The following is a 57,671-nucleotide window of genomic DNA, read 5'->3' as shown; positions in this document are numbered from 1 at the left end:
GGTTCGTTTTATGCACGAAAAGTTCGTGGTATTGGTCGCCCTCGGGTTGCACTATTGAACAACGGAACAGAAGAAACCAAAGGAAGCGAACTTACGAAAAAGGCTTTTGAATTACTACACAATGAAACGAGTTTGAATTTCATTGGTAATGTAGAAGCAAGAGAATTGCTAAATGGTGTTGCTGACGTGGTCGTCACTGATGGATTTACTGGGAACGCTGTGTTGAAATCAATCGAAGGTACTGCAATGAATATGATGGATCTTTTGAAATCAGCCATTTTAAATGAAGGTTTTAAAGGAAAAATGGGGGCTGTACTACTAAAAAACGGCCTGCGTTCATTAAAATCTGAAATGGATTACTCTAAACATGGCGGAGCTGTGCTCTTTGGACTGAAAGCGCCAGTGATCAAAACTCATGGTGCAACGGGTCCAGATGCGGTAAGATATACGATCCGCCAAATCCATACGATGCTTGAAACAAATGTAGTCGGCCAATTGGTTGAACAATTTGAAAAAAGCGCAGAGTGACTTTTTTTATCCGAATGAGAAAAAGTCGGTGGAAAAAAAGGTGGACATTCTTAAAAAATGCCAGTAGAATTAGCGTTGGCGAAAGAAAGTCGACAATTTCGATAATTGTTGGAGGTGAAAACATTGGCACGTGAAGAAATATTTAACAAAGTAGCGAAAATTATTTCAAATCATTTTGAAATTGATACAGATAAAGTAACTGATGAATTAAATATCAAAGATGACCTAAAAGCTGACTCAATCAGCATCATGGAATTTGTTTTGGAGCTTGAAGACGAGTTTGGAACAGAGATCTCTGATGAAGACGCAGAACAAATTGAAACAGTTGGCGGCGCGGTAGATTATATCAGCAGTCATCTTAACTAATTTTCGATAGAGAGAAGTGAGTAAAGACTATTTTTGGTCTTTACTCACTTTTTTTTAATCTTTTCTGAAAATGAAAAGGGTTTTAAATAGATTTTTCTGACAATTCTGGCAACACTTCGAAATAATCTTGCATTATAAAACGATTTTCTATATAATTATTAATAATCTATTACACGAAGCTTAAAATAATGATTGTTATAAAACGTTTTACTCTGTGTAATATTATTTTTTATTAATAAAACTTCCGTCGTGGGAGCAGAGAGGGGTATTCGATTGTCAGATAATCAACTATTAGATGTTCAAAACCTACATACAGGCTTCCGTCTTAAAGATGAATATTACGATGCAGTAGATGACGTTTCTTTTACGTTAGATAAAAACGAGATCTTAGCAATCGTGGGCGAATCTGGGTGCGGGAAAAGTACATTAGCTACTACTATCATGGGGTTACTTGATCCAAACAATACAAAGATCACAGGTGAAATTTTATATAATGATTTAAACTTGATCGAATTAAACGAAACTTTATATAACAAGATTCGTGGAAATGATATTGGCATGATTTTCCAGGATCCATTATCTGCATTAAACCCTTTGATGAAAATTGAAGACCAAATAAAAGAAGGTTTGTCTTACCATACAAAAATGAACGCAGAACAAAGACAAGCACGTGCTTTAGAATTATTAGAACAAGTTGGTATCCCTAACCCTGAACGAGTAGGACGACAATATCCTCATGAATTATCAGGTGGGATGAGACAACGTGTGATCATCGCCATTGCTATTGCCTGCAAGCCACCGATCATCATCGCTGATGAACCAACTACTGCTTTAGATGTAACGATCCAAGCACAAATCCTTGATTTATTAAAAGATTTACAAGAAGAAACAAAAGCAGGAATCATCCTCATCACGCACGATTTAGGTGTCGTTGCTGAAATGGCGGATCGTGTAGCTGTGATGTATGGCGGTCAGTTTGTTGAAGTAGCAAATGTGAAGGAACTATTTGAAAATCCACAACATCCATATACACGTTCTTTATTGAACTCTATTCCTCAAGAAGGAAATCATGATGCGGAACTACATGTGATTGAAGGGGTTGTTCCATCTTTAAAAAACATGCCGCGTGAAGGGTGCCGTTTTGCTCCTCGGATTCCTTGGATCCCCGCGAGTGATCACGAAGAAAATCCAGTTCTTCATGAAATTGCTCCGAATCATTTGGTTCGTTGCTCATGCTACAAACATTTCCACTTTAGAGACGAAAAAGGAGAGGTGTAGATGTCAGAATTAATCACAATCAACGATTTGAAAGTTCACTATCCGATTCGTAGTGGTTTCTTTAATCGAGTAACGGATCATGTTTACGCAGTAGATGGCGTAGATTTTATCATTGAAAAAGGAAAAACTTATGGGTTGGTCGGTGAATCTGGTTCAGGAAAATCGACAACCGGAAAAGCGGTTGTTGGGTTGGAAAAAGTTACATCTGGTCAGATCATTTACGAAGGCAAAGATGTGACTCAGCGAAGTAACCGAAAAAAAATCGGCTATAACAAAGATGTCCAAATGATCTTCCAAGATTCGATGTCCAGTTTAAATCCTAAAAAACGGGTATTAGATATCATTGCTGAACCTATTCGTAATTTCGAACGCCTGAGCGATCAGGAAGAAAAGAAAAAAGTAAAAGGATTGCTAGATATCGTAGGAATGCCTGAAGATGCATTGTACAAATACCCTCATGAATTTTCGGGTGGTCAACGTCAACGTCTCGGTGTTGCTCGAGCAGTAGCAACGAATCCAAAATTAATTGTAGCAGATGAACCAGTATCTGCCTTAGATTTATCTGTACAAGCGCAAGTACTAAACTTCATGAAGCGAATCCAACAAGAATTTGGCCTCAGCTATTTATTTATTTCTCATGACCTAGGAGTCGTAAAGCATATGTGTGACAACATTGCTATTATGTATAAAGGACGCTTTGTTGAGATTGGTACTCGTGAAGATATCTATAATGACCCACGTCACATCTACACCAAACGTTTGCTTTCGGCTATTCCTCAGATTGATGTGGAAAATCGAGAACTTCATAAAGAGAATCGTCGGAAAGTGGAAAAAGAGTATATTCAAAACCAAAATGAGTATTACGATCAGACGGGACGAGTATACGATTTACGTACGATTACAGCAACGCATGAAGTAGCGTTGAAAGACGGAGGTGCTAGTTAATGTGGAAAACGATTCTAAGACGTGTGCTACTGATGATCCCGCAAGTGATCATACTTAGTGTATTGATCTTCATGTTGGCAAAAGCGATGCCGGGAGATCCATTTACCGGATTGATCAATCCAAACCAAGATCCAGCTGTTATTGAACGAATGAGACAAGCCGCAGGGTTGAATGATCCGTGGTATGAGCAATATTTCCGTTGGATAGGCAACGCACTGCATGGAGATTTGGGACAAAGTTTCTTATATAAACGTACAGTTGCTGATTTGATCGGTGAACGAATCATCAATACACTCTATCTATCAGTTTTGACAGTTATTATTACGTATTTGATTGCTGTACCGTTAGGAATGTTAGCAGGTAGATATCAAAATTCGATTTTAGATAAAGTTGTCGTGATTTATAACTTCTTCAGTTTTGCTGTACCATTGTTCATTTTTGGTCTGATCATGCTGTTTATTTTTGGTTATCGCTTAGGCTGGTTTCCAACGAGCGGTTCACAGACCTTGGGCTTACAGGGTGGATTTATTACGCAGCTGTTTGACCGAATGAAATATATCATTTTACCATCGATTACCCAAGCCTTCTTAGCAACAGCTGTCACGATCCAGTATTTAAGAAGTGAAGTCATTGATTCTAAGTCTCTGGATTTTGTACGGACAGCCCGTTCAAAAGGTGTACCAACGAAAAAAGTATTTAGTCGTCACATTTTCCGTAACGCGGCATTGCCGATGGCTTCGCAGATGGGATATGAAATCACTTCCCTGATTGCAGGGTCAGTAGTTATTGAAAAAATCTTTGGTTACCCTGGAGTCGGGAAATTGTTTATCGATGCGATTGGTCAACGAGACTATACGGTTATTACATCCTTAGTATTGATTTTAGGAATTGCAACGTTGATCGGAACCTTGCTATCAGATATCATCATGAGCATTGTCGATCCACGTATTCGTATCCAATAAAATCAATCTGAAAGGAGCAAAAGCAAATGAGCGATAAAAAGAAAGAAGTTACGCAAGAAAGCATCCCACCAATGGGTTTGCGAATGATTGCGCGTGAATTTAAAAAAGATAAAATAGCCATTTTTTCATTAGGCTTACTAGTGGTTTTATTGTTAGTCATTTTTATTGGTGCGCTATTCACTGACCAAGACAAAGTGATGTACGTAAGTATCTTTGACAAGTATGCAGCTCCGGGTGCTATTTCCGCTGAAGGTACAAAATTTATTTTAGGTGCAGATGAAGGTGGCCGTGATGTCCTTGGACAATTAATTATTGGTGCCAGAAACTCTGTGACGATTGGCTTTGCGATCACAGTGATTACGTCCATCATTGGTGTAGGCTTAGGGATCATCTCTGGTTACTACGGTGGGATCGTTGATAATATTTTGATGCGTATCGTTGATTTTATCATGATTCTACCGATCATGTTGATCATCATCGTGTTTGTATCGATTATTGCGAATTACAACGTATGGTCATTTATTTTCATCATGAGTGCTTTTTATTGGGTGGCAAAAGCCCGGTTATTCAGAAGTAAAACATTATCTGAAGCAAGACGTGATTACGTGAGTGCTTCGAAGACGATGGGAACAGGCGATTTTAAAATCATGTTCCGTGAAATCATGCCGAACTTAAGTTCATTGATCATCACCAACTTAACGATGAACTTTGCGGCAAATATTGGGATCGAAACCACTTTGACTTTCTTAGGGTTTGGTTTGCCAGCGAATGTTCCAAGTTTAGGGACATTGATTGGCTATGCCAGCAGTGGAGAAGTTTTAGTGAATCGACAATGGATCTGGTTACCTGCGTCAATTCTAATTTTAGTTTTGATGTTAAGTATCAACTATGTCGGTCAAGCATTCAAGCGTTCTGCTGATGCCCGACAACGACTAGGATAGAAAGAAAAGGGGGATATAGGATATGAAAAAAACGGTTTTAGGATTTGCAACACTGCTTACAGTAGTAGCACTAGCTGCTTGCGGTAGTGGCGGGAGTACTGATTCTTCAGGAAGCAATTCCGCAGATAAAGGGGACAGTAAAAAAGAGTTAACGTTTCCTTTAGCAACAAAAAATGATAAAGATTCAGTGAAAGACGGCGAACTAGAGGCTGCGGTAGCAACAGACAGCCAGTTCAAAGGACTTTTCCAATGGGAATTCTATCAAGATGCTTATGATGCTGCATTCATGGCACCTTCTCATGAAGCATTGTTTGCTAATGACGCTAGTTTCAAAATCAATGATAAAGGGGCTGCAACGTTAGATTTAGACCAAGATGCGAAAAAAGCAACAATCAAAATCAAAGATAACGTAAAATGGTCTGATGGCAAAGCTGTAACGGCAGATGATGTTATTTTCCCTTATGAAATCATCGGTAACAAAGATTACACGGGTATTCGCTATGACGATACTTTCCAAAATATCGTAGGTATGGAAGAGTATCATGATGGAAAATCAGATACAATTTCTGGTATCAAAAAAGTAGACGATTCAACTGTTGAAATCCAATATAAAAAAGTAGAACCAAGTATGCTACAAGCTGGCGGCGGAATTTGGGCCTATGCTGCACCAAAACATACGCTTGAAGGTGTTGCAATCAAAGATATGGAATCAAGCGATCAAGTACGTAAACATCCAGTTACTTTTGGTCCTTACTACATGAGTAATATCGTCTCTGGTGAATCTGTAGAATATTTACCAAATGAATACTACTGGGGCGGCAAACCTAAATTGAAAAAAATCACTATGAAATCAGTGCCAATTGCAAGTGCAACAGAAGCAGTGACTTCAAAATTGTATGACATGGTTTTCCAAATGCCTACAGATACGTATGACACATACAAAGATGTAGAAGGCTACACAAACTTAGGTCGTCAACAAACATCTTATACTTACCTAGGCTTCAAGCTAGGCACATGGGATGCTGCTAAGAATACTGTAAACTATGACAAAAATTCAAAAATGGCAGACAAATCATTGCGACAAGCAATGGGTTATGCATTAGATAATAATGCAGTAGGTGAACGTTTCTACGCTGGTTTGAGAAGCAATGCAACATCATTGATTCCTCCAGTATTTGAAGGTTACCATGACAAGGACCAAAAAGGCTATACTCAAGATATGGACAAAGCGAAGAAATTGTTAGATGATGCTGGTTACAAAGATGTAGATGACGATGGTCTAAGAGAAGATAAAGATGGTAAGAAATTGACAATCAACTTTGCATCAATGGCAGGTGGCGAAACAGCTCAACCATTAGCTGACTACTACGTTCAACAATGGAAAAAAATCGGGTTGAATGTAAAATATACAACAGGTCGTCTGATCGAATTCAACTCATTCTATGACAAATTAGAAAATGATGATCCTGAAATCGATGTATACCAAGCAGCTTGGAATACTGGTACTGATCCAAATCCAAACGGCTTGTGGGGCAAAAATGCAGCATTCAACTACACACGCTTTGCTTCAGATGAAAATACGAAATTGATTGATGATATCGGCTCTGATAAATCATTTGATGCGGATTACCAAAAAGAAGCTTATAAGAAATGGCAAAAATATGCTTTCGATGAAGCTTTTGCAATCCCAACATTATTCCGTAATGAAGTATTGCCAGTCAACGATCGCGTAAAAGATTGGAACTGGGCATACGATGAACCAAATCCATGGGCTAAAGTTTCTGTAACAGCAGATTCACGTTCATAAAAAATCAGAATAAACCACAAAACAGTTGATCTGTTTTGTGGTTTTTTTGTATTTATAGCCTTCATTGCTTACTTTTTTCTAGAATGGATAGCAAAAATCAAAATTTTTGGGGTGTTTATTAAGGCTTTGCTTACCTTTTATTTCAACCATTTCAAATTTATGAAAAAACCAGTATAATAAGGAAGTATTGAAAAAATATCCATAAAGGAATGTGGAAAATGGACAATCAGCTGACAAAAGAACTAAAAGAAAAGTATACTATCGTTTTTCACGATCTAAATCTACTTGAACAAGCTTTTACCCATTCATCCTATGTGAATGAGCATCGCAACCTTCAATTATCTGATAACGAACGATTGGAATTTCTAGGAGATGCCGTCTTAGAATTGATGGTCTCTGAATATCTATATCGTTTATATCCAGATATTCCAGAAGGAAAATTGACGAAGACCCGTGCCGCAATCGTACGTGAAGATAGCTTATCAAAATTTGCAAAAGAATGTGGTTTTGATAAATACATCATGTTAGGCAAAGGGGAAGAAAATTCTGGAGGACGTACTAGACCAGCACTTCTTTGTGATCTGTTTGAAGCCTTCTTAGGCGCTTTGTATCTAGATCAAGGTTTTGAAGCAGCCCATGACTTTCTCAAAGCAGTCGTCTTTCCAAAAGTTAAAGCAGGTGCTTTTTCACATGAGATGGATCATAAAACGAAACTACAAGAAGTATTGCAAAAATCAGGGGACGTCTTCATTGAATATCGTTTGATCAAGGAAGAAGGCCCCGCCCATGAACGTATTTTTTGGATCGAAGTATACGTTGACAACAAATTGATCGGGACAGGTCAAGGGAAATCGAAAAAATTAGCAGAACAAGCTGCTGCTGAAAATGCACTAGCAGCATTGTAAAAAGTGAGTGAGGGAATGCTTAGTGTATTTAAAACGAATTGAAATAGCTGGGTTTAAATCCTTTGCGGATAAAACAGTGATTGATTTCGAAAACAGTGTAACAGCAGTCGTTGGGCCAAACGGAAGCGGAAAAAGCAATATTACGGAAGCCATCCGTTGGGTCTTAGGCGAGCAATCAGCTAAAAGTCTTCGTGGCGGAAAAATGCCTGATATTATTTTTGCTGGTTCAGATACGAGAAAACAACTAAATGTAGCGGAAGTCACAGTCACTTTGGATAATACGGACCATTATCTTCCGTTAGATTACAACGAGATCAGCGTGACTAGACGGTATCGCAGAACAGGCGAAAGCGAGTTTTATATCAATAAACAAGCTTGTCGATTGAAAGATATCCAAGAATTATTTATGGACTCTGGGCTAGGTAAAGAATCATTTTCGATTATTTCGCAAGGAAAAGTCGAAGCAATCTTTAGCAGTAAACCAGAAGACCGCCGCGGAATCTTTGAGGAAGCAGCAGGGGTCTTGAAATACAAGCAACGTAAGAAAAAAGCAGAACAAAAATTGTTCGAAACAGAAGATAACCTTAGCCGTGTGCAAGATATTATCCACGAATTGGCAGAACAATTGGCGCCTTTATCTGTTCAAAGTGAAACAGCTAAAAAATTCTTACGCCTAAAAGAAGACTTGACGCAAACAGATATTGCTTTGATGATTGCAGAGATCAAAGCAGCGAAAAAAGATTGGGAAGAGAAACAAGCAAGACTTGTTCAATTCAATCAAGAATTGTCTTCTTTGACCACACAGATCCAAGCGCAAGAAGAAGTCTTGGCAGAAAAACGCAAACAAAATCTGCAGGCAGATCGCCAGATCGAAAAGGGGCAACAAACATTACTTGCTTTGTCCGAGAGTTTAAAACAAGCAGAAGGCCAAAAAGATGTGTTACTTGAGCGGACAAAACATACACAAAAAAGTTCTGCAGAGTATCAAACCTCTTTAGCGGAAGCGCAGAAGAAAGTCAGACACTTCGAAAAGATGCAAGAAAACTTGACTAAAGAAGTGAATGAAAAAGAAATAGAGATCCAACAAGCGCAAACACAGTTGATGAAGACCCAACAAGAATTAGAGAAATACCAAAAATCAACCAAAGAATTGTTGGCTGAATTACGCGATCAATATGTTGATTTGATGCAAGAACAGGCAAATGTGGGGAATGAACTGAAATATCTAGAACGCCAATATTTGCAAGAAACATCAAAAAGCAAACAGGCATTGGCAAAACAATCAGAAGTGGAAGCTTCTGTGCTAGAGTTGACAGCCAAACGTCAGGAATTGTCAAAGAAACAAGAGCATCTCCAAACAGGATTAGCAGCAAATAAAAATGAACTGGAAAAAATCCAACTAAATGGAAAAAAATACCAGGATCAATTAGCACAAGAACAACCAAAAATGTATCAGTTGATGAATCAGGTGCAACAATTGCGCGCACGCCAAAAAAGTTTACAGGAAATCCAAGAAAATTATTTTGGTTTTTATCAAGGGGTACGTTTGGTTTTACAACACAAACAACAACTGTCAGGGATCATCGGAGCTGTAGCTGAATTGATCGATGTGCCATCCTCTTTCACTTTGGCGATCGAAACAGCTTTAGGTGGGGCGGCTCAACATGTCATCGTGGAAAATGAACGCGATGCGCGTCAGGCAATCACTTATTTGAAACAGCAAAGAGGGGGCCGTGCAACTTTCTTACCTCTGACAACGATCAAACCTCGACAATTGCCAGCACATATTCTTTCACAAGCTGAAGCTGTAGACGGCTTTTTAGGCATTGCGAGTGAACAAGTGACTTTTCCTGATAAGATCCAAACAGTTGTCCATAACTTGTTAGGAACGATTCTATTAGCTAAGGATCTTGAGAGTGCTAATGCCATCGCCCAAACCATTCGCTATCAGTACCGAGTTGTTTCATTGGAAGGTGATGTGATGAACGCCGGCGGTTCGATGACCGGTGGGGCGAACAAACGTGGAAATCAAGGAAGTTTATTCTCACAAAATCAAGAATTGAAACAATTGACTGTAGCGTTTGAAGAAGCGGATCAACAACTGCAACTTCAAGAAAAGAAAGTACAAGAATTACAGCAAGAAGTAACGATTTTGGCTGAAAAACAAGAAGTTTTGCGTACGCAAGGAGAACAGTTGCGACTTGAAGAGCAAGAAGTAACGAACCACTTGCAAAACATCATGAATGATTTAGCTCGTTTTGAAAAAGAAAAGCAAGTATCGAATTTTGAAACACGTGAATTACAGCAATTTATTGAAACGTATCAGAAGCAGCAATCAGAGCTTACAGCAAGACAGAGCGAAATCGAGTTGCAACGCCAACAGATTGATGAAGAAATCAAATCACTTAGTCAAGAAAGTGATCAAATGGAAGCGAAAAGAGCCCAAGTCCAAGCTGAAAAAGCGCAAGAACAAGCAGATCTGGCTGTTTTAAAAGAACAATTCAATCATTTACAGATCCAATTGCGAGGAGCACGTGTCCAAAAAAATGAAGCATTGGAACGTCAAGAAAGTTTGGAAAAGCAGCTAGCAAATTTAACAGCTGATTTTACAGACCATGAGATGACAGAAGAAAGTTTAGAGAAAAAAATTGGCGAGCTATCAGCGAAACGTGAAGCATTACAAATAGAATTAACAACAACTAAGGCACAGCGTGAGAATATCCAGAAAGAAATCGACCAGCTTGAAATCGTGTTGGCAGAACAAAATCGCCAACAAAAAATCCAACTGACAGAACAATCGAAACTGGAAGTGCAAAAAGATCGGGCAGAAGTACTTCTTGATACTCATTTAGGTTACTTACAAACGGAATATCAAATCAGTTTTGAAAAAGCAATCGTTGACTATGAAGAAACAGAAGATGTAGCAGCGAGCCGTGTTGAAGTTGCATCATTGAAAGAGCAGATCGAGGACTTAGGCCCCGTCAACTTGAGTGCTATCGAACAATTTGAACAAGTCAATGAGCGACATACATTTTTAGCGACTCAACGGGATGATTTGTTGTCTGCGAAAAATCAGCTTTTTGAAACGATGGAAGAGATGGATGACGAAGTACGTACACGATTCAAAGAAGTCTTTGAGGCAATTCGTCAAGAATTCAAAGTGGTATTTCCGAATATGTTTGGTGGCGGACGTGCGGAGTTAGTGCTGACAGATCCAACAGATCTTTTGAAAACAGGGATTGAGATTGAAGTTCAACCACCAGGAAAAAAATTACAAAGTTTGAGTTTGCTTTCAGGTGGAGAAAGAGCGTTGACAGCTATTGCTTTGCTGTTTTCGATCATTCGAGTCTGTCCAGTTCCATTCTGTATTTTAGATGAGGTTGAAGCTGCATTAGATGAAGCAAACGTGAAACGCTTTGGACGCTATTTAAGTGACTTCCAAGATGGCACACAGTTCATCGTGGTCACACACCGTAAAGGAACGATGGTTGCTGCCGATGTTTTATACGGCGTGACGATGCAGGAATCGGGAGTTTCAAAAATCGTTTCGGTTCGTATGGAGGATATCAACGAAGAAGGAAAAATGGAAACGAAAGTGTAGGAAAATAAATGATCAAATTAATTGCGATTGATTTAGATGGTACATTATTAGATGAAGAGAAAAAAATCTCAAATGAGAATAAGCGTGTGTTGGCCGAAGCTAAAGCAAAAGGGGTCAAGATCGTGTTATGTACAGGGCGCCCATTAGCAGCGATGGCTCACTATCTGCAAGAACTAGGTTTAGTAGATGAAGGCGATTTTAGCATTACTTTCAATGGAGGTCTGGTCCAAAAAAATGACACAGGCGAAATCATGGAAAAGAAAGTGATGACAGTCGCAGATATCCATCGATTGTATGATTTAGCCCAACAGTTGGATTTGCCGCTAGATGTTTTATCAGATAATCGGGTGTTGCAGTTGCCAAGTGCGCCCAAGAAGCAATCACTATATAATGTGTTGAATAAATTGCTGCAATTTCAACCAGCAACATTGGCAGATATTACAGATGAATTTGTATTGAATAAAGCAGTCATTGCTTACCCACAAGAAGAATTAGATCCAAAAATCAAAGAGATACCAGCTACATTCCATGAAAGATATGAAATCATCAAAACACGAAGCATGCTTCTAGAATTCATGCCTAAGGGTGTCACAAAAGCTTATGGAATCTCTCTATTAGCGAAAGATCTAGGATTAGAACCGGCAGAAATCATGGCAATCGGGGATGAAGAAAATGATTTACCGATGATCGAATATGCTGGATTAGGTGTAGCGATGGAAAATGCGGTGCCAGCTGTGAAAGAATCAGCAGATTACATTACTTCAAGCAATGTTGAAAATGGTGTGGCAAAAGTCATTCAAAAATTTGTTTTAGATTAGGAGGGAACTTATGGGATTCTTTGATAAGATCAAACGTGCGTTTACTGGAGAAGAACAACCAGAAGAAGTCGAAGTACAAGAAAAGTACGACAAAGGACTAGAAAAAACCCGAAAAACATTTGGGGAACGCATGAATGAGTTATTTGCAAATTTCCGAACAGTAGATGAAGATTTCTTTGAAGAACTAGAAGAAACGCTGATTGGCGCAGATGTGGGCTTTGAAACAGCGATCCAGATCACGGAAGCGCTCCGGCAAGAAGTAAAGCTCCGGAATGCGAAAAAACCAGCAGAGATCCAAAATGCAATCATTGAAAAATTAGTTGATCTGTATGAAGAAGAGGGAATCAACGAAGTCAATGAATTGAACATTCAAGAAGATGGCTTGACAGTCATCTTGTTTGTCGGCGTGAACGGAGTTGGAAAAACCACAAGCATCGGGAAACTTGCGCATCAGTATAAAAACGAAGGCAAGAAAGTCTTGCTGGCTGCCGCTGATACTTTCCGTGCAGGTGCGATCGACCAACTAGTTGTGTGGGGCGAACGTGCTGGGGTAGAAGTAGTTCGTGGAAATGCCGGAGGCGACCCTGCGGCTGTTGTCTATGATGCAGTGGAACGAGCGAAAAATGAACAAGTGGATGTTTTATTGGTGGACACAGCAGGCCGTTTGCAAAATAAAGTCAATTTAATGAACGAATTGGAAAAAATCAAACGTGTCATCCAACGGGAATTACCAGAAGCACCCCATGAAACATTACTTGTCCTTGATGCAACAACTGGCCAAAACGCAATGGTCCAAGCGAAACAATTCAAAGAAACGACAGATGTTACTGGGTTAGTATTGACGAAACTAGATGGTACGGCAAAAGGCGGGATCGTATTAGCCATCCGTAATGAATTGCATCTACCAGTCAAATTAGTCGGTCTTGGCGAAGGTATCGATGATTTGGAACCATTCGAGCCAAACGATTTTGTTGTGGGCTTGTTCAAAGGATTGTTAAAAGAAGAATAAAATCTGTTATGACTGTTCTTTGAAAGAAAGTACCTGATTTAGGGGAAAAACTACTATGATCAACTGAATAATTGATCACACAAACGTAGCTAAAGAAAAAGCTGGAGTACCATGAGAATATGAAAATATTTTCTGGTTCTTCAGCTTCTTTTTTAGAATGAGAAGAGGACATAAGAAAGTAAGATGGGGCTCTACATAAAAGTTGATTAAAGTTGATTTTTTCTTTTTTCTCATTTTAAAACAATTTCGTTCTTTTTCTAGAGGTTTTTTACTATAATTAGAGGCATATGAACTGGAGGACAATGAATAATGAATTATAAATATTTACTCTTGCATCCTAACTCACGTCCGTTTATCGATCAAGCACGTTTTGGCGTTGAACGTGAAGGACAACGAGTGGATCTGACAGGAGCTTTAGCACGAACCGATCACCCTGAAGTATTTGGTGATCGAGCATTCCATCCCTATATCCAAACAGATTTTAGCGAAACACAAATTGAATTGATCACACCCGTCACTGATTCAGTGGAGGAACTATTCCAATATTTAGCGGCTATTTATGATGTCGCTTCTCGGTCGATCTCTGATGAGGAAATGATCTGGCCGTTAAGTATGCCTCCTGCACTACCGACGAAAGACGAAGAAATCATGATCGCAAAATTAGCGAATTTCGAAGATGTACTTTATCGCCGCTATCTAGCCAAAGAGTATGGAAAAAGAAAACAGATGGTGAGCGGTATCCATTTCAATTTTGAATTTGGCGATGATTTATTACGATCATTGTTTGCGCAACAAACGGAATTTCCTGATTTTACATCATTTAAAACAGAACTGTATCTAAAAACGGCGCGAAATTTCTTGCATTACCGTTGGTTGATCACTTATCTATATGGGGCTTCTCCTTTGAGTGAAGCAAATTATTTCGTCGATAAACCTGCACCAAGTGAGCCGATTCGAAGCATTCGCAACAGTTCATTTGGCTATACGAATCATCCAAATGTCAAAGTATCTTATTCATCAATGGAACGCTATTTATCCGATATCGAACAGATGGTGGAAGAAGGAAAATTGTCAGAAGAAAAAGAATTTTACACACCTATACGCTTCCGTGGCGGGAAACGAGTAGCGGATCTGACGACAACTGGAGTACGATACATCGAGTTACGAAACATTGACCTGAATCCCTATGCACGTCTCGGGATCAATCCAGAACAAGTGAAATTTTTGCAACTATTTTTGACGTACATGTTGTGGGTAGAAGAAGAACAAGAACCAGATGCTTGGGTAAAAGAAGGTACGGATAAAAATGAAGTAGTTTCTCTTGAACACCCATTGAAGCAAACCGCTTTTCTTGAAGAAGGGCTTAAGGTATTGAATGGGATGAAAGAAATGCTGATCGAGTTAGAACAGCCAACAGCGATCCCTTTGATTGAGAAAATGATCGAGAAAATGCTACAACCAGCAGAGACTTTAGCAGGAAAAATCTATCAAGAAGCAAAGGAAAAAAGTCAGCACGAGTTTGCCCTGAACCTAGGTAAAAAATATGATGAAGAAGCACATGCACGTCCTTATCAATTAGCAGGTTTTAGAGATATGGAACTTTCTACACAACTCTTTTTATTTGATGCGATCCAAAAAGGAGTAGAAGTGAAAGTAATTGATGAAGCTGATCAATTTTTACGATTGCAACATCAGGAACATATCGAATATGTGAAAAATGCAAATATGACAAGTAAAGATAGCTATATCGTTCCTTTGATCATGGAGAATAAGACAGTCACGAAGAAAATTTTAAAAGAAGCAGGATTCCGTGTACCAAATGGTGCAGAATTTACGTCAATGGAAGAAGCGATAAAAGCATATCCGCGATTTGCCAAGCAAGCATTTGTGATCAAACCGAAGTCTACGAATTATGGGCTAGGAATCACTATCTTCAAAGATGGAGCAAGCTTAGAAGATTATCAAGCGGGATTAGCTATCGCATTTAGTGAGGATGCTTCTGTTTTAGTCGAGGAATTCATGCCGGGAACGGAGTACCGTTTCTTTGTGATCAACGGTGAGGTCCAAGCTATCTTGCTTCGAGTCCCTGCAAATGTCGTAGGGGACGGTGTGCGAACAGTAGAGGAGTTAGTTGCTGAAAAGAATCTTGATCCGTTACGAGGAACGAACCATCGCGCGCCATTGGAACTGATCCAACTGGGAGAGTTAGAACAATTGATGTTGAAGGAACAGGGATTAACGGTATCTTCTGTACCCGCCAAAGACAAAATCGTTTATTTGAGAGAAAATTCAAATATCAGTACAGGAGGCGACTCCATTGATGTGACGGATGAATTTTCTGAAGACTATAAACAAATTGCAGTTTCAGCGGTGGAAGCATTAGGTGCGAAAATCAGTGGAATCGATTTGATCATTCCCGATAAAGAAGTAGACCCTGAGAAAAATCCAACTGCCTATGGAATCATTGAAGCGAACTTTAATCCAGCGATGCATATGCATGTCTATCCATTTGCAGGAAAAGGCAGAAGACTGACAATGAATGTTTTACAATTGTTATATCCAGAAATTTTTGAAAAGTAACAGAGCGAAAAAAACACATTTATCTCTTCTGCTAGACCGAAATAATTGGGGCAGAGGTGAATGTGGGACAAATCTAAAAATCAGTTTTGCTACAGACTCTGATTCCGAATAAAACGACCGCCAAAAGTTAGGATTCCTGACTTTTGGCGGTCGTTTCAGTTGGGAAAATACTTATTTGAATTAAAACAAGCGATCCCATAAACTTTTCTTTTTAGTTTCGGGTTCTTCTTTTTCCTTTTTTTCTTCTTTGGGATATTTTTCTTCTACGTCAATGACTGGCTCATTCACCGCTTGTTTCGCAGCTAAGAGTAACCCAATGCTGTCTGGAGCGTCGGAGACAAAGTCATTGACGACTGTAAAACGGATATTGTTCTTCGTTGCAAGCTGGATGTATTGATTTTGGATCGCAATTGGGGTTTCACCATTCAAGAGAATCGTTGCATCAGGCTGCTTTTCAATTTCTTCAATGAATTTCTCCTTGTTTGTCGGATCTTTCATCTCAGCGATCGTCATACTCAAATAACAACGTTCACGAAAAGTACCTAAATATTTGTGTTGTTCCTCGGGATTTACTAATGGGGTACCATACATTCCTTTGTCTAAATGGCTTTGTACATCGTCTTTTGACATCGGATTTTCCTCCTTCTCAGTTCTTCTAATAGGATTATAACATAGAAGATGAAAATGCCTTAAAAAAGAAAAAAGCGGTTGCTTTTGTTCAAACCTTCACTTAGAATAAGAATGAGAATCATTATCAATTAGAAGCGAGGAGGATTTTATGCGGTACTTTTGGTTAATTACTGCCTTGATTGGACTAGGCTGCTGTTCCTTATTTATCGGTGTATCAAATGTACAGTTTTCTGACCTGATTCATTTAAGGGGACAAAGTACCCAACTTTTTTTAGCGACTCGCTTCCCTCGAACGATTTGTTTGATCTTAGTTGGAGCGACAAGTAGTATTTGTGGACTGATCATGCAGCACTTGACTCAAAATAAATTTGTTTCACCAACGACTGCGGGGACGATGGATAGTGCAAGATTGGGAATTTTAGTCGTTATGTTATTTTTACCTCAAGCACCTTTACTTTTACGTTCTCTGACAGCTTTTTTCTTTGCTTTCGTAGGAACACTTTTATTTTTATCTTTTGCACGGTTATTTCCGCAAAAAAATCAGCTTATGCTCCCGTTAGTCGGAGTAATGTTGGGGAATATCATTGGTTCTGTAGCGTCTTTTTTTGCTTACCAATTTCAATTGGTACAAAACATGTCTTCATGGCTACAAGGAAATTTTGCGACGATCATACGTGGTGAGTATGAATTATTGTATGTAACGGTTCCTTTATTGGTGGTTATTTACATCTTTGCGTACCGCTTTACCATTGTTGGATTAGGTGAATCTTTTGCAGTCAACCTAGGGATTAATTATAAAAAAATGCAATTATTAGGAATAGGACTTGTTTCTTTTGCGAGTGCAATCGTATTGATCATGGTTGGAACGATTCCATTTCTTGGTGTGATCATTCCCAATATCACTGCTAAGCTATATGGGGATCAGGTACATAAAACGTTGGGATTCACTGCACTATTGGGGAGTGTCTTCTTACTTGCTTGTGACATCATCGCTCGAGTTGTTATTTATCCCTATGAAGTACCGGTCAGCGTGGTGGTGGGGATCATTGGCGGTATTATTTTCCTTTATTTGCTGGTTAGGAGGAAAAAGAATGCATAGAAAAAGGATACGATTTACCCTTTTGGTTATCCTTACCCTAGGAGTGATCGCCAGCTATTTGATGATCAATACCTATGGGAATTGGCAATTCGCCTGGGCACTTCGCAGTAAAAAAATTTTTGCATTTCTTTTGGTTTCTCTCGCTACAAGCAGTGCAACGATCAGTTTCCAAACGATCACACAAAATCAATTTTTGACCCCATCTGTTTTAGGATTGGATTCATTGTATGTATTGGTACAGACAATTCTCTTCTTTTTCTTTGGTGGAGTGACGATGCTGCAACAGGTAGGAACAGGGATGTTTTTACTGAATATTGGATTGATGGTGGGGTTGAGTCAGCTCTTATTCTTCTTTTTATTGAAGAAAGGTCAGACGAATGTCTTTCTTCTTTTAATGACTGGGATGATCTTAGGTACCTTGTTTAGCAGTATCAGCACTTTTTTACAAGTTGTCATGGATCCAAATGAATATGATCTTTTACAAGGAAAGCTCTTTGCTAGTTTTGGGAATATTCCAAATCAGTATTTATTGCCAGCAACGATCATCATTAGTTTGTCTTGGTTCTTCTTATTATATAAAAGACACTATCTTGATGTGTTCCATCTTGGAAAAGAACAAGCAATCAATTTAGGGATTGATACAGATCATTTCCAGTTTTTGGTATTATGCTGTGTCAGTCTTCTGACGGGTACTGCTACTGCATTGGTGGGACCGATTACTTTTCTAGGGTTTATTGTAGCGAATATCAGTTATCGTTTCTTTGCTACTTATCGACATGGGGAATTGTTTCTAGGGAGTTTTTTGATTTCCGTCCTCTTTTTAGTGGGTGGGCAATTGCTCGTAGAACAGCTTTTTGGTTGGAACACGACTGTTAGTATTGTGGTGGAATTTTTAGGTGGCGTTTATTTTATTACAAAATTGATTCGTGAAAGGAAGACGATCACATGATCGACTTAAAAGAAGTTAGTAAGAACTATCATGAAAAAGCGGTGGTGAAAGGAGTCAATCTGACTATCAAGGAACAGCAATTGACGGCATTTATTGGACCGAATGGAGCAGGAAAATCGACAGTTCTGTCAATGATCAGTCGGCTGATTGCTAAGGACACGGGCGAAATTTATTTGGATCACAACGAGGTGAAGGCTTGGCGCTCAAAGGAACTAGCCAAAAAGCTATCCATTTTACGACAAACCAATACGATCAGTATGCAGATCACCGTCAAAGAATTAGTTGAATTTGGTCGTTTTCCTTATACAAAAGGGAAACTAACTACACACGATCAACAAATCGTCAAGGAATCGATGGAACATCTAGGTTTAGACGCATTAGCTGATCAAACGATCGATACACTTTCTGGTGGTCAGTTACAGCGAGCTTACATTGCGATGGTACTTGCCCAAGATACAGATTATATTTTGTTGGATGAACCGTTGAATAATCTGGATATGAATTTTGCTGTACAAATCATGCAGATTTTAAAAAAATTAGTGAACGAATTAGGAAAAACGATCATCATCGTTCTCCATGATATCAATTTTGCAGCGAGTTATGCAGATGAAATCATTGCCATGAAAGATGGAGAGTTATTTGTTCAAGGCACAACGAACGAAATTATCAAAAAAGAAGTTTTAGATGAATTGTATGAAATGGACATCCGAATTTGCGAAATTGAAGGACGCAGATTCTGTCTTTATTTCTAAAAAATTAAAGGAGAAAAGAGATGAAAAGATTAGTACTTAGTGTTTTATTGATGGCAACATTTGGATTGGCGGCATGTGGGAATACTGGAAACAGTAGTACGGTGTCTACCCAAACAAGTAATACAACCGAACAAACGACCGTATCTATTAAAGACAGCAATGGAGATCGTGTGGAAGTACAAAAAAATCCACAAAAAGTCGTTGTTTTTGATAACGGGTCTTTAGATACATTAGATGCATTGGGCGTTGGGGATAGAGTGATCGGAGCAGCAACTAAAAATTTACCTAGTTATTTAGATAAGTATAAAGATGTAGAATCGGCTGGTGGGATCAAAGAGCCTGATTTAGAAAAAATCAATCAGTTGCAGCCTGATTTGATCATTATTTCTGGTAGACAAAGTGATTACAAAGAAGAACTAGCTAAGATTGCGCCAACCCTTTACTTAGCGGTCGATACAAAGGAACCGTGGGAATCTGTACAGCAGAATGTAAATGCGTTAGCTGAGATTTTTGGTAAAGAAGACAAAGCAAAAGAAGAACTAGCTACACTAACGAAAGAAATTGAGGAAACAAAAGAAAAAGCAAGCAAGCTTGAACAAACAGCTTTAGTTACGCTAGTGAACGAAGGGCAGCTTTCAGCTTATGGTTCAGGTTCACGTTTTGGCCTTGTCCATGATGTATTTGGATTCAAACAAGCGGATGATCAAATTGAAGCTTCTACGCATGGACAAAGTGTTTCCTATGAGTATATCTTAGAAAAAAATCCAGGGATCCTTTTTGTTGTCGATCGTACGAAAGCAATTGGCGGAGATGACAGTAAAGATAACGTGTCGGCAAATGAATTAGTTGCGCAGACAGATGCTGGAAAAAATGATCAAGTCATTTCTTTACAACCAGATGTATGGTATTTAAGTGGCGGTGGCTTAGAATCAATGAAGTTGATGATAGAAGACGTCAATCAAGTATTCAACTAAAAAAAGACTAGAACAAAACGGAAAACGGCACGAAAATGAGGTCGAGATAAAAGTCGTTTAGTTTTGAGAAATTGGAGAAAAAAAACGAGGCTGGGACAGAAGTGTTTAACTCCGAGAAATAAGAAGAATGAATCGATATGGTCTTTTAGTTGGATCTTGAAGGGGTCAGATTTTTGTCTCTGCTAGTGCTCGGTAATTCAAAATATTCATTCTTCGATAGAAGTCAGCAGGAAGCTTTGTCCAATGTTTTAATAACTGATAAAAATAGCTTTCTTCTGCTTTGATCTTGTATTCACTCAGAATCAAACCAAATGAGCTTGATTTTTTTTGCGCTAATTTTTCAAAAATTGAAATTGCTTTTTGCTTATCATCATTGACAAACAAAGTTTTGACTTCAATGTAGGAACCTTCGATATTTTGTGTTTCTTCGATAAAGTAGATCGTTTTTGCGTATTCAGCCATAATGATTCCTCCAGGTTTTAATTGAATAAGATAACAATACTGAAAAAATGTTAACAAACCGTGAATAAAAGGTTATTCTTTTTCAAGTAATGTTTAAAGCTTTTTTATTTTCAAGCTTTTTTGATGGTACTTAAGGTTCAATTAAGAAAATATCAATGAAAATTCGTGAAACCCTTGATTCTGTCGCATATTTTCGATAAAGTAGTTAGAAATATATACGTAGGGGTGGGAAAGCCAATGGAATTACTGATTGATCGAAATTTAATTTTTGCCCAGCACCAAAGAATCGAAACAGAGCGTTTGATCTTGCGCCCAGTCACTTTAAAGGACACAGAGGATATGTACGAATATGGAAAAGATGAAGAAACAACGTATTATGTATTTCCTACGTACCAAACAATAGCTGATGCGAAACAGGGGATCGCTAATGTTTTCATGGCAGCTCCTCTAGGCAAATATGGTATCGAGTTGAAAAGCAATCATAAAATGATCGGTACCATCGATTTGAGAGTTAATGAAATACAGGATAATGCAGAACTTGGTTATGCATCAAATAAGGCGTATTGGGGAAACGGATATATGCCGGAAGCTGCCAGAGCATTATTGACACTTGGTTTTGAAGAATTAGCACTTGTGCGGATCTTTGCGCAACATGACGTAGAGAATCCTAAATCTGGACGGGTCATGGAAAAAATCGGTATGAAGAAGGAAGGAATCATTCCTGATGCGAGACATTGGAAAGGAAAAATCGCTTCAACCGTTTTACGTGGTATCACAAAAAAAGAATGGCAGGAGCAACAGCACAAAAAAACAAGTTAGTTGCATCTAAAATATAAAATCAGTAAGCTATACTTGAGGTGATGACAATGGAACTATTGTTAACAGAGGAAGCAAAAGAAAAGATCCAATCTCAAGTCAATGCAGATGAACAATTATTATTAGATATTGAGGATGGTGATGGTCCATTCGCAGATACTCGGGTAACTTGCCAAATCGATACGTCCTTTCGTTTATTGATTGTCAAAAAGGATACGGACAAAGATTTGAGTTTATATTCAGAAACAGCGGAAACCACAGTTGGTCCGATCCGAATGAAAAAAAGTGCTTTGATGTATATGGATGACCCTACAACAATTGCAGTGGAACCAACGTATAATAGTCTTCAATTAAAGGGTCCAAGTGGTTTATTAAAAGGAAATTTACAAATGCTTCATAGAGACTAAGAAGAGAACAGAAGGTAGTCGTAAAATGGGAAAGTTAGCGATCATCAGTGATTTGCATGTTGACATCAACAAGTTTAGCGAAAATGAATTGCTGATCCTATGGCAAGTATTAAAAGAAAAAGAAATCACGCGCCTTCATTTGGCAGGTGATGTAGCGAACAAAGTAGATCGTTGTTTAGCTGTTGTGGAATATTTTGCAAAAAAAGGCTTGCCGACGACCTTTCATTTTGGCAACCATGAATTAGCTGATGTCAATGGCGAGGAAATGATGAATCATTTTCCAGATGCGCATTTCCTGAATGAACGCTATATTCCTCTTAATGAGAAACTAGTTTTAGTAGGAATGAACGGTTGGTATGATTATCGTTTTTCTGAATTGAAAGAGTTGGATGCCATCGTTCGAATGAAGAAGCTTTACTGGTATGATCGGTTTATTCAGCGAGAAGGAACGGATCTTGAAGTGAATGATCGCTTGCTTCAAGAAACAAAAAATCTGTTGGATATCCTTTCTGCCAAACAGTTAAAGGTGATTTTTTCTACGCATTTTGTTCCTAAAAAAGACTTTATAGTGTATCAGTCAGCTCCCTATGAACGTTGGAATAATCTAAATGCTTTTTTAGGGTCAGAGTCATTGGGTGATTTACTGGATCAGTATGACAATATCACACATGTGGTCTTTGGACATACACATCGCAGGTTTGCCGAGAAAGTCATTGGTGGCGCGACATATAGTTGCCGGCCATTTGGGTATTATTATGAATGGCAACTGACGAGAGACTTCGTTTTGATGAATCACTTGGTTGACAGCTACAATCCAATGAAATTGCGAACGTTATTGCGTGCGCATGATTCGGAGTTCAGCGCGTATCGTACGAAACATTTACATGAAGAATTTGAAAAAGCAATGACTGTTATTTTGTATTGATCCCATACAAAATAACAGTCATTTTTCAGTTGAAGTCAACGAGAAAGAGAATCTTTTTTTTTAGATTTTTGGATATAAGTTAATTTTGATGGCGATACTTTTGCGTATAGTTCTGCGATTGCCGTTTTTTGATAATCTTCTTTTATAAGATTTTGAACTCTTGCTTTTGGAAGGCCATTTAAAGGGATAATAGAGAAATCGCGTTTCATCATATTGTTAAATCCATGATGAATGGTGTACTGTTTTTTTTGGATACTGGTTTTTTTCAGATGATAGATTAGCTTAAGAAGTGGATTTCTTGAATTTTTCCATGTTTTGTTAAGCTTTAAGAGTTTCTTTTTCATTTTTTTCCTTTCTTCATAATAAGAAAAAATACGATCTAATTTTTTATTTTCGTTGTGATCATTGCCCTTTAAGGCATGGAGGAAGCGTCGACGCATCTGAAATGTAGCATTCTCTTTTACATTGTATTTTGGTGTAAGCTTTTCTTTACGCGTATCGATAGTTTGAAAAATATCTGTATGACAATGGTACAAAGCTGTTTTGAAAGCTGCATCGACACCAGCTATAATACAATTTCCTTCGATTTGTCTACTTAGGTTTATTTTTAAGTCTTTTGCTTGAGGCTCATTTGAAAGAGTAGTAAAGGCTTTTAAAATCCCATAATTCGACCATCTATCGTAGCTAATAGTAGGGCTATTTCTGTGAATCTCATCAGAGTTTTTACTATCTAAAAGTAGTTCACTGAACTTTTCTATATTTTTCTCAGGGATCGTGAGATAGCTGCCAGTCCGTTGTTGAAAAAAACGTGCTTTGTCTAATATGGAAAGGACATACTGATCATTGTGTCTATGTATAAGTAATCCAGCCGCGTGTTTCTGTTCTCCTTCTGTCAAAAATTGGATGGGAAGGATCATGAAGGAGGTGCGATCATCAGGCTTTAGGTTTTCCAGTAATTGTTTGATCTCGCCTTGTTTAGCAGATTGATAAAAATCAATGGTATTTTGTAAAGAGGTGGAGATAGCAGATTGCTGTTGTTTGGGTATAAAAAAATTTTGTTGATCTTGTTCAATCATTTTCTGATATGTCGTAAATAGTAATGTATAAAGTATCTTGCCATCCGAACCTGTCGAATGATACGAACCATTTTCTTTCAATGCAAGAAGTAAGGCTAAAAGTTCAGCTTTTCGTTCACTTTCAGTATAGTCAGTTATTGCCATGATAACGCTCCTTCGTTAAGTTTTAGTGATAGATTAAATTTGTTGCTACTGTCTTTACCTTTCTATGGCATGAATTGGAACCTTGATTTCAGTTGCTACTGTTTTTCTTACTTTTTTACTGTATTATTCCATACTCAAAAGAGTAAACAGAATATATTTTTCCAAAAAAAAGAAAACTGGGTGCGAATTTTCGCATCCAGTTTTCTGCTTGACTTTGATTAAGCCATAAAGATGAATTTGTATAAGAAGACTGCAACAATACCGGCACAAATCGGTGCAACAACTGGCACCCAAGCGTAACCCCATTGTGATGAGCCTTTGTGTTTAAGTGGTAATAAAGCATGTACCAGACGTGGAGCAAAGTCACGGGCTGGGTTCAATCCAGGACCAGTAGGACCTCCAAGAGAAGCAACTAATGTCCAAACTAAGAAACCAAGTGCTAAATGAGCTGTACCAAGGTTATCTTGGAAGAATGGTGCTTTAGTGATACCTAGGGCACCAAAGAATAAAACGAATGAACCAAAGAATTCATTGACGAAACCATTGAATTTAGAACCAACACTATTGATAGTAGAGAATGTACCTAAAACATGGTTTACATCATCTGTTTGGTCATAGTATGGTTTGTAGCAAGCTACAACGATCAATTGACCAATTACGGCACCGACTAATTGAGCTGCAATATAAGGTAAAACTTCTGACCAAGGGAATAAGCCGTTTGATGCAAGAGCGATTGTGAATGCTGGGTTGATGTGGTTTCCGCTGATTCCGCCAAAGATCATTGCTGGGATCATAACCCCACAGCCATAACCTACAGCTATCAACATCCAGTCACTTCCGTAACCCTTCGTTCCTTTTAAATCTACGTTAGCTACAGCACCGTTTCCTAGAACGATCAATAAGGCTGTACCAATCATTTCCGCCGCTAGACGCGTCATAAGTGAGTAATCCATATATACCTCCAAAATATTATAAAAATGCAAAAAAAAAGAAACATCAACACAATAGGTGCAGTGTTTCGCCTGTCCTTTTCTTCCGTGGTCGCAATAAGTGCAGATTAAAAATGCGATTTCTATGTATGAAAGAAATCAGACCAACTTCCAAAAATCAACGTTCGAAACTTTCTCGCAAAACACCAACCTTAATTATAAATATACCAAAAAAAAACAAGTATTTTTTTCAAATGTTGTTGCTTAGAAACAGCATGTTTTGAAACTTTCAGAAAAAGTTTGTTAGTAAAATGAAAACAAGACATAAGGAGTGTTTCATATATGAAATTTTTTCAAGAGTTTTTTATCATTACATTTTTTTCTGTATTAGGAGAAGCGACACGAGTTTTTGCGCATCTACCTATTCCCGGAAGTATCCTTGGCATTTTATTCCTATTTTTGGCATTTGAGATGCACTTGGTAAATCCTGAAAGATTAGGAGCAACAGGGGATTTTTTGTTGAATAACTTAACGATCCTTTTTGTACCTGCTGGAGTGGGCTTACTTGATTATTTTGACGATATTGCAACGATCTGGCCTATTTTGCTTGGTGCTGTTGTCGTTTGTTCCGTAGTGACAATGGTCGTAGCAGGAAAAACTGCAGAAGGTGTTGAAGCAATCGTCCAATATGTCACGAAGAAACGAAAAGCAAATGATCCAGAAATAGAGATGGAGGAACAACAAATTGACTGAATTTTTCCGTAATCCTTTGTTTGGTTTAAGTGTCACTTTAGGTGTGTATGTTCTATCCGATAAATTTTTGCGCAAATATAAATTACCAATCATCAATCCATTAGTTTTATCGATCCTCGTAATCATTTTATTTTTACATTTTTCTGGTATCAATTATCAAGACTACAATGTCGGTGGCAGCTTTTTGACGATGCTGATTACACCAGCGACAGTAGCATTAGCCATTCCGTTGTATAAGAACTTTCATTTATTGAAGGAAAATGTTTTTTCAGTCCTGGCAGCCATTATCGCCGGGATCGTTGCCAATTGTTTGGTCAGCGTAGGTATCGGCTATCTCTTTTCATTAAAGAAAGATATGGTTATTTCATTATTGCCAAAATCAGTAACTACAGCAATATCAGTGGATCTTTCTCATAGTATGGGCGGGGTAAATGCAGTCACACTTGCCATCGTTGTTTCAACAGGTATTTTTGGTTCGTTGATTGCCACACATATTTTTCGAATATTCAATATCAAGAGTCCTGTCGCTCGTGGAGTTGCTTTAGGGAGTACTTCCCATGCAATCGGGACAGCTAAAGCAATTGAGCTGGGAAAAATAGAAGGGATCGTTTCTGGTTTAGCAATCTGCGTCAATGGTATTCTAACAGTTTTCATCTTACCTTTATTGTTCCAACCATTTGCTGGCTTGTTTTAATGTCGAAGCAGTTGTTTTATGCTACAATGAAACCAACGTTCTAGCATAAAGGAGTGAGTGAAGTTGTATTTGTCATCTGAATATTTAAAGAGATTCGACAAAGATCTCTACTATAAAATCCTTCTGCTGGAAAGCTTTGAAGATCATGGATGGCATACAGCTGTACAGCTTGCGCAAACAGTTCAATTAGATGCACGCAGTGTCTCGAAATATTTAAGTGAACTATCTAAAAATTATCAGCACTTTAGTGGGAAAGCACAACCTCTGTTTGTAAAGTCCCACCGTGCTGGTTATAATTTTCATGATTCCTTAGATTCGATTGAGCACGAGCGTTTTCTCATCTATCTTGTGCAAAATACGTTGAAATATCAATTGTTGCATGATATTTTTTTTGAAGATTTCCACACGATGTATCAGTTTGCACAAAAACATTACATCAGTGAATCAACGGCTCACCGAAAAATCAATGAATGGAAACAACAATTAAAAGCCTATGGTATCTCTTTGCAACGTGGGGACTATGTGGCCCAGGGAGAAGAAGAAATCATTCGGCTCTATTTACATATGACTTTTTGGCAGTTGTTCCGTGGAAAGATTTGGCCGTTTGCGACGATTTCCCAAACAGATGTGAAAAAAATCGCAGAACAAATCATGGCTTTTTTTAATGTACGGTTGAATGAAATCAAAAAACGAAGGTTGGAATATATGTTGGGAGCCTTCTTTTTGCGTAAGTCTCAGAAACACTATGTGGACTTAAACAAGCGCAAACGGCGGTTGATTACAGATAATCCATTATTTAAACAATTTTGTCAGTGGATGCAACCGGTATTCCCAAACTATTTTCAAAACGAGGATGAGGTAGGCGCGCTTTTTTTAGTGTTGATGACAAGAGAAGAATATTATACGGATGAAGAAATCCGTACCAGTATTTTTACGTTCCACCAAAAATATCAGACCCCGCCTTATACCGCACTTTATGAAGCGAAAGAAGCACTAGAATTCTACCAAACAGAACAAGGACTTCCAACAGAAACTTTATCTAAAGAAGCAGAAAACTATTTATTCAGTAGCCATTTATTTGCGTATCTTTTTCCGGAAGCAAAAGAAACGATTGATGGCAACGACAGTGATTTCATGAACCATCTAGTGATTGAAAACAAGGAATTAAAACATTGGCTCGATTTATTCTTTGAAGTAGAACGTAGAGAAGTCCGACATCCGGCTTTTCAAAATATTTCCTTTTTGATGGGGAGATATCTGACGGTTTTAAAAACAATGGGCGCATTCACTCAACAGTTGCCTCAGATAACGATTTTGCTAATGACAGATTTTCCGTTATTTGAAGAACAACTGATCGAAGAGGGGCTACGTAATTTTTTCCGAAATGACTATCAGTTGCTTTTTTTACCTACAGACTATCGTGGAAGAGATGTCGATTTGTTGCTTTCAACGAGCAAAGTTCACCGTAAGCCATGGGCAGACCTAGAATACTTTATCGTAACAGGCGAATTACAATTGAAAGACTATATTGAACTTTTTGAAAAGATAAGACTGATTCAAGAAAAAAATAATCGCAGGAGATGAAGAAAATGACATTTGAAGAAATATTACCAGAAGTAAAAAAAGGAGCAAAAGTGATTCGTGAAGGCTGGAGTGGTTTTGAGCTTTACGTCGTTCTTGTATCTGGAGATGAATTTGACGGTTGTCCCGTTACTCCTTATTTTTTGATCAAAACTAGCGACGAAGGATTTTCTAGTTTTGCCCCAACTGTTTGCGATATCTTGGCAGATGACTGGGTCATTGTAAAATGAAAAACCACTATACAGATCTAGTTGAAAAAGTTGTTTTTGTGACTGGTGCAGCTTCGGGAATCGGACATGCACAAGCTAAAGCATTTTTAGAGCAAGGCGCCCAAGTTTTTGGACTGGATCAGCAAAATGGTGGGATGGGAGAACTTTCCACGAGTTATCCAGAATCTTTTATGTATTACTTGGGAGATATCACAAAAAAAGAAGTACTTTTAGAAGCAGTAGAAACTTGCCATCGTCACTTCGGTGAAGTAGAGATTTTATTGAATACGGCTGGGATACTTGATGCCTATCACCCGTTGTTAGAAACGGATGAAGCGTTGTGGGATCGGATATTTGCGGTCAATGTAAAAAGCATGTATCGTTTGACTCAATTGCTACTTCCAGAGATGCTTCAACGAACCTCTGGAACAATCATCAATATGGCTTCTATCGCTGGCTACGTGGCTGGTGGAGGCGGTGTTGCCTACACAAGTGCCAAGCACGCGATTATTGGTTTTACCAAACAATTAGCGCTCGACTACGCTTCCCAAGGTATTTGCGTAAAAGGAATCGCACCAGGAGCTATCCAAACGCCAATGAATGCGGCTGATTTTGCAGGAGATGGTGAAATGGCAGAATGGGTGGCAAATGAAACGCCAGTCAAACGCTGGGCCAAACCAGAAGAAGTGGCTGAATTGACGTTGTTTTTAGCAACACCTCAAGCCAGCTATATCCAAGGAGCAATCGTTCCGATCGATGGTGGTTGGCTCTTAAAATAGCTTTTTTGTTGCTATTGTAAAACGAGCTATCGGTTATACGATCACTTATTCTTAAAGTATAGGCAGTATGACCAGAAAAAACTTACACTACGGCACTTCAGTTGGAAGAAAATTCCCATCCTTTGGTCGTAGTTATTACCAAGAATATTATCTTGCAAAGGAGAAAATAAATGGATCATAAAGAAATAACTTCAAAAAATCGTTGGACGACAGCAGAAATTGCGCGAATGGCTTTGGTCACAGGTTTATATGTAGCAGTCACCCTTGTATTGTCTGTAATCAGTTTTGGTGCCATCCAAATACGGTTATCAGAAATGTTCAATTATCTGTCCCTCTATAATAAAAAATATATTTATGCTGTAACACTAGGTGTAGCATTAGCTAACTTGGCTTCGCCACTTGGGTTGGTCGATGTCGTCGTTGGTAGTGTCAGCACACTGATCGTCCTATTGCTCAATTATAGTGTGACGAAACGAGTAAAAAATATGAAACTAAAAATGGTGATTACAGCGCTTATTTTTGCATTCTCCATGTTTACAGTGGCAGGACAGTTAAAATTATTGTATCAAGCACCCTTTTTCTTTAATTGGGGAGTCATTGCTTTAGGCGAATTGGCTTCTATGATTGTGGGGGGCGTCATCATCTACTGGATCAGTAAAAAAATCGATTTGACTAAATAAAGTGTGAATTAAATGGTATAGTTTTGTACATGAATGAACATGATAAGAATAAGTGGTGCACTACTGTCCCGCATCGATTGTCGAACAGTAGTGCACCGCTTATTTTTTTATTGTAATGGGGAAAATAGTTATTTTTTAGGTGAAGCAATAGTCGAGCGAGTAATCAGGTGCAGTCTTTTTCTCAATAAGATCCCTAGATAAGCCGCTGCAGTTCCTTTGATCAGTTCTGGGAGTAGGAAGGGAACGAACCCACTTAAAAATGCCGTTTGGATCGATAACCCGCCACTGATTTTCAACCAAAATGTGCCAAAAATCAAAGCAATCACAGAACCTAAGAGATTTGCAATAAAAGCTTGCGGATAATTTTCGCCCCATTTTTCAATCAGCCAACCAATCAGCAAGGTCTGAAAAATAAACCCAATCAAATATCCACCAGTAGGGCCAAATAGGACACCGATCCCACTAGTCATGCCAGAAAAAACAGGTAAGCCGATCAATCCTAGCAATAAGTAAATAAAGACGGCTACCGTTCCTGTTCGTTTACCAAGAAAGGTGGCAGTCAATCCGATCGCAAATGTTTGGCCTGTTAAAGGAATGATACCTAAGGGGATGGTAAATTGTGAGAGGACAGCGATAATCGCTGCAAATTCAGCCGCAAGTATAAGTTCTTTCAAAGATTTTGTCATAAGCTCTCCTTTTCGTTAACTTTATATTTTTAATAGGTTAACGAAATTGTACGTGATATACATAGAATTGTAAAGAGAAAAATGAAAATATGTTGATCGTAACCAATGAAACAGATTCAGAACTATTTAAACAAAAAAACAAGCCGAATACTCTGGAGAAAAGAACGTCTTCCCAAAATAGCAGTTTTTTAAGCGAACTTTTTGGATTGTACTTCAAAAAACGACTCTCGGATTGTTCGGTTTATTTTTTAAGCTCGGTTTAGGTGATAAGATAGAAATTTCCAAAATATGAAGAATTAATTTTGAAATTTCTGCTTTATTTGCTTAGAGTAAAACGCTTCTTTCACAACCTTTATCTACGGTGTTCAAAGAGCTGACCTTCGGCAATAAGTCAAAAAATCTCAAAACATGGAAAGCTGTTTCGAGATTTCCCTCCTTATCGCTCAGGCCAAAGCACTCTTTTCACAACCTCTTCCACGGTGTTCAAAAGCCAACTCCTTGAAATAAGTCTGAATTTTTTAAAACATGAGAAGCTGTTTCAAAAAATCCATTCTTATTGTCGGCGGAGCTGAACGGGCTTTTTCACAACCTTATCTACGGTGTTCAAAGAGCTGACCTTCGGCAATAAGTCAAAAAATCTCAAAACATGGAAAGCTGTTTCGAGATTTCCCTCCTTATCGCTCAGGCCAAAGCACTCTTTTCACAACCTCTTCCACGGTGTTCAAAAGCCAACTCCTTGAAATAAGTCTGAATTTTTTAAAACATGAGAAGCTGTTTCAAAAAATCCATTCTTATTGTCGGCGGAGCTGAACGGGCTTTTTCACAACCTTATCTACGGTGTTCAAAGAGCTGACCTTCGGCAATAAGTCAAAAAATCTCAAAACATGGAAAGCTGTTTCGAGATTTTCCTCCTTATCGCTCAAGTCAAAGCGCTCTTTTCACAACCTCTAAATAAAAAAGCCCAACTACCGAAGTGGTAGTGGGCTCGTAAACCAAAACTTTTGAAATTATAGGCTTTGGTTGTAGTATTCAACGACAAGTGCTTCGTCGATTTCTGGATATAGTTCGTCACGTTCTGGTAAACGAGTTAATGAACCTTCCAATTTTTCAGCGTCAAAGCTTACAAATGCTGGGCGTCCAACAGTTGCTTCAACAGCTTCTTTAACTGTTACGATATTTTGTGATTTTTCACGAACTGAGATCACTTGACCCACTTCAACGTGGTATGAAGGGATATCAACGCGTTTGCCATCAACAGTGATGTGGCCATGGTTAACTAATTGACGTGCTTGACGACGAGTAGTTGCAAGACCTAAACGATAAACAACATTGTCTAAACGTTGTTCTAGTAAGATCATGAAGTTAACCCCGTGTTTACCTTCTTTGATTTTGCTAGCTTTAACGAACAAGTTACGGAATTGACGTTCGTTCATTCCGTACATATGACGTAGTTTTTGTTTTTCAGTTAATTGCATACCGTATTCTGATTGTTTGCCACGGCTGTTTGGTCCATGTTGACCTGGAGCGTAAGGGCGACGTGCTAATTCTTTTCCTGTGCCTGATAATGAAATACCTAGGCGACGAGAAATTTTCCATGATGGTCCTGTATAACGAGACATTAAAATTTCCTCCAATAAATAAATGTAGTTTTTGGAGTAAAATAATCCGATGAAAAATTCATAATCGTGTAGTCCGTTCTTCAATCTTCACCTTTGCAGCCGCGGTTACACAATTGAACCCGAATCGGGGCAACGAACTAGGGACGTATTATTATTCTTCTGCTGCATTATTTTACACAAATTCCAGTATAAAGGAAATCACTTGGTGATGTCAAGTGAAAAAGCTTCTAAAAACGCTTTACAAACGCTTCCGCACTCTATAAAATAAGGAGGTATATGCCAAAAGCATGAAAATAATTGAACAAATCAAAGGAGAAAAGAGATGAACCCAGTATCACCGTTGTTTGAAAAGATCGATGCCTCGATCGAAAAGAAAGTCGACTTGTTCGACAATAGTTTTGCACGTTACGCACTACGCGCCATATTTGCTTGTTTATTTTTAACATTAGGAACAGCTGTGGCTTTTGCAATCGCAATGAAAGGCGAAGCAATTGCTCACGGACTTGGGAAGATCCTTTATGCATTTATGTTTAGTTGGGGTTTGGTAATGATTTTGTACATGAATGCAGAGTTAGGGACTTCGAATATGCTTTATATGACAGTTGGTGTTTATCGTAAGCGCTTGAATCTATCGAAAGCACTTAAAATTTTATTTACTTGTATTTTGTTTAATCTGATCGGCGGCTTGTTGTTTGGATTTTTGGTTTCTGCTACTTCGCCATTTCAAAGTTTGGCATTGGACAATTATATGTTAGAATCAGTTGCAACGAAACTGACAAAGCCAACGATGACGATTTTGGTGGAAGCAATGTTTGCAAATATCCTAGTCAATACAGCTGTTTTGATCAGTATGCGTATGAAGGATGATGCAGGTAAAGTGTTAACGGTTGTGTTCATTATTTTCATTTTCTCATTTTTAGGTTATGAACACGTGATTGCGAATTTCCCTGCTTTTACATTGGCTTTCTTTGCTTCAGGAGGACAAATGGATGCGATGACGCTAGGCAACATCGTACATAATTTATTGTTTGCCTTACTTGGAAATTATATAGGAGGCGGACTAGTCATGGGGCTAGGGTACGCTTGGTTGAATCAGTCAAAATCAGCTTATGTGGACTGATCCCTTCGAAAGGAGGAGGGAAATTGGAAAAGCTTGTTTTTCCAAAAAATGAAGAGAAAGCTAAACAGATGGAAGACTATATGCGTAATCAGTTTTTATTTGCTGGCGTGCCAAAACCAGAACGAGCAAATCTGCAAAAAAAATTGTTGCTTGATAGTAAATGCCTATCTGTTTCAGAAATTATTGCTTTGGCTGACTATTATTATGGTCAAATCGAAAGAGAGTATCAGTATTTAGTCATCGATTTAGTCCAACGTAATGTTCAACGTTTTACTTTTGATGAGTTGCGGGCATTGATAATGCTTGTAGAAAGAAAAGAATGGTGGGACAGTATTGATCTATGGCGGAAAGTTTACAGTACATGGTGCCTTCACCATCTAGAGCAACTGGAATCAGTTTTTGTTGTTTTTGCGCAACAAGATGATTTTTGGTTGCGGCGTATCGCTATTACGCTACAATTAGGTTTTAAAGAAAAAACGGAGACACAGCTACTTGCAAAAGCAATCGAAGCCGACCGTATGACCAATGAGTTTTTTATCCAAAAAGCAATTGGGTGGGCTTTAAGGGATTATAGTAAAACCGACGCAGATTGGGTAAGAGAACAACTAGCAAAAGACTTGAGTCCTTTGGCAACAAGAGAAGCAAGCAAGTATTTATAAGAAAGAGAGACGACAAAAAATGAAACGCAAACTATTTGCATTTGATATTGACGGAACATTGTTGGACACGAATAAGCAAGCACTAGATAGCACGAGAGAAGCGCTCGATAAATTACGAAAAGCAGGTCATTTAGTGACGATTGCTACGGGACGTAGTCGTTTCCATGCACAGGAAGTGATCCGTGACTTAGATTTTACCAACTATATTTTATGTAATGGAGCTGCAGGTTTTTTAGATCATGAACAAGTCTACAAAAACCTTTTGGATCGTGAACAGTTAGACCGCTTTGTCGAAGAAGCACATAGTGAGAATATCGATACGGCATTTGTTAGTCTAGATAATATCAAGCGCTCTTCTTCGAATCATGTCGGAGTAATGGAAGAGGCAATGCATTCATTTGGCGCCGTTTTGCCTGAGTTGGATCAGTATTTTGTCGAGGAACAAGAGATTTACCAAGCTTTAGCCTTTTTTGATAAAACCTATGATGATCGTTTTGCTGATTATGATAAGATCCGTTTTGTACGTTGGCATGAAAATAGTGTAGATGTTGTTCCTCATGACGGTTCAAAAGCAGCGACGATCGTACATTTAGCCGATCAAGTTGGTATTGCGCAAGAAGATATCATTAGTTTTGGTGACGGACAAAATGACCGAGAAATGTTGCGTATGTCAGGAATCGGAGTAGCAATGGGAAATGCTGCGCCGGAAGTCCAAGCAGAAGCAAAAATAGTCACAGATACAAATGACCAAGATGGTATTTGGAAAGCGTTGAAAGAATTGGCTTTTATTTAATCTATTCCCACTGATTATTCGAATGACGAGTCAAAAGTCGTTTAGGTTTGAGAAATTGAAAAGAAAAGAGGTTGGGACAGAAGTATTTAACTCCAAGAAATAAGAAGAAATGAACGAAAATTGCTTTTCAAATTTTTGTGAATTTCGGCTTATTTAAGAAGGAGTTGCTTCTGCTCCCACCGTTTATTCGTTTTTAGAGAATGAGACAAAAGTGTTTCTTACTTTTGTCCTATGCTCTTTTTTTTGATCTTTCCAAAAAACCTGGCTTTTGTACGCTGCTTATTCGAGAGTCTGTGGCAAAACTAATTTTTAGATTTGTCCCACATTCTTTTCGACAATAAGAAAGGGGACCAAATAGATACTTTTGACTCAGGTTTTAAACAAGAATAAACGGTGACGGAAGAAGAAAATCAGCTTGATATCCCAGAGCAAAATACTTCTGGACCGGTCTCAATCGTAGGGTTATAAGCTGTATTTCTCCAGGTATGCTTGGCAAATTGATCGTTTAATCGAAGCTTTTTTGCGTGTTGCTGTATGTTAACCGTTTTCTCGGTAGTGGATGCTGAATAAATTTACTTTTTCAAATTGATATATGAAGAAAGCTGGTGTATTCTTTTAACTAAATGTTTTAGTGAAGGTGGGAAAAGGGTTTGTCTGTACGTCTACGGGGGTTTATTTATGTAATCAGTGGCTCTATTTTATGGGGAGCATCTGGGAGTGTTGCCCAATACTTTTTTGCAAAAAATGCTGTTAGTACGGAATGTATTGTTGGTCTGCGGTTGTTAGGTGCTGGTTTTTTATTGTCTTTATGGGCTTTTTTTACGCAACGAAAACAGTTGACTCAACTGTTCAGTCGGCCGAAGGATATAGGTCATGTGTTGTTGTTTGGTTTTGCTGGTGTTGTGCCATCGCAATTTACTTATTTTATGGCGATCCGCTTGGGTAATGCCCCGACCGCCACTATTCTGCAGTTTTTAAACCCGGTTTTTATTCTGCTTTATTATTCGATCCGTCAGAGAACAGCTCCGCGACGAATTGATCTCTTATCGATTGTTTTAGCGATTGCAGGGACCTTTCTATTGGTGACACATGGTAGTTTGAATCAACTCGTTTTATCCCCTTGGGCGGTTTTTTGGGGGATCATGGCTGGGATTGCGGCAACTTTATACACCTTATTACCGAGAACCCTTTTGCGGACGTATGATGCTACCTTAGTAACTGGCTTGGCAATGTTAGCGGCTGGAATTGCTCTATTGCCGTTTATTTTACGGGAGTGGCCGCTGCATTTATCAAGATCGAGTATTCTTTCTTTGGCCTTTATTATTATTTTTGGTACGTTGTTTTCTTATTTATTTTATCTCAAAAGTTTGCAGTTTATCGATCCCACTACGACAAGTTTGTTGAGTTCGTTTGAACCGTTAACGGCCACTTTTTTATCTGTTTTATTCTTGAACACGTTATTTGATTGGTCTTCTTTGGTGGGAATGGGGTTGATTTTATCTACTACGATTTTACAAGCTTTAGCAAGCAAGTTGCCTTTTAGACGTTACCATGATAAAAGGATAGGAGTTGTGGGAAAGCCGAAATGAGATCTTTTAGGGCTTTTGCAGCACTTTAATGAAGAAAATGACAACCAAAAATGGTATGAGAAGGCCGATGACTGGTTGTTGGATTTTTTGAACGATAAAAAATAGTGATGCTAAGAAGACTATGACTTTAGTCTTCTTAGCATTTTTTACTTTGTTTTCAGAAGGTAAAAGTAGCATAGAAAATTCAATTATGGCAACACACGATCATATGATTTTTACTAGGAGTGAAGGATCATTGAATGGAGAGAACTAAAAGAATGGGGGTCATGTTCTAAATACAAATAAACTGCGGGAGCATAAGCAATTCCTACATAAACAAACCAAAAGCACTTGGAGTGAAACACTTCTGTTTCAGCCTCTTTTCTTTCTTCTATAAAACAACTATAATATAAAGTGACGTTAAAAGAGAAGAGGAAAAAGTGTGCGGGTTTTATTTATTGGTGATGTAGTAGGTTCAATGGGGCGAGAAATGATTACAGAGTATCTTCCTCGATTAAAGAAAAAATTTCGACCACAGGTGACGATTGTCAACGGGGAAAATGCGGCTGCTGGAAGAGGGATCACAGAAAAAATCTATAAGAAGTTCTTACAAGATGGTGTAGATGTGGTCACTATGGGGAATCATACATGGGACAATAGAGATATTTTTGAGTTTATTGACCAAGCAAAAAAAATGGTACGTCCAGCTAATTTCCCAGAAGGAACACCAGGACAAGGGATAGTATTTGTCAAAGTCAACCAGCTTGAATTAGCAGTTATCAATATGCAAGCTCGTTCTTTTATGGTGGATCTAGATGACCCTTTCCGTAAAATGAACGAATTGATCGAAGAAGCAAGAAAAAGAACGCCAATTATTTTTGTTGATTTTCATGGGGAAACAACTAGTGAAAAACAAGCAATGGGTTGGTTCCTAGATGGAAAAGTTTCCGCAGTCGTTGGAACACATACCCATGTGCAAACGAACGATGCGCGTATCTTGCCTCAGGGGACAGCTTATTTAACTGATGTTGGTATGACTGGTCCGTATGATGGAATCTTAGGAATGCGACGTGAACCTGTTATCGAGAAATTCCTAACTGCCCTACCTAAACGTTTTGAAGTGGTAGAAAACGGCAGAGGGCTTTTGAGCGGTTGTTTGTTAGAGATCGATGATGTGACTGGAAAAGCCAAAACGATCGAATTGATCCAAATCAATGAAGATCGGCCATTTTTAGAATAGAGAGTGAGCGAATATTGCCAAAAGAAGCGAACATTCAAAAAGAAGCAGACAAGCTTATGGAACAATTAAGTCTGAATGAAGTAATCATCCGCTACAAAGAACTAGAAATGAAAGTACAACAGAATCACTATCTAACGCAACTTACAGAAGAAATCCAAAAAGCACAAAAAGAAGCAGTGAACTTTGCACATTATGGCAAGAAAGAAGCGGAAAAAGAAGCGATTGCACGAGCGAATGAGCTGACTAAAACAATGGATCAGCATCCGCTTGTCTTGGCTTACCGTCACCAACTGGTTGAAGCAAACGACCTTTTACAACATTTGACGAAGATGATCCAAGAGGAAATCAATGAATGGATAGAGGAGGAAGAGCATGCCTCAAAAAACTAAGAATACTCCGATGATGGAACAATATTTAAGCATCAAGGCTCAATACCAAGATGCTTTTTTGTTCTATCGTTTAGGTGACTTTTATGAATTATTTTATGAAGATGCTATCAAAGCATCACAAATTTTAGAATTGACGTTAACGAGTCGTAACCGAAATGCAGATGATCCGATTCCGATGTGTGGCGTGCCACACCATGCAGCCCAAGGGTATATCGATATTCTGATCGAAAAAGGCTATAAAGTGGCTATTTGTGAACAAGTCGAAGATCCCAAGACAACTAAAGGAATGGTCAAACGTGAAGTGATCCAATTGGTCACTCCAGGAACAGTCATGGACAGTAAAGGTCTTTCGGCTAAAGACAATAATTTCTTGACAGCTGTAGTGAATGATGGAACTGATTTTGGTTTTGCCTATGTTGATTTGAGTACGGGAGAATTAAAAACAGCCCATTTACATGATGAGGAAGCTGTTTTAAATGAAACTTCTGCTTTGCAGACCAAAGAACTTGTTCTGGGAAATGAAATCAGCGAAACACTTTCTGAACAATTGAAGAATCGTCTAGGTTTAGTTTTTTCAAAACAAGAAACAAGTGAAGAAAATGCGGAATTTAGTTTTTTGACAAGTGAATTGAATGACCCGCTTGAAAAAGAAGTGACTGGCAAATTATTGACTTATTTAGCAGTTACACAAAAAAGAAGTCTCTCGCACATCCAAAAAGCGGTAGAATATCAACCCGATCATTATTTAAAGATGGACTACTATTCAAAATTCAACTTGGAACTAAGTCAGTCTATTCGGACAGGCAAGAAACATGGGACACTCTTATGGTTGCTGGATGAGACAAAAACAGCTATGGGTGGTCGTCTGTTGAAACAATGGCTAGATCGTCCTTTGATCCAGTTGAAGCAAATCAACGCACGTCAGGACATGGTAGATTCACTTTTAAATAGTTATTTTGAAAGATTGGATCTTCAAAGTGCCTTGACGAAAGTCTATGATTTAGAACGCCTAGCAGGAAGAGTGGCTTTCGGGAATGTCAATGGGCGTGACTTGATCCAATTGAAAACTTCATTAGAACAAGTACCGTTACTTCGTCAGTTGATTGAAGGCATCAATGAAGGACAGTGGACAGAACTATTAAAAGAAATGCAACCGATGGACCAATTAGTACGCCTGATCGATCAAGCGATCCAAGATGAACCTCCTTTACAGATCACTGAAGGAAATGTCATTAAAGATGGATTCAATGAACAATTGGATGCCTATCGTTCAGCAATGAAAAACGGTAAGCAATGGCTAGCAGAGTTAGAAGCAAGAGAACGACAAAATACAGGGATCAAAAACTTAAAAGTTGGTTTCAACCGCGTTTTTGGGTATTATATTGAAATCACGAAAGCCAATCTTGCGAACACTGAACTAGAAAAGTATGAAAGAAAGCAAACACTAGCGAATGCAGAGCGCTTCATAACCCCTGAATTGAAAGAATTAGAAACACAGATTCTTGAAGCAGAAGAAAAATCAGTAGATTTAGAATATCAGTTGTTTTTGGCAGTAAGAGAAGAAGTGAAAAAAGCCATCCAACCATTACAAACACTTGCCAAGGCTATTAGTACAGCAGATGTTTTGCAAAGCTTCGCTACTATCAGTGAACGCTATCAATATGTGCGCCCTGAAATGGTTACAAACCGTCATGAACTAGTGATTCAAGAAGGACGCCATCCAGTAGTCGAAAAAGTTTTAGGACATCAAGAGTACATCCCGAATAGTGTGAAGATGGCAGAAGATGAAATGATCTTGTTGATAACAGGACCAAATATGTCAGGTAAAAGTACGTATATGCGGCAGTTGGCATTGACTGTTCTAATGGCACAAATGGGTTGTTTCGTACCCGCGCAAAAAGCCATCCTACCAGTATTCGATCGGATCTTTACTCGTATCGGGGCAAGTGATGATCTTATTGCTGGCCAAAGTACATTTATGGTTGAAATGATGGAAGCGAACCAAGCATTGCTCCATGCTACACCGAATAGCTTGATTCTATTTGATGAGTTAGGTCGAGGAACGGCAACGTATGATGGCATGGCATTAGCCCAAGCAATCATTGAGTATATCCACAAAAACGTACAGGCAAAGACATTATTCTCTACACACTACCATGAATTGACTGTTTTAGACCAAGAATTACCTCAGTTGAAGAATGTCCACGTGGGTGCGGTGGAAAAAGAAGGGGAAGTGGTCTTCCTTCATAAAATGATGGACGGACCCGCAGACAAAAGTTATGGGATCCACGTAGCAAAAATTGCTGGATTACCTCCTAAATTATTAGAGCGGGCAGCTAAAATTTTAGAAACGCTAGAAGCGGGCGATACTATCCATCATTCAGTTGCTGTCGAAGTTGAAGCGGCATCAAGCAAAGAAATCTCGTATCCAGAAGCTGACACGCTACAAGAAGAGTCAGCAGAAACACAACAACTTTCACTGTTCAGTGAATTAAGTGAATCAGAAACAGCTGTCATCACCGCTTTAAAACAAATGAACCTTCTAGAAATGACGCCGATGGATGCATTGAATCAATTATACGAACTAAAAAAACAACTATAGGAAGAAGGCGTTGAGATGGCAAAAATTCAGGAACTATCGGAACGATTAGCCAATCAGATCGCAGCTGGTGAAGTTGTCGAACGGCCAGCATCCGTGGTAAAAGAACTCGTTGAAAATGCCATTGATGCCGGAAGTACGCAAATTGATATTTTAGTTGAAGAAGCAGGCTTGAAAAAAATCCAAGTCATTGATAATGGCGAAGGTATCTTGACTGAAGATGTGGAAAATGCGTTCAAACGCCACGCTACAAGTAAGATCCATAGTCGTGATGATCTTTTCCGCATCCGTACATTAGGGTTTCGCGGAGAGGCGCTTCCTAGTATTGCTTCCGTATCGTTGCTCACGATTGAGACAGCAAACCAAGATGAAACACAAGGAACCTACTTAGAATTGAAGGGTGGAGAAGTAATAGAGCATCGCCCGGCGCCACTAAGACAAGGAACAAAAATCACCGTTGACAATCTGTTCTTCAATACACCTGCACGGTTAAAATATGTAAAAACATTGCATACGGAGTTAGCCAATATTGGCGATATCGTCAATCGCTTAGCTTTGAGCCATCCCACGATTGCATTTCGTTTAGTCCACGATGGCAATAAAATGTTGGCAACAGCAGGAAATGGAGATCTAAAACAAACGATTGCGGGGATCTATGGATTAGCTACAGCAAAAAAAATGTTGAAAATCGAAGCGAACGATTTAGACTTTGAAGTCTTTGGGTATGTTTCCTTGCCAGAAGTTACTCGTGCAAGCCGAAATTATTTATCGACGATCATCAATGGCCGCTTCATCAAGAATTTCTCGTTAAACAAAGCAATCGTGGCAGGTTACGGCTCGAAACTAATGGTTGGTCGTTTTCCAATTGCTGTTTTAGAAATCAAAATGGACCCGTTATTAGTCGATGTCAATGTCCATCCTACAAAACAAGAAGTCCGTTTATCCAAAGAACAAGAACTGACAGATTTGATTGCTCAGGCGATCCAAACAGCACTATCACAAGAAAACTTGATTCCTAGTGCTGCAGACAATTTAAGATTTAAGAAAAAAGTACCGGATCAACCAAAAGCTGAACAAATCGAGATTGATTTATCTTATGCGTTTGAAGAGCAGAAACCAAAAACCCCGCAAAGTTTGGGTTACGATCAAACGACAGGCGCATTCTATGTTTCTGAGGAAAAGAGTCCAGTTGTGAACGATTCTGTTGATAACTCTGTGGAAAGTGTTGAAAACAATGAGGAATTTTCTGAAGAAACAGGGGATTATCCAGAAAAACAGGGAAAAACGGTGGATAAACCTGGTGATACTGTGGATAACTTTGTAGAAAAATCAGTGGATAAGTCTGCAGATGAGTTATCCACTGTGGGCAACTTTTTAGAACAAGAAGTTCCTAGTCAAGATGTAGCGGAAACTGTGTACGAGGAAGAATTAGCTTTACATCCAGAATTTGAGCTAGGGAAAAAAGATCGTGGATTGGAGCAAGCAATCCAAAAACTCGAGACTGAAAAGGCAACACAACGTTTTCCTCAGTTGGAATATTTTGGACAAATGCATGGAACATATCTCTTTGCTCAAAGCAAAGAAGGACTCTATATCATTGACCAACATGCCGCTCAGGAACGGATCAAATATGAATATTTCCGAGAAAAAATCGGGGAAGTCACAGATGATCTTCAAGAACTGCTTGTTCCTTTTGTTTTAGATTACCCGAATAGCGACGCATTGAAATTAAAAGAGCAGAAACCTGTACTTGAAGAAGTCGGGATTTATTTAGAGGAATTTGGCCAAAATAGTTTTATTGTTCGTGCACACCCAACTTGGTATCCAAACGGGGAGGAAGAAGCGATCATTCGAGAAATGATCGATATGTTATTGTCCACTGGAACGGTTAGTGTGAAGAAATTTCGTGAGGCGACAGCAATCATGATGAGTTGTAAACGATCGATCAAAGCGAACCATTATCTGAATGAAGCACAGGCTAGGGTACTATTGAACGATCTTGCCCAATGTGAAAATCCGTTTAATTGTCCACATGGAAGACCAGTACTGATCCACTTCACTAATTCAGATATGGAAAGAATGTTCAAAAGGATCCAATATCCACATTAAGGCGAAGAGGAGAAACAGATGAAAGTTGTTTTGGCTTCACAGTCACCAAGAAGAAAAGAATTACTGGGACGATTGATTTCCACATTTGAGGTTCAACCTGCTGATATCGATGAAACGCCATTTGAAGGGGAAAACCCTAAACAATATGTACAACGAATGGCTCTTGAAAAAGCGAAGGTTGTTAAAAGTAAACAACTACCAGATACATTGGTCATTGCAAGCGACACGACGGTGGTGCTTGAAGACGAGATCATGGGTAAGCCTGAGAATGAGGAAGAAGCGCAAGAGATGCTTCGAAAACTAAGTGGCACCACCCATGATGTCTATACAGCAGTCGTTCTAACAAATCATCAAAAAGAAGAAAAAATCTTAGCACATGCGGCAGTTACTTTTTACGATCTAACAGATGCAGAGATCGCTGCTTACTTAGCAACTGGTGATTATGCTGATAAAGCAGGCGCATATGGTATCCAAAGCCTGGCTGGTGCATTTGTCAAAGCAATTGATGGCGACTATTACAGTATTGTGGGATTTCCCATTGGTGCCGTCAATCAAGCGCTGAAAAAATTTAACTGAAACTAAAAAAGACTCATTGTCAAAGGATAGTGGTAATGAGAAATTTTGGAATAAATTAGACGAGATCGAGACAAAAGTCGTTTAGGTTTGATAAATTGGAGAGAAAAACGAACAATACGCTTTTTGTATTGCTCGTTTTTTTTTGAAATTTCCAAAAAACCTGATTTTTAGATTTCTTCCATATTCGTTTATTTCTTCTTATTTCTCGGAGCTAAATACTTCTGTCCCAGCCTCCACTATATCAAAAAATAGGAGATACCTTCTGTAAAAAGGGCTATAGAAAATGTATAACAAACAGTATTGAAATGCATGGTGCTGTATTAGGGATTTTGACAGAAATAGCAATATCTAAAGCCGATGATTTGGAGAAAAAATTTAACAGTACGCCCTGTACGTGCTATAATGTTTATGTCAGGAGGTAGTGCGCATGCCCATGACAATTAGAGAGGCAAAAAAATTACTCAAAGAAGCTGGCTTTGTCGAAGTGAAAGGTGGGAAGGGTTCTCACAGGAAATTTATTAAAGAGAATTTTCCGCGCCCGGTCATTCTTACCTGTCATTCAAAAGAGTTATCACAACGAGTAGAAAATACTGTCCGAAAGGCAGTGGGCTTATAAGCTCACTGTGTCTATCAGAAAGAGGGGGAGATCTTATGAAAAAAGTATATCCAGCTATTTTTGAAAAAGATCCCGTGGGGTATGGTATTTATTTTCCAGATGTGGAGGGTGCAGTGACTCAAGCTGAAACTATTTTAGAAGGGCTGGAAGTCGCTTCGGATGCTCTTGGCATAATGCTTGGTGATTTGGTAGAGCGTAATCTTCCTTTACCTGAGCCAAGTACTATGAAGGAAATTTCCTATGATCCTGAGACGGAGTTTGCGACATTAGTGTCAGTGGAGTTAGATGACTACTTAAAAGATGTAAAACTTGATAAAAAGACGATAAAGATTCCACATTGGCTAAATGTTAGAGCGACAAATGAAGGCATTAATTTTTCGAAAACGATGACTGAAGCGTTAGCTAAAAAACTGAATATATGATATCTAAGGACTCATTATCAAAGGATAGTGGTAATGAGAAATTATTGGAATAATGGCTATTCGTCAAATCGTATTGATGCAAATTTGTATAAAACTCACGATATGTGGTGCATTCTGTGTGCTACGTATTTTATTTTCATAGATTAGTCCTTGTTGCATATAGATGTCAAATTTATTCTAAAGAATTTCAAGCTGTCTTTTCTATACTTTTGAATCATAAAAAATATCGGCGAACTTCACCAACATCAAAAAGTATAGAACCAAAAAAATGAGCCAGATAACCTCGTTATGCAGAGGTTATCTGGCTCATTTTGTCTTACTTGATTTTTGCTTTACCGACTTGTTCACCATGGCGGACAAGTCCTGTTTGATCGAGTGATAATCCAGCTACTTTTTCATCGTTAGTTAGAACAACGAGGATATCTGTCTTTTTCCCTGCTTGCTCAACCGCAGCTAGATCCATTTCAGCTAAACGTGTATTTGGTGTGACAAGGTCGCCTTCTTTCACGTGTACAGTGAAAGGTGCTCCTTTTAACTCAACCGTATCAAGCCCCATATGAACAAGGACTTCAAGGCCTGCATCACTTAAGATACCGATAGCATGTTGTGTTTCAAAAACGCTAGTGACTTTTCCGCTGACAGGTGCATACACATTGTTGTTTGAAGGTTCGATCGCGTATCCTTCACCCATCATTTTTTGAGAAAAGACAGGGTCATCGACTTCGATGATCTCTTTAATTGGTCCATCTGCTACTGCAAACAATTCTTCAGTAAGAGCTACGCTAGTTGTTGCTGTGTTGACTGGTTCAAACTGTTTTGGAGCAACAGTGCTGCCGTCTGCTGTTTGTAATTGGACACTTGATTCAGCAACAGGTACAGCTGGATCAAGTTTATTTAAAATACCTTGACGTCTAAAGATGACAGTCAAACCGAAAGGAACAATGACTGCAATGACCATTGCAATGATGAATGGCAACCATGTTTGTGCTTGGATAGCTAAGATGCCAGGTAATCCTCCTACGCCGATCGCATTTGCACGTACACCCATCAAGTTAGCAAACATCCCTGCTAGACCTGAGCCAACCATTGCTGCCACAAATGGATAAACATATTTCAAGTTGATCCCGAACATTGCAGGTTCTGTTACACCTAAGTAACAAGAGATCATTGCAGGAATAGAGATTTGTTCTTCTTTTTTATTCCCTCTGTGTAAGAAGATGATTGCCAGTACAGCTGAACCCTGCGCGATATTTGATAGAGCAATCATAGGCCAGAGGTTCGTTGAACCAAAATCAGCAATCAACTGCATATCGATTGCATTTGTCATATGGTGCAATCCAGTAATTACTAATGGGGCATATAAGAAACCAAATACTGCACTGAATAACCAACTGATTGAAGAAGTCAACCCTGTATTTACGACATTTGAGATCCAGCTGCCGATTGTCCAGCCGATAGGACCTAAAATTACATGAGCTGCTAAGACTGTTGGTACCAAGGAGAATAAGGGTACGAAGATCATTGAGATCGACTGTGGGATATACTTACGGAAGAAAATTTCCAAATAAGCTAACATGAATCCGGCAAGCATTGCTGGAATCACTTGTGCTTGATAACCAATCATTTGAACTTGTGCAAATCCGAAATCCCAGAAAGGAATATCAGCAGCAGCAGTTGTAGCTACACTATAGGCATTTAATAATTGCGGTGAAACTAATGTGATCCCTAAAACAATTCCTAAAATTTGTGTAGTACCCATTTTCTTCGCGATACTCCAAGTGATCCCGACAGGTAAGAAGTGGAAGATTGCTTCACCTGGTAACCATAAGAATCCATTGACACCATTCCAGAACTGAGAATGTTCAACGATCGTTCCACCAAGACTCGCAAATTGGATACCTTCTAATACATTACGAAAACCTAAAATCAGTCCACCCACGATAATTGCAGGAATCAGTGGTGTGAAAATTTCCGCTAAAACAGCAATTGCTCGTTGGACCGGATGAAGATTTTGCTTGGCTGCGACTTTACTTTGTTCTTTGGATACGCCTTCAACACCAGATACAGCGACAAAATCATTGTAAAATGTGGCTACATCATTGCCGATAATTACTTGAAACTGTCCTGCGTTAGTAAACATTCCTTTGACACTGGGAATATCTTCGATTGCTTTTTCGTCTGCTTTTTGCTGATCATTCAAAACGAAACGCATACGTGTAGCACAGTGACTCACAGCGGCAATATTTTCTTTTCCGCCGATACTCTCTAGTAGTTTTTCGGCATCTACTTGGTACTTTGCCATAGGAATAAACCCCTTTCTTTTCAACTTGTGTATACAAGTTGTTCATATCCATACTATACTGTTTTATTTAGTTAATTGCAAGCGTTTTATTTGAAAATAAAAAAATCTTGTAACCGCTATAAAAACGATGGAGTGAATGGAGTAAGAAAGTAGCCAGAACATTGAAATCAGAAAAAAGCTGTAGTATAGTTGATTAACGAGTAAGAGATTTCAACTGTTTAGTGGAGGAGAAACGAATGAATAAATTCAATGAAATTTTTTTAGATTTGGAACAAAAAATTTTGGAAAAAGAATATCCTCCCCATACGTTGTTGCCAAGTGAGAATCAACTGATCAAGATTTATGGTGTTTCACGGGAAACAATCAGAAAAGCGCTTAATCTTTTGACAACAGAAGGTTATATCCAAAAAAAACAGGGAAAAGGGTCAATCGTATTAGAACGTAATCGATTTGATTTTCCAATCGCTGGTTTAACTAGCTATAAAGAGCTACAAGAAGCACAACATATTCCTAGTGAAACCATCGTGCAGACGTTAGAAGAAACAACAGTTGATCAAGCACTTAGCGATGTTACTGGTTGGGTAAAAGGAACACCGGTCTGGCATTTGATACGTCAAAGAAAAATCAATGGGGAAATCGTGATCTTGGATAGAGATTATCTATTGAAGGACGTAGTTCCTGTGTTGACAAAGCAGATCAGTGAAGGGTCTATTTATGAATACTTTGAAGATGAGTTACAGCTGACGATTGCTTATGCCCAAAAAGAAATCACCGTTGAACCTGTGACAGCAGCGATAGAAGAAGCTATGGATCTAAACGGAGACCAATACGTAGTGGTTGTGAGAGGCTTAGTCCATTTAGAGGATACGAGTTGTTTCGAATATACCGAATCGATCCACCGTTTAGACAAATTCCGCTTTGTAGAGTTTGCAAGAAGACGAAAAGTATAAACCTGTAGCAAAATGAGCAGATTGTTTGCTTCTCCCTCCTTTGTCATTATGATTAAAAGACAAGGAGGCGTTTTTGATGAACGAAATTGAAAAGAAAAAACAAGAGTTAAAAGAACAAGAACCAATTTCCTATGCAGTGACACAAGAAAACGCGACAGAACGACCATTCACAGGAAAATATGATGATTTTTATGAAAAAGGGATCTATGTTGATATTGTCAGTGGTGAGCCACTATTCAGCTCTGCCGAGAAATATGATGCAGGCTGTGGGTGGCCAGCTTTCAGTAAGCCAATCACAAGAAAAGATATCAAAGAAAAAGCTGATTTCTCACATGGGATGCATCGAGTAGAGGTGAGGAGCAATCAAGCAGACTCACATTTAGGGCATGTCTTCAATGACGGTCCCACAGAAAAGGGTGGCTTACGCTACTGTATCAATTCTGCGGCTTTAAAGTTCATTCCTTATGAGGAAATGGAACAGCAAGGATATGGCGACTATCGCTCGTTAGTTGAATGAAAGGTCTGACCATGACAAATTATCAAGTATAATCAAGAAAACGTCTAAGGCGGACAATCAAACGGCTTTCAGTAAAAGAATGACCAATATCTGAACTTTTTATCCACGATCAAGCGCTGTGAACGATGAAATTTGAGGCTGGGACAGAAGTGTTTAACTCCGAGAAATAAGAAGAAATGAACGAAAATTGCTTTTCAAATTTTTGTTAATTTCGGCTTATTTAAGAAGGAGTTGCTTCTGCTCCCGCCGTTTATTCGTTTTTAAAGAATGCGACAAAAGTGTTTCTTACTTCTGGCCCAGCCTCGCCTACTGGGGATAGTCACAAATTTCATTGTTTGCGGCTTTTTTCGTCGTATTTTTTTATCCGCTTATCGAGTCCAGCACTGTTTTTGACCTGTACCCGAGATGCTGGCTAGAGATGAGGGCAGAGAAAGCAACACTATGAGATTAAAACAGCTATTTCTCTCTGTTCCAAAGTTTATATGATTTTGGATACATATGACTTGATGATGCGGGAACAAAAATAGCGACCTCTTTTTTCAAAAGCCAAAGTGTGCTACAATAGGAGAAAATATGCGAACGTATGTGTGTGAAAGAAAGAGGATAACAAGATGTATGAATATCTGACAGGTGTGGTCACTTTTATCAATCCCTATTACATAGTAGTTGAAGCAAATGGGATCGGTTATCAAATTGCTTTGGGAAATCCTTACCGTTATAGCAGTCAAATGAACAAAGAAGTAAAAATCTACGTCCATCAAGTCATCCGAGAAGATGCGCATCTTCTCTATGGCTTCGGTTCTCTAGAAGAAAAACAATTATTCTTACGATTGGTCAGTGTTTCAGGCATTGGTCCTAAGAGCGCCTTGGCTATTATGGCTAGTGACGATCATTCGGGATTGATCCATGCAGTAGAATCTGGAGATGTCACTTATTTGACGAAATTCCCGGGTGTTGGTAAAAAGACAGCGCAGCAGATGATTCTTGATCTAAAAGGAAAATTTGGCGAGTTGAGCATCGAGACGCCCTTCAATTTATTTGATGAGACTGCACTGCAAGATGCAACGGCTCTATCTGAGGCAATGGAAGCTTTATCTGCATTAGGATACAGTGAAAGAGAAGTCAAGCGTGTAGAAAAACAACTAAAAGAAGTGGAAAATCAAACCACTGATGAATATTTACGTCAAGCATTGAAATTGATGATGAAAAAATAAGGAGGGCTATGAATGACAGACGAACATCTATTATCGCCTGAAACGGGTGAAAATGAACTTAGTTTGGAAAAATCCCTCCGCCCGCAGTATCTTTCGCAGTATATCGGGCAAAACAAAGTCAAACAAGAACTAAAGATCTATATCGAAGCAGCTCGTAATCGGGAAGAGCCTTTAGATCATGTATTATTATATGGTCCTCCAGGTTTAGGAAAAACGACAATGGCCATGGTGATTGCAAACGAAATGGCGGTGAATATCCGGACTACGAGTGGACCGGCTGTTGAACGACCAGGGGATCTAGTAGCGATCCTCAATGAATTAGAAGCTGGAGACGTATTATTTATTGACGAAATCCACCGGTTACCGCGGGTAGCAGAAGAAATGCTTTATTCGGCGATGGAAGATTTCTATGTAGATATCATGGTAGGCCAAGGACCGACTGCTCATCCAGTCCATTTTCCGTTGCCACCATTTACATTGATCGGCGCAACAACTAGAGCAGGAATGCTGTCGGCACCACTTAGAGATCGGTTTGGGATCATTTCCCACATGGAGTACTATGAAGAATCTGATTTAAGAGAGATCGTTATCCGTTCTTCTGATATTTTCCAAACAGAGATCATCGAAGAAGGTGCGTTAGAGATTGCACGACGCTCGAGAGGAACACCTCGTATCGCAAATCGCTTGTTGAAGCGAGTTCGAGATTTTGCGCAAGTCCAAGGCGATGGAAAAATCGATCAGCAGATCGCAGATCGAGCATTGACTTTATTACAAGTGGACCAAGCTGGGCTAGATTATGTGGATCAAAAACTGTTGCGGACAATGATCGAATTATATGGTGGTGGACCGGTCGGACTAAGTACTTTATCTGTCAATATCGGGGAAGAACGAGAAACAGTAGAAGATATGTATGAACCTTTTTTGATACAAAAGGGATTTTTAAAGCGTACACCGCGAGGAAGAATTGCGACTGCCTACGCATACGAACATTTTGGCTACGACTATCAGGTCTGATTTTGTAGTGAATTCAATTCTTTAAGTGGAAAGATAGGAGGAATGTGGATGGGTGATACACTGCACACGAAACAATTGATCAAAACCGTGTTTATCGATCTATGTCAAGAACAGCCTCTACAAAAAATCAGTGTTCAGCGGATTGCGCATGAAGCTGGAATCAATCGTCAGACGTTTTATTATCATTTTACAGATAAATATGATCTATTACGCTGGGTCTATTATGAAGACTGTTTACACTATCTAGATCCTGATTCTCTTTCTTTAGACAATTGGGAAGAACAAGCTTTGAAAATGTTAAAAGCAATCGCTGCTCAAAAAGATTTTTATGCAAGCACAGTCGTTTCAGACCAAGAAGTAATGCAAAAAGAATTTATAACGATCATCCAACAATCATTTATCAAGATTTTTGAAGAAATGGACGAGGAAAAGCAATTATCTTCAACAGATAAATTGTTTTATGCCCGTTTTTTCTCCTACGGTTGTAGTGGGGTATTGATCAATTGGATCACTCACGAGTATACTGAAACGCCAATGGAGATTGCGATGCAACTCTTTCGTTTAGCCAAAGATACAGAGTTGTATTCTTACCGGTTGTATGCAAAAGAAGAACTAGAAGAAAATGAATGAGGGGAGAACCTGTCAATGACTAGTGTTTTATTTGTGTGCTTAGGAAATATCTGTCGCTCACCGATGGCTGAGGGACTGTTGAAAAAGCGGATTGCAGATGCTGGGATGTCGCATCGATTTAGGATTGATTCAGCAGCCACTAGCACGTATGAAATTGGACGTTCGCCTCATCCAGGTACGCAAGCGATCTTAGCAAAAAAAAATATTTCTACAGAGGGTATGATTGCCCGCCAAATCCAGCCACAAGACTTCCAAAAATTTGACTGGATCATTGGTATGGATCAGTCGAATGTCGAGGAACTAAAACAGTTAGCACCTACAGATGCTCAAGCCAAAATCCATTTATTTTTGAGTAGTGTACCAGGGAAAGAAGAACAAAATGTTCCTGATCCATATTACACACATGATTTTGATGAAACCTATCAACTGTTGAGCCAAGGTCTTGATTATTGGCTAAAAATATGGAGGAAAGATCAATAAAATAACAATATATATGATAAGTTAACGCTTACTTTTTTTAACTGAAGCAAATCATATTCTTGTTTTTTCGCTAAAAATTAGGTAAAATAGACTTAATTAAGTAACACTTTCTTAGTTAAAGGAGGAGTGCATTCGATGAATGAAGAACCAGTATCACCTATGAAGAAACTGACCAAGTTAGTGACACATACGTCCTACCAGCTTTTCGATTCTTTTGTAAATGACACTGAGAAAATAGCAGAGAATGTACGTCTGCAAGGAAAGTTTGTTCTTGAACTACAAAAAGCGGCAGCGCAACACAGTTTAGTCATTCTGCAAGTCAGAGAAAATCGCATGAGTAATAAATATGAAACGATCTCGGGCTGGGTCGCAACGAAAACAGTGGAAAAAGAGCGGGTCATGATCCGTTTACAAAACCAAGAACAACAAATACGTATGGTACCAATTGAACAAATCGAAAAAATCACTAGCCTTTCACCAGCGGGAGAGCAAGAACGATTATCAAAATAAATCAAATCGAAGAGGTTGGGACAGAAGTGTTTAACTCCGAGAAATAAGAAGAAATTAACGAAAATTGCTTTTCAAATTTTTGTTAATTTCGGCTTATTTCCGAAGGATTTACTTCTGCTCCCACCGTTTATTCGGAGTTAGAGTCTGTGGCAAAACTGATTTTTAGTTTTGCCCCACGCTCTTTTTTTTGTATCAAAGGATCGAATATAAGCAGAAAATATAGTAGAAATAAAAAAGGTCCTGCTAGCCGGGGAGCTAGCAGGATAAGGAGTTAAAAATGAAAAAGTGTTGTTAGGGTTGTTTGTTGGTATGCTTATATAATAGCGAGGAGTTGTGAATTTTTTGTGACGAAAGTTTTTGAAAGTTGTTAAATTTCTTTGTAAAAATTATTTCTTATTGATAAAAGTTACTTGTTTATAAGAAATGGAAATAATCATCTCCTTAGATAGTATTTTCTATTTAGCTCATGATGAAAGTACATTGAAGAACGGATACTTATGAAGCAGTTCGCATTATCTTGTTACTAAAGGATAATTGTACGGCTGTTTATCATAAAAAATGAGACGTATCGTTGCTAAAAAATAAGCCTGATAATCAAAAAATAGGTCACACCATTTTTAAATTATCAGGCTATCAAAGCCGGTTATTTTTCAAGTAACAGTCATTTCTTTTGAGAAATAGTTACGTTAAAAGAAGCCTTACTCAGTCTAGTGCCGGTTCTTTTTTTATGCTACTCCAGATCAGTCCAATGATAAAACCAATGATCGCAGGAACGATCCAACCCATGCCTAATTGGAAAAATGGAAGATACTGCTTTGCATAATCCAAGATATGTTGGGCTATAGCTGACTGTTTGATAAAGTCGGGACAAGCATTCAAACCGTCTAAAATAGAAGCAATTAACGTAAAGTACGTAGTCATTCGATAAACAGCTGGACGTTGTTTAAATAATGGCCCCGCAAGAACTAGTAAAATCAGGGTCATTGCTAAAGGATAGATGAACATCAATACAGGTAAAGAAATCTGGATAATGTTTGTCAATCCCACATTCGCCACCAAACAAGCGAGTACACTAGCCATCGTCACGAAAAATAAATAGTTTCTTTTTGGGAACAGATCAGTGAAAGTCTCTGCAAAAGCAGTGATCAAGCCGATACCTGTTTTCAAACAGGCCAATACGACGATCAGTGCAAGTAAGATACTCCCGTAAGTTCCTAGATAATGGTCAGCGATTTGGGCAAGGGCGATTCCGCCGTTTTCACTTAGCGCAAAACCACCTAGGCTCATGGCACCTAAATAAGAAAGCAACGTATAGATGATCCCCATCAAAACAATACTGATCGCACCAGATTTGATGGTGTCTTTTGCAATAGCAGAAGGTTTCGTGACGCCCATATTACGGATCGTCGTCACAATGATGATCCCGAATGCTAAAGCGGCTAAAGCATCAAGTGTGTTGTACCCTTGAGTGAAACCAGTAAAAAAAGCATGATCTTGGTAACTCGGTTGGACAGCAGCATGTTGCACTGTACCGAGAGGACGAATAAATGCTAGTAACAATAAGAGTCCAAGTAATACTAAGAAAACAGGATTTAAAAATTTTCCTACATAATCGAGGATCTTCGTCGGCCTTCTTGATAGCCACCATGCAGCAAAAAAGAATAGAATACTAAAAATAGCTAAAAACAAAGTTTGCTGATCAGACTGTACAAATGGAGCTAAACCGATTTCATAAGAAGTGGTTGCTAATCTAGGTAATGCGAAGAAAGGTCCGATCACAAGATAAAGCAGAATAGTAAAAACCATTGCATACGTTTGATTGATTCTTTTAGCCAATTCATAGACGCCAGCCGTCTTCGATACGCCAATGGCAATGACACCTAAAAACGGGAGGCCGATTCCTGTTACTAAAAAGCCGAGGTTTGCCCAAAAAATCGAGGCACCTGCTTCTTGTCCCATGTGGACTGGGAAGATCAAGTTACCAGCTCCAAAAAATAAACCAAAAAGCATGGAACCGATAAACATATATTCTTTAAATGTTAACTTCTTTGTCATAAATAACTCCTTTACTTCTATTTTTTTTAAAGTAACAAAAATAGTACAGATTAGCAACCATTTTCTAGATAACGGCAGTAATAAATCTTTAGATATTCCGACCATTCCGTGCTAAAATATGAGGTAACTTACTAATAGGAAGTGATCATGTGACAAAATCAAGATTAGAAGCGTTCACGGATGGCGTCGTAGCCATTGTTTTGACAGTCTTGGTATTAGATATAAAGATCCCTGATCCGCCAGGTTTCCAGTCATTATGGGGAATTCGAAATACTCTGTTAGCTTATGGTATCAGTTTTATTTTTGTGGGAGTCATTTGGGTCAATCATCACCGTGTATTTCAAATGGCAGATAAGATCAATTATCGTGTCGTATGGGCCAATATTTTTTGGTTGTTCTGGTTGACACTTTGTCCGTCAGTCACAAGTTGGGTCGGCCGTAATCCGACTGAATTTTGGCCAGAGCTGTCTTATGTCCTTGTCTACACGATGTGGAGTTTTTCCTTTAGTATCCTGATGAAACAAGTGATGCGAGCGAATAAACCTGATTCGCATGTAGTCAAGACGTTGACGAAAGACCATCGAAGTTTTTTGTCGATGTTCATCAATATTTGTCTGATCGTCGGTGTATTTTTTATTCCAATGATCGGTTTACTCGGTCGTTTCCTCGTCTCTGGTTTGTGGCTTTTATCTTACCGAAAAGCCGATGAATACTACCATATCTTTTTTTCAAGAAAAGTTGAATAAAAAAACACCTGGGAATAATCCATTAAGGAAAATCCCCAAGTGTTTTTTATTTTTTCTCATATTTGATTCGATAGATGACCAATAGGCAAATGAACCAGACAGGTGTCAGTAACAAAGCAATACGTGTATCTTTCCCAAGAAGCAGGACAACACAGGTAAAAGCCATGTATAAGAAGACGAGGTAGTTACTGAAGGGATAAAAAGGCATTTTGAATGAATGAGCTTTTTTTCCAAGTATACTTTTTCGGTATTTTAAATGGGTATAGACAAGCATACTCCAAATGAATAGAAAACAAGTCGTTGCGATGCTACTGATCAAAGTGAAAACCTCACTAGGCATGATATAGTTCAAGACGACTGAAATAAAAATCACAATGGTTGAAAAGACTAATGCATTTCCAGGAACACGATGAGTAGTCAGCCGACGAAAACGTTTTGGGGCACTGCCTTCTTGAGAAAGGGAACGGAGCATCCGTCCAGTACTGTAAATCGCACTATTACAAGCTGAAGCAGCGGCACTCAAGACGACTAGATTGATCAATGAAGCAGCAATCGTAATGCCGATTTCTGAGAAAACTTCCACAAAAGGACTGTTGTCTGCATTTAAGCTGTTCCAAGGATAAATAGACATGATCACGAATAAAGATCCCAAATAAAAGAGAATGATCCGAATGGGGATATTATTGATTGCTTCTGGGAGTACTTTTTCAGGATTTTTAGTTTCGCCAGCTACTAATCCGACTAATTCGATTCCAGCAAAAGCAAAGGTGACCATTTGAAAGGATAGGATAAATCCTTTTCCGCCTTTTGGGAAAAAGCCGCCATGCGACCAGAGATTCGAAATACTTACGGTACCGGCACTTGTTTTATAGTGTGTGATGATCATATAGGCACCTATGATAATAAAAGCGATGATCGCTACTACTTTGATCAGTGCAAACCAAAATTCTAATTCTCCAAAAAGAGAAACAGCGACCATATTCAATCCTAATAATAAAACTAAAGCAATTATCTCAGGTAGCCATTGGGGGACGCCAGGTGCCCAATATCGGACATACATGCCCATAGCAGTAAGATCAGCCATGGCGATAGCGATCCAACAAAACCAGTAAGTCCAGCCCGTCACAAAAGCTGCTTTTTTTCCAAGATATTCTGCAATAAAATCCAGAAATGAATGGTTATTTGTATTTGATAATAAAAGTTCGCCTAATGCACGCATAATGAAAAAGCAGATGCATCCTGTGATCAGATAGGCAAAGAGGATCGATGGTCCAGCTAATTGGATCGATTTTCCTGAACCGAGAAATAGACCAGTTCCGATTGCACCACCAATTGAGATCAATTGAACGTGCCTGTTCTTGAGACCTCGTTGTAGTTCTTGTTGCTCTTCGTTCATCAGTTTACTCATCCTAACTAAAAATTTGATTACTTCCATATTAAGAGAATTTTCAAAAAATTACAACTTAGATTCAGAAAGCAATCAAATACAATTTTCATCGATTCATATGAAAAAGCTGACCTTTTTTCATTATAAAAAAGAATCGATAACGTATTTACTTGATGTCGATGAAAGAGCCGGCAATCAATCTAAGAGATTTGATATCTTGTTCCGTAAATGGTACGCGTACCAGTAAGAATTTTTGTTTTTTATTTAACTTCATTTTTTGAGGTGTCGTACTGATAACTAAATCTGCTTGTTTTGATTGTGGAACAAAAGTAACAAAATAGCTGTTTTTTAAATTAAGGATGACTTGCTGTTTTAGATAATTGGTCAATAAGTAATTCAAATCAGATTGTAGATTGATTGCCAAACGTGGTCGTAGTTTGTCAAAGGGACACAAAGCAAGACAGATCAGCAATTGATTTTGAAAACGAAAACTATTTTCGGGTACTCGATAGTTGTATTTTTGAGTATATGTGTCAAAGAGAGCGTTGAATTGATGGTAATAAGTTGGTTTTTCATTTTGAACAGCTAAAATCAACTCTTGTTGGTGAAAGAAATTTTCGTCTATTTTGAAGAAGTTGAGGCTGATGAACTCATAGCGATGTAAGCGAACAGCAAGTCTTTTTTCTTCTTCGTCCAACGGGGTAAAGTAATGTTCAAAAAGGTGAAACCAATCATTTGTAAGTTGATCAAACCACCCACTTAGTTCAGGTGGAAATGGTTGGAAGTCTTCCTCGTATCCAAAGATATCCGATGTCTGGATAAAAGCAATCAGTAGTTGCCAATCAGTTTGGTGCCATTCTGAGAGAAAAGCAGGTTTTTCAGGAATGGAGAGCGTTTTTAACAAGAGGGTTTGCCGTAATGTGAAAGTTAAGCGACTCTCCTGTTCCATTGCATTTAATTGGACGTAAAGCCAAATCGACAATAATTCTAAAGATTGTTCACTGGGGGATACCGCTAAATAAGTAAGGATTTTTCGCGATAGTTCCCAAATGAATTTTTTATTCTTGATCCAATCAATGCGAGAAAACTGACGGTGGATCCCATAGAGAAAAGCGTAGCTAAACATTCGTAGTTGCGCTTCTTCTGCTTTGATCGTTACTTTTGCAGAAACAGAGATGTGCATCTGATAATGATTGACCAACTTATTGATTTCTTTGATCTTCCGTTTTAATTTTGACACACTGACACCGTATTTATCACAGAATTCATTTGTAGAAAATTGTCTCTGCTGGATCAGCTGTTCAATGATTTCATAAAATAAATCTGATGAATAAAAATCATCATATAAATACTGCAGACTAGACGAACGGCGAAATAACTGGATTCCTAAATTAGGAGAGATGATCAGATAAGCCTCTCCATTTGGATAGATAAGTTCCATCTGTTCTTTGATTTCATGACAGCAATTTAAGATCGTCACTTGACTGCCAAATCCTAATTTTTTTTGGATTTCCAAGGAAGTCAAGGGGAGGTTCGTTTCATCCAACAAGTGAACAATCTTGATCTTTAGTTGAGTATTCGTGTCTAAACCGTACATAAAGCACCTCTTTTTTTAGATAAGCAAAAATTAAATGGAGTGGATATTTTACAGTATGTAATAAGGGTATCTTAAACTTTTTCGTTGAACAGCGTATAAAATAGAAGGAATTTTAATTCTTTTTTTATGTCAAACCTTACATTGGATGTTAGTTTTATTCATTTATGAGCGAGTAGAATAATTTTTATATAGGTATAAGAAATGATCTTCGATAATTATTCTTAAAAAGTAACGAATCGAAAAGTGTTCATTTTTGGAGATAACCCAACTTAAA

Annotated in this window: 54 protein-coding genes (1 of these 54 only partly in view); 44 read left to right on the top strand and 10 right to left on the bottom strand. The window is 38.6% G+C overall.

The window, feature by feature from the left end; all coding sequences use genetic code 11:
- The 12 genes from plsX to gshAB all read left to right on the top strand — a co-directional run.
- Positions 1-528, top strand: partial view of a phosphate acyltransferase PlsX gene (plsX, locus tag FGQ66_RS01355; RefSeq protein ID WP_005880717.1) — the 3' portion only. 474 nt of this gene lie to the left of the window's left edge; the window shows 528 of its 1,002 coding nt (coding positions 475-1,002); the start codon falls outside the window, past its left edge; it ends in the stop codon at positions 526-528.
- A 123-nt stretch (positions 529-651) separates the two neighbouring features.
- Entirely contained in the window at positions 652-894 is a 243-nt protein-coding gene (acpP, locus tag FGQ66_RS01350; protein WP_005880715.1) for an acyl carrier protein, read from the top strand.
- Between the two features lie 273 nt (positions 895-1,167).
- Positions 1,168-2,172 (top strand): ABC transporter ATP-binding protein, encoded by a 1,005-nt coding sequence (locus FGQ66_RS01345; protein ID WP_113845117.1) that lies wholly within the window; start codon positions 1,168-1,170, stop codon positions 2,170-2,172.
- The gene (locus FGQ66_RS01340) at positions 2,173-3,117 is read left to right on the top strand and encodes an ABC transporter ATP-binding protein (RefSeq protein ID WP_081133724.1); all 945 of its coding nucleotides are present in this window, start codon (positions 2,173-2,175) and stop codon (positions 3,115-3,117) included.
- The gene (gene opp4B, locus FGQ66_RS01335; RefSeq protein ID WP_005880710.1) at positions 3,117-4,079 is read left to right on the top strand and encodes an oligopeptide ABC transporter permease; all 963 of its coding nucleotides are present in this window, start codon (positions 3,117-3,119) and stop codon (positions 4,077-4,079) included. Before FGQ66_RS01340 ends, opp4B begins: the two co-directional genes overlap by 1 nt.
- 26 nt (positions 4,080-4,105) lie before the next feature.
- Complete coding sequence (locus tag FGQ66_RS01330; RefSeq protein ID WP_081133725.1) at positions 4,106-5,020, top strand: ABC transporter permease; 915 nt, start codon at positions 4,106-4,108, stop codon at positions 5,018-5,020.
- Positions 5,021-5,042: 22 nt separating this feature from the next.
- Positions 5,043-6,827 carry an oligopeptide ABC transporter substrate-binding protein gene (locus FGQ66_RS01325; protein WP_138301449.1) on the top strand — a complete coding sequence of 595 codons (1,785 nt, stop codon included), beginning with the start codon at positions 5,043-5,045 and terminating at the stop codon, positions 6,825-6,827.
- A 218-nt stretch (positions 6,828-7,045) separates the two neighbouring features.
- Positions 7,046-7,732: a ribonuclease III gene (gene rnc / locus FGQ66_RS01320; RefSeq protein ID WP_016177197.1), complete on the top strand. Its 687-nt coding sequence runs from the start codon at positions 7,046-7,048 to the stop codon at positions 7,730-7,732.
- A 22-nt stretch (positions 7,733-7,754) separates the two neighbouring features.
- The gene (gene smc / locus FGQ66_RS01315; RefSeq protein ID WP_138301448.1) at positions 7,755-11,333 is read left to right on the top strand and encodes a chromosome segregation protein SMC; all 3,579 of its coding nucleotides are present in this window, start codon (positions 7,755-7,757) and stop codon (positions 11,331-11,333) included.
- Between the two features lie 8 nt (positions 11,334-11,341).
- Entirely contained in the window at positions 11,342-12,151 is an 810-nt protein-coding gene (locus FGQ66_RS01310) for a Cof-type HAD-IIB family hydrolase (protein WP_113845123.1), read from the top strand.
- Between the two features lie 10 nt (positions 12,152-12,161).
- A complete protein-coding gene (gene ftsY / locus FGQ66_RS01305; RefSeq protein ID WP_005880698.1) occupies positions 12,162-13,160 on the top strand; it encodes a signal recognition particle-docking protein FtsY in 999 nt (332 codons plus the stop codon).
- Between the two features lie 306 nt (positions 13,161-13,466).
- Positions 13,467-15,740: a bifunctional glutamate--cysteine ligase GshA/glutathione synthetase GshB gene (gene gshAB, locus FGQ66_RS01300; RefSeq protein WP_171024549.1), complete on the top strand. Its 2,274-nt coding sequence runs from the start codon at positions 13,467-13,469 to the stop codon at positions 15,738-15,740.
- 180 nt (positions 15,741-15,920) lie between these two features.
- On the opposite strand, the gene FGQ66_RS01295 is transcribed toward gshAB, so the two are convergent.
- Positions 15,921-16,370, bottom strand: a complete 450-nt coding sequence (locus FGQ66_RS01295; RefSeq protein ID WP_113845125.1) for a YueI family protein — start codon at positions 16,368-16,370, stop codon at positions 15,921-15,923.
- 148 nt (positions 16,371-16,518) lie between these two features.
- Between FGQ66_RS01295 and FGQ66_RS01290 the strand changes: the two genes are divergently transcribed.
- The 4 genes from FGQ66_RS01290 to FGQ66_RS01275 are packed head-to-tail and all read left to right on the top strand — an operon-like array spanning position 16,519 to position 20,144.
- Positions 16,519-17,469, top strand: coding sequence for an ABC transporter permease (locus tag FGQ66_RS01290; protein WP_113845126.1), 951 nt, complete (start codon positions 16,519-16,521; stop codon positions 17,467-17,469).
- A complete protein-coding gene (locus FGQ66_RS01285; RefSeq protein WP_113845127.1) occupies positions 17,462-18,418 on the top strand; it encodes an iron chelate uptake ABC transporter family permease subunit in 957 nt (318 codons plus the stop codon). The genes FGQ66_RS01290 and FGQ66_RS01285 overlap by 8 nt, the downstream gene beginning before the upstream one ends.
- Positions 18,415-19,170, top strand: coding sequence for an iron ABC transporter ATP-binding protein (locus FGQ66_RS01280; protein WP_138301445.1), 756 nt, complete (start codon positions 18,415-18,417; stop codon positions 19,168-19,170). Before FGQ66_RS01285 ends, FGQ66_RS01280 begins: the two co-directional genes overlap by 4 nt.
- 20 nt (positions 19,171-19,190) lie before the next feature.
- Positions 19,191-20,144 carry a siderophore ABC transporter substrate-binding protein gene (locus FGQ66_RS01275; RefSeq protein ID WP_081133736.1) on the top strand — a complete coding sequence of 318 codons (954 nt, stop codon included), beginning with the start codon at positions 19,191-19,193 and terminating at the stop codon, positions 20,142-20,144.
- A 165-nt stretch (positions 20,145-20,309) separates the two neighbouring features.
- On the opposite strand, the gene FGQ66_RS01270 is transcribed toward FGQ66_RS01275, so the two are convergent.
- Positions 20,310-20,606: a hypothetical protein gene (locus FGQ66_RS01270; RefSeq protein WP_005880685.1), complete on the bottom strand. Its 297-nt coding sequence runs from the start codon at positions 20,604-20,606 to the stop codon at positions 20,310-20,312.
- A gap of 237 nt (positions 20,607-20,843) precedes the next feature.
- Here FGQ66_RS01270 and FGQ66_RS01265 point away from each other — a divergent pair, with 237 nt between their 5' ends.
- Genes FGQ66_RS01265 through FGQ66_RS01255 form a run of 3 tightly spaced genes read left to right on the top strand, consistent with a single transcriptional unit; the run spans position 20,844 to position 22,754 of the window.
- The gene (locus FGQ66_RS01265) at positions 20,844-21,425 is read left to right on the top strand and encodes a GNAT family N-acetyltransferase (protein WP_081133738.1); all 582 of its coding nucleotides are present in this window, start codon (positions 20,844-20,846) and stop codon (positions 21,423-21,425) included.
- Between the two features lie 47 nt (positions 21,426-21,472).
- Positions 21,473-21,829 carry an iron-sulfur cluster biosynthesis family protein gene (locus FGQ66_RS01260; RefSeq protein ID WP_005880681.1) on the top strand — a complete coding sequence of 119 codons (357 nt, stop codon included), beginning with the start codon at positions 21,473-21,475 and terminating at the stop codon, positions 21,827-21,829.
- 25 nt (positions 21,830-21,854) lie between these two features.
- On the top strand, positions 21,855-22,754 hold the full coding sequence (locus FGQ66_RS01255) for a metallophosphoesterase (RefSeq protein WP_138301444.1): 900 nt from the start codon (positions 21,855-21,857) through the stop codon (positions 22,752-22,754).
- Between the two features lie 35 nt (positions 22,755-22,789).
- On the opposite strand, the gene FGQ66_RS01245 is transcribed toward FGQ66_RS01255, so the two are convergent.
- Both FGQ66_RS01245 and FGQ66_RS01240 read right to left on the bottom strand, forming a co-directional pair.
- Entirely contained in the window at positions 22,790-23,974 is a 1,185-nt protein-coding gene (locus FGQ66_RS01245) for a hypothetical protein (protein ID WP_230315183.1), read from the bottom strand.
- A 218-nt stretch (positions 23,975-24,192) separates the two neighbouring features.
- A complete protein-coding gene (locus tag FGQ66_RS01240) occupies positions 24,193-24,927 on the bottom strand; it encodes an MIP/aquaporin family protein (RefSeq protein WP_005880675.1) in 735 nt (244 codons plus the stop codon).
- Positions 24,928-25,245: 318 nt separating this feature from the next.
- Between FGQ66_RS01240 and FGQ66_RS01235 the strand changes: the two genes are divergently transcribed.
- The 6 genes from FGQ66_RS01235 (at position 25,246) to FGQ66_RS01210 (ending at position 29,599) form a co-directional block, all read left to right on the top strand.
- Complete coding sequence (locus FGQ66_RS01235) at positions 25,246-25,656, top strand: CidA/LrgA family protein (protein ID WP_138301442.1); 411 nt, start codon at positions 25,246-25,248, stop codon at positions 25,654-25,656.
- Entirely contained in the window at positions 25,649-26,350 is a 702-nt protein-coding gene (locus FGQ66_RS01230) for an LrgB family protein (RefSeq protein ID WP_138301441.1), read from the top strand. Before FGQ66_RS01235 ends, FGQ66_RS01230 begins: the two co-directional genes overlap by 8 nt.
- Before the next feature lie 63 nt (positions 26,351-26,413).
- Positions 26,414-27,934: an AcpB/EbpR/MafR family transcriptional regulator gene (locus tag FGQ66_RS01225; protein WP_081133740.1), complete on the top strand. Its 1,521-nt coding sequence runs from the start codon at positions 26,414-26,416 to the stop codon at positions 27,932-27,934.
- 5 nt (positions 27,935-27,939) lie between these two features.
- A complete protein-coding gene (locus FGQ66_RS01220; protein WP_005880667.1) occupies positions 27,940-28,161 on the top strand; it encodes a DUF2829 domain-containing protein in 222 nt (73 codons plus the stop codon).
- Positions 28,158-28,919: a 3-oxoacyl-ACP reductase gene (locus FGQ66_RS01215; RefSeq protein ID WP_081133741.1), complete on the top strand. Its 762-nt coding sequence runs from the start codon at positions 28,158-28,160 to the stop codon at positions 28,917-28,919. The genes FGQ66_RS01220 and FGQ66_RS01215 overlap by 4 nt, the downstream gene beginning before the upstream one ends.
- Positions 28,920-29,089: 170 nt before the next feature.
- Complete coding sequence (locus FGQ66_RS01210) at positions 29,090-29,599, top strand: QueT transporter family protein (protein ID WP_138301440.1); 510 nt, start codon at positions 29,090-29,092, stop codon at positions 29,597-29,599.
- Between the two features lie 128 nt (positions 29,600-29,727).
- On the opposite strand, the gene FGQ66_RS01205 is transcribed toward FGQ66_RS01210, so the two are convergent.
- Positions 29,728-30,285 (bottom strand): biotin transporter BioY, encoded by a 558-nt coding sequence (locus FGQ66_RS01205; protein WP_113845132.1) that lies wholly within the window; start codon positions 30,283-30,285, stop codon positions 29,728-29,730.
- Between the two features lie 1,007 nt (positions 30,286-31,292).
- Positions 31,293-31,904: a 30S ribosomal protein S4 gene (gene rpsD / locus FGQ66_RS01200; protein WP_005880660.1), complete on the bottom strand. Its 612-nt coding sequence runs from the start codon at positions 31,902-31,904 to the stop codon at positions 31,293-31,295.
- A 322-nt stretch (positions 31,905-32,226) separates the two neighbouring features.
- Here rpsD and FGQ66_RS01195 point away from each other — a divergent pair, with 322 nt between their 5' ends.
- The 11 genes from FGQ66_RS01195 (at position 32,227) to FGQ66_RS01145 (ending at position 43,995) form a co-directional block, all read left to right on the top strand.
- Entirely contained in the window at positions 32,227-33,024 is a 798-nt protein-coding gene (locus tag FGQ66_RS01195; protein WP_005880658.1) for a formate/nitrite transporter family protein, read from the top strand.
- 23 nt (positions 33,025-33,047) lie between these two features.
- Positions 33,048-33,683 carry a DNA alkylation repair protein gene (locus FGQ66_RS01190; protein ID WP_138301438.1) on the top strand — a complete coding sequence of 212 codons (636 nt, stop codon included), beginning with the start codon at positions 33,048-33,050 and terminating at the stop codon, positions 33,681-33,683.
- 19 nt (positions 33,684-33,702) lie between these two features.
- Positions 33,703-34,476, top strand: a complete 774-nt coding sequence (locus FGQ66_RS01185) for an HAD family hydrolase (RefSeq protein ID WP_113845135.1) — start codon at positions 33,703-33,705, stop codon at positions 34,474-34,476.
- A gap of 650 nt (positions 34,477-35,126) precedes the next feature.
- On the top strand, positions 35,127-36,065 hold the full coding sequence (locus FGQ66_RS01180; protein ID WP_113845136.1) for a DMT family transporter: 939 nt from the start codon (positions 35,127-35,129) through the stop codon (positions 36,063-36,065).
- A 421-nt stretch (positions 36,066-36,486) separates the two neighbouring features.
- The gene (locus FGQ66_RS01175) at positions 36,487-37,284 is read left to right on the top strand and encodes a TIGR00282 family metallophosphoesterase (RefSeq protein WP_005875264.1); all 798 of its coding nucleotides are present in this window, start codon (positions 36,487-36,489) and stop codon (positions 37,282-37,284) included.
- A 14-nt stretch (positions 37,285-37,298) separates the two neighbouring features.
- On the top strand, positions 37,299-37,673 hold the full coding sequence (locus FGQ66_RS01170; RefSeq protein ID WP_113845137.1) for a YlbF family regulator: 375 nt from the start codon (positions 37,299-37,301) through the stop codon (positions 37,671-37,673).
- Positions 37,657-40,275, top strand: a complete 2,619-nt coding sequence (gene mutS, locus FGQ66_RS01165; protein ID WP_138301437.1) for a DNA mismatch repair protein MutS — start codon at positions 37,657-37,659, stop codon at positions 40,273-40,275. The genes FGQ66_RS01170 and mutS overlap by 17 nt, the downstream gene beginning before the upstream one ends.
- Before the next feature lie 15 nt (positions 40,276-40,290).
- Positions 40,291-42,381 carry a DNA mismatch repair endonuclease MutL gene (gene mutL / locus FGQ66_RS01160; RefSeq protein ID WP_138301436.1) on the top strand — a complete coding sequence of 697 codons (2,091 nt, stop codon included), beginning with the start codon at positions 40,291-40,293 and terminating at the stop codon, positions 42,379-42,381.
- 18 nt (positions 42,382-42,399) lie between these two features.
- Positions 42,400-42,957: a Maf family protein gene (locus tag FGQ66_RS01155; protein ID WP_138301434.1), complete on the top strand. Its 558-nt coding sequence runs from the start codon at positions 42,400-42,402 to the stop codon at positions 42,955-42,957.
- A 427-nt stretch (positions 42,958-43,384) separates the two neighbouring features.
- Positions 43,385-43,573, top strand: a complete 189-nt coding sequence (locus tag FGQ66_RS01150; protein ID WP_171024540.1) for a type II toxin-antitoxin system HicA family toxin — start codon at positions 43,385-43,387, stop codon at positions 43,571-43,573.
- A 35-nt stretch (positions 43,574-43,608) separates the two neighbouring features.
- Positions 43,609-43,995 (top strand): type II toxin-antitoxin system HicB family antitoxin, encoded by a 387-nt coding sequence (locus FGQ66_RS01145; RefSeq protein WP_081133751.1) that lies wholly within the window; start codon positions 43,609-43,611, stop codon positions 43,993-43,995.
- A gap of 316 nt (positions 43,996-44,311) precedes the next feature.
- Here the strand turns inward: FGQ66_RS01145 and treP are convergent, their stop codons facing one another.
- On the bottom strand, positions 44,312-46,297 hold the full coding sequence (gene treP / locus FGQ66_RS01140; RefSeq protein ID WP_138301433.1) for a PTS system trehalose-specific EIIBC component: 1,986 nt from the start codon (positions 46,295-46,297) through the stop codon (positions 44,312-44,314).
- 236 nt (positions 46,298-46,533) lie between these two features.
- Here treP and treR point away from each other — a divergent pair, with 236 nt between their 5' ends.
- The 7 genes from treR (at position 46,534) to FGQ66_RS01105 (ending at position 51,612) form a co-directional block, all read left to right on the top strand.
- Positions 46,534-47,247 (top strand): trehalose operon repressor, encoded by a 714-nt coding sequence (treR, locus tag FGQ66_RS01135; protein ID WP_005875275.1) that lies wholly within the window; start codon positions 46,534-46,536, stop codon positions 47,245-47,247.
- A 76-nt stretch (positions 47,248-47,323) separates the two neighbouring features.
- Positions 47,324-47,764, top strand: a complete 441-nt coding sequence (gene msrB, locus FGQ66_RS01130; RefSeq protein ID WP_005875277.1) for a peptide-methionine (R)-S-oxide reductase MsrB — start codon at positions 47,324-47,326, stop codon at positions 47,762-47,764.
- Between the two features lie 611 nt (positions 47,765-48,375).
- Positions 48,376-48,978 (top strand): Holliday junction branch migration protein RuvA, encoded by a 603-nt coding sequence (gene ruvA, locus FGQ66_RS01125; RefSeq protein ID WP_005875279.1) that lies wholly within the window; start codon positions 48,376-48,378, stop codon positions 48,976-48,978.
- Between the two features lie 12 nt (positions 48,979-48,990).
- Positions 48,991-49,992, top strand: a complete 1,002-nt coding sequence (gene ruvB / locus FGQ66_RS01120) for a Holliday junction branch migration DNA helicase RuvB (RefSeq protein ID WP_005875281.1) — start codon at positions 48,991-48,993, stop codon at positions 49,990-49,992.
- A 48-nt stretch (positions 49,993-50,040) separates the two neighbouring features.
- On the top strand, positions 50,041-50,622 hold the full coding sequence (locus FGQ66_RS01115) for a TetR/AcrR family transcriptional regulator (RefSeq protein ID WP_138301431.1): 582 nt from the start codon (positions 50,041-50,043) through the stop codon (positions 50,620-50,622).
- 15 nt (positions 50,623-50,637) lie between these two features.
- On the top strand, positions 50,638-51,102 hold the full coding sequence (locus FGQ66_RS01110) for a low molecular weight protein-tyrosine-phosphatase (protein WP_138301430.1): 465 nt from the start codon (positions 50,638-50,640) through the stop codon (positions 51,100-51,102).
- A gap of 135 nt (positions 51,103-51,237) precedes the next feature.
- Positions 51,238-51,612: a hypothetical protein gene (locus FGQ66_RS01105; RefSeq protein ID WP_081133757.1), complete on the top strand. Its 375-nt coding sequence runs from the start codon at positions 51,238-51,240 to the stop codon at positions 51,610-51,612.
- A 702-nt stretch (positions 51,613-52,314) separates the two neighbouring features.
- On the opposite strand, the gene brnQ is transcribed toward FGQ66_RS01105, so the two are convergent.
- Positions 52,315-53,667, bottom strand: coding sequence for a branched-chain amino acid transport system II carrier protein (brnQ, locus tag FGQ66_RS01100; RefSeq protein WP_138301429.1), 1,353 nt, complete (start codon positions 53,665-53,667; stop codon positions 52,315-52,317).
- 149 nt (positions 53,668-53,816) lie between these two features.
- On the opposite strand from brnQ, the gene FGQ66_RS01095 reads away from it, so the two are divergent.
- Positions 53,817-54,413: a TMEM175 family protein gene (locus FGQ66_RS01095; RefSeq protein ID WP_005875291.1), complete on the top strand. Its 597-nt coding sequence runs from the start codon at positions 53,817-53,819 to the stop codon at positions 54,411-54,413.
- A 46-nt stretch (positions 54,414-54,459) separates the two neighbouring features.
- Here the strand turns inward: FGQ66_RS01095 and FGQ66_RS01090 are convergent, their stop codons facing one another.
- Complete coding sequence (locus FGQ66_RS01090; protein WP_005875292.1) at positions 54,460-55,809, bottom strand: amino acid permease; 1,350 nt, start codon at positions 55,807-55,809, stop codon at positions 54,460-54,462.
- A 157-nt stretch (positions 55,810-55,966) separates the two neighbouring features.
- Entirely contained in the window at positions 55,967-57,397 is a 1,431-nt protein-coding gene (locus FGQ66_RS01085; RefSeq protein WP_228012544.1) for a helix-turn-helix domain-containing protein, read from the bottom strand.
- Positions 57,398-57,671 lie beyond the last annotated feature (274 nt).

Source organism: Enterococcus sp. BSD2780061688st2 D3, assembly GCF_005844145.1.
GTDB classification, from domain to species: Bacteria; Bacillota; Bacilli; order Lactobacillales; family Enterococcaceae; genus Enterococcus_B; species Enterococcus_B durans.
The sequence above is the reverse complement of the archived record's forward strand: the minus strand, read 5'-3'. Positions and strand labels throughout refer to the sequence as shown.

Excerpts from the sequence above, each read along its gene's own strand:
- FGQ66_RS01185 (WP_113845135.1), top strand. The coding sequence starts at position 33,703 with ATGAAACGCAAACTATTTGCATTTGATATTGACGGAACATTGTTGGAC.
- FGQ66_RS01090 (WP_005875292.1), bottom strand. The coding sequence starts at position 55,809 with ATGAACGAAGAGCAACAAGAACTACAACGAGGTCTCAAGAACAGGCAC.
- ruvA (WP_005875279.1), top strand. The coding sequence starts at position 48,376 with ATGTATGAATATCTGACAGGTGTGGTCACTTTTATCAATCCCTATTAC.
- FGQ66_RS01310 (WP_113845123.1), top strand. The coding sequence starts at position 11,342 with ATGATCAAATTAATTGCGATTGATTTAGATGGTACATTATTAGATGAA.
- FGQ66_RS01110 (WP_138301430.1), top strand. The coding sequence starts at position 50,638 with ATGACTAGTGTTTTATTTGTGTGCTTAGGAAATATCTGTCGCTCACCG.
- FGQ66_RS01085 (WP_228012544.1), bottom strand. The coding sequence starts at position 57,397 with ATGTACGGTTTAGACACGAATACTCAACTAAAGATCAAGATTGTTCAC.
- FGQ66_RS01245 (WP_230315183.1), bottom strand. The coding sequence starts at position 23,974 with ATGGCAATAACTGACTATACTGAAAGTGAACGAAAAGCTGAACTTTTA.
- FGQ66_RS01295 (WP_113845125.1), bottom strand. The coding sequence starts at position 16,370 with ATGTCAAAAGACGATGTACAAAGCCATTTAGACAAAGGAATGTATGGT.
- FGQ66_RS01280 (WP_138301445.1), top strand. The coding sequence starts at position 18,415 with ATGATCGACTTAAAAGAAGTTAGTAAGAACTATCATGAAAAAGCGGTG.
- FGQ66_RS01210 (WP_138301440.1), top strand. The coding sequence starts at position 29,090 with ATGGATCATAAAGAAATAACTTCAAAAAATCGTTGGACGACAGCAGAA.
- FGQ66_RS01240 (WP_005880675.1), bottom strand. The coding sequence starts at position 24,927 with ATGGATTACTCACTTATGACGCGTCTAGCGGCGGAAATGATTGGTACA.
- msrB (WP_005875277.1), top strand. The coding sequence starts at position 47,324 with ATGAACGAAATTGAAAAGAAAAAACAAGAGTTAAAAGAACAAGAACCA.
- FGQ66_RS01150 (WP_171024540.1), top strand. The coding sequence starts at position 43,385 with ATGCCCATGACAATTAGAGAGGCAAAAAAATTACTCAAAGAAGCTGGC.
- opp4B (WP_005880710.1), top strand. The coding sequence starts at position 3,117 with ATGTGGAAAACGATTCTAAGACGTGTGCTACTGATGATCCCGCAAGTG.
- mutS (WP_138301437.1), top strand. The coding sequence starts at position 37,657 with ATGCCTCAAAAAACTAAGAATACTCCGATGATGGAACAATATTTAAGC.
- FGQ66_RS01270 (WP_005880685.1), bottom strand. The coding sequence starts at position 20,606 with ATGGCTGAATACGCAAAAACGATCTACTTTATCGAAGAAACACAAAAT.
- brnQ (WP_138301429.1), bottom strand. The coding sequence starts at position 53,667 with ATGACAAAGAAGTTAACATTTAAAGAATATATGTTTATCGGTTCCATG.
- FGQ66_RS01290 (WP_113845126.1), top strand. The coding sequence starts at position 16,519 with ATGCGGTACTTTTGGTTAATTACTGCCTTGATTGGACTAGGCTGCTGT.
- rnc (WP_016177197.1), top strand. The coding sequence starts at position 7,046 with ATGGACAATCAGCTGACAAAAGAACTAAAAGAAAAGTATACTATCGTT.
- ftsY (WP_005880698.1), top strand. The coding sequence starts at position 12,162 with ATGGGATTCTTTGATAAGATCAAACGTGCGTTTACTGGAGAAGAACAA.
- FGQ66_RS01275 (WP_081133736.1), top strand. The coding sequence starts at position 19,191 with ATGAAAAGATTAGTACTTAGTGTTTTATTGATGGCAACATTTGGATTG.
- FGQ66_RS01115 (WP_138301431.1), top strand. The coding sequence starts at position 50,041 with ATGGGTGATACACTGCACACGAAACAATTGATCAAAACCGTGTTTATC.
- treP (WP_138301433.1), bottom strand. The coding sequence starts at position 46,297 with ATGGCAAAGTACCAAGTAGATGCCGAAAAACTACTAGAGAGTATCGGC.
- treR (WP_005875275.1), top strand. The coding sequence starts at position 46,534 with ATGAATAAATTCAATGAAATTTTTTTAGATTTGGAACAAAAAATTTTG.
- FGQ66_RS01265 (WP_081133738.1), top strand. The coding sequence starts at position 20,844 with ATGGAATTACTGATTGATCGAAATTTAATTTTTGCCCAGCACCAAAGA.
- FGQ66_RS01220 (WP_005880667.1), top strand. The coding sequence starts at position 27,940 with ATGACATTTGAAGAAATATTACCAGAAGTAAAAAAAGGAGCAAAAGTG.
- rpsD (WP_005880660.1), bottom strand. The coding sequence starts at position 31,904 with ATGTCTCGTTATACAGGACCATCATGGAAAATTTCTCGTCGCCTAGGT.
- FGQ66_RS01260 (WP_005880681.1), top strand. The coding sequence starts at position 21,473 with ATGGAACTATTGTTAACAGAGGAAGCAAAAGAAAAGATCCAATCTCAA.
- FGQ66_RS01330 (WP_081133725.1), top strand. The coding sequence starts at position 4,106 with ATGAGCGATAAAAAGAAAGAAGTTACGCAAGAAAGCATCCCACCAATG.
- FGQ66_RS01235 (WP_138301442.1), top strand. The coding sequence starts at position 25,246 with ATGAAATTTTTTCAAGAGTTTTTTATCATTACATTTTTTTCTGTATTA.
- FGQ66_RS01285 (WP_113845127.1), top strand. The coding sequence starts at position 17,462 with ATGCATAGAAAAAGGATACGATTTACCCTTTTGGTTATCCTTACCCTA.
- FGQ66_RS01325 (WP_138301449.1), top strand. The coding sequence starts at position 5,043 with ATGAAAAAAACGGTTTTAGGATTTGCAACACTGCTTACAGTAGTAGCA.
- FGQ66_RS01145 (WP_081133751.1), top strand. The coding sequence starts at position 43,609 with ATGAAAAAAGTATATCCAGCTATTTTTGAAAAAGATCCCGTGGGGTAT.
- FGQ66_RS01215 (WP_081133741.1), top strand. The coding sequence starts at position 28,158 with ATGAAAAACCACTATACAGATCTAGTTGAAAAAGTTGTTTTTGTGACT.
- FGQ66_RS01340 (WP_081133724.1), top strand. The coding sequence starts at position 2,173 with ATGTCAGAATTAATCACAATCAACGATTTGAAAGTTCACTATCCGATT.
- FGQ66_RS01155 (WP_138301434.1), top strand. The coding sequence starts at position 42,400 with ATGAAAGTTGTTTTGGCTTCACAGTCACCAAGAAGAAAAGAATTACTG.
- FGQ66_RS01205 (WP_113845132.1), bottom strand. The coding sequence starts at position 30,285 with ATGACAAAATCTTTGAAAGAACTTATACTTGCGGCTGAATTTGCAGCG.
- FGQ66_RS01105 (WP_081133757.1), top strand. The coding sequence starts at position 51,238 with ATGAATGAAGAACCAGTATCACCTATGAAGAAACTGACCAAGTTAGTG.
- ruvB (WP_005875281.1), top strand. The coding sequence starts at position 48,991 with ATGACAGACGAACATCTATTATCGCCTGAAACGGGTGAAAATGAACTT.
- FGQ66_RS01255 (WP_138301444.1), top strand. The coding sequence starts at position 21,855 with ATGGGAAAGTTAGCGATCATCAGTGATTTGCATGTTGACATCAACAAG.
- FGQ66_RS01195 (WP_005880658.1), top strand. The coding sequence starts at position 32,227 with ATGAACCCAGTATCACCGTTGTTTGAAAAGATCGATGCCTCGATCGAA.
- mutL (WP_138301436.1), top strand. The coding sequence starts at position 40,291 with ATGGCAAAAATTCAGGAACTATCGGAACGATTAGCCAATCAGATCGCA.